The following is a 57,671-nucleotide window of genomic DNA, read 5'->3' as shown; positions in this document are numbered from 1 at the left end:
TATACCCCTGGTTCATCAGGTCCAGCAAACGGCCGGGAGTGGCAATCAGGATATCAGTACCATTGCGCAATGCAATGGTTTGGCGGTGCTGTGGCACCCCCCCAAAAATCACATCGTGCTTTAAACCAGTGTATTTGCCATACGCGCCAAAGCTTTCATCGATCTGCGTGGCCAGTTCCCGGGTAGGAGTCAAAATCAGCGTACGAATATGCTTAAAACCCTCGGTAGCGGGTTTACTATTGTATAATAACTGTAAAATGGGGATAGCAAACGCGGCCGTTTTACCGGTACCCGTCTGCGCACATCCCAACAGGTCTTTACCTTCCAATACGATAGGAATAGACTGCTGTTGTATGGGAGTAGGCGTGGTATAGCCTTCGTTTTTAATTGCTTTTAAAATAGGCTCAATAAGCCCTAATTGCTCAAATAACATGTTGATATATCTGATGTAATGAATATAAAATAACGCTTCTTCATCTTTAGCGTTATCACAATTGAGGAGAGCAGTAAAGAAAAGATTTCCGGACTGGAGAGAATAGATATTTCTGTGCTTTATGCTTTTAACTCAACAGACGGAAGCAAAGATACTGATTTTTCCGGAGCCATTGGTTATAAATTAAAAAAATAACATATGAATGGAGCTAAAAGCATAAAGCTGAAAGCAAAAAGCTATTAAAGCGAATGATGAGCGCGGATACTAATTCGCTCTTACGATTCGTTTCGATGGCTTTTTGCTTTCAGCTTTTTGCCTTGTGCTTTCCACTGCGGCTACTTTGCGCCTTCCGGTGCCGGATCAGGCTTCAGTTTGGGTTTTTCGTCCCCATGATGGCAGCTGTAGCAGCTTACCGCCATCACTTCGGTAGCCTTAAAGAACTTCTTGTTAATACGTTTGGTCATTCGCATCATGTCTCTCGCAGTGCCCTTATGCGGATTTGCATCACTGGCAAAATCCAGTTTCTTGGCATCGTCTTTCCGTGGTTCGTGACAGAAATTACATTTTACACCGAGTGCCGCATTAAAGCCGCGCATAACGGTAATCAGCTCTTCATGACTGATGTTTTTAGACAATACCTTCAAATTTTGCGCCTTTTCAGGTTCCTGGGGCAATGCCAGTGAGCATAGGGTGCCAGCCGCCAACAACGCCGCCACCACTACAAAACTTTTCCTGATTTTCATGACCATGGGTTTAAATAAGTATAATAAATGCTTCCTTCTGAAGGGAATCTACAAAAAAGAATAATAAGTAGTTGTTATCCCGGGAGCGTTTTTTTCAACAAAAACAAAACCCCGCTACTTTTGTAACGGGGTTTAGGAGATTAACCTTCACGAAATGATTGCATGCTTTTACTTCAGTAATTCAGCCAGTTTTTGTTCCAAACGCTCATTCATATACCCCATCCCCACAATTTTCCCGTCAGGACCTACCAGGTAATTCACCGGGATAGCCATCACGTGATAATCCAGCGCCACCGGGCTGAAAGAGGCTTTAAGATCAGATACCTGCGCCCAGGGTTGTTTATCTTCTTCCACAGCCTGTAACCATTTGTCTTTTTTATCATCTGCGGATACGCTGAGGATCGTAAAGTTTTTACCTTTAAATTTCTCGTAGGCCGCTTTCAGGTAAGGGTTTTGTGCACGACAGGGAGCACACCAGCTGGCCCAGAAATCGATCAGCACATACTTCCCTTTGTAGTCAGACAACGATACCATTTTACCATTTACATCCGGCAAGGTAAATGTTGGGGCAATAGCACCGATTTCCATACCTACACCCATCGACTTTTTCACAAAGTTAACAGCCGCCGCACGCTGTACATTGAGCGGTTGCTTACCCAGGTATTCCAGCCACTCATCTTTAGGCATTGTCCTGTTCAATACATTGGCAAAGAGATAGGCAGATACCGTAGAGCCAGGGTGTTTGCTGATCCACACCTTAGCCAGTTCCGCCTGTTGCTTTTCAAACACAGCGATCTGTGGCTGCAGTTCATTGGAGGTGAGCATGTCACCTATGTTCTCTGCTTCTTCCTGCCTGATTTTCAACTTCCGTTTTTCGGAAAATGCGGCCGCCGTATCCAGGATATTACTACAAATGTCTACCCAGTCTTTGATGAAGGGAGAACCGCTATAAGTGGCATTTTGAAAAAATGGTCCCTTACCGGTAATTTTCACTTCTCCTGGTTCGAGGAAAAGTATGGTGCCTTTTTTCTCATCTTTCACATCCCCTACCGCAATAATAAATACACCACCATTGCCGCTGGTCAACGTTTTAGTAAAAGTAAAGCTGTGATTTTTAATCACCGTTGAGTCATATCCTTCCTGGAAAGGAGTCCACAAACGCATCATCGTATCATTCGGCAAATCAGGTAAGGTGCCCGTTATTACCACCTTATTCTGTGCGGATGTTTGTAATGCCACACCCATTGCTAACATGGCTATTATTCTCTTCATAAACATGATTATTATATAAAAATTATTTTCTCATTTTCATCCACATCTCCAGCAACGCTTTGTAAGCAGGATCTGAAGGCAGTGGGGCAAAGGCGGTCAGAAACTTACCTTCGGTATCAATCATCATATAGCGTGGCACCCCGGTTAATTGATAGTGCTGTACAAACTCCTGCATGTTTTTATCACTTTCATCGGGAGATAACCTTAACGTGATGGCTTCACTTTGAGGATGTTTGTCCAAATATTTCTTCCACACGGCGTCCTCATCCCAGCCAACAGAAAGGAATACAATACTGGTATCGCCATGCAGGGAGTCGGCAAACCGTTCAAAATTGGGTAGTTCCGCAATACAGGTGGCACACCAGGTAGCCCAGAAATCCAACACCACCATCTTCCCTTTAAATTGAGACAGGCGCACCGGCTTACCCTGTAAATCATAAAACGTGAAATCAAAGGCAGGCTGGCCCAAATTGAGCGGCTGATAAGCGTGATAAAGAGAATCGTACAAAGCCCTGATAGCCGGATGATGTATTTCCTGCTGCGCCAGCTCATAGATATCCATAAAATGGTCGTTAGCGCCATGGTAACGTAAGGTACCAATCGCGTCATTCCACACCACCAGGTGCTTCAACCTGTCGCCGTTCAGATGGCTCAACAAATAAGCAGCACGTTCGTCACCAGATCCAGGTACAGCATTGTTCACATACCCCAACACCACTGACTCTTCTGCTATTCTTGACAGGTAAGGATGATCAGCTTCTGCTTCCAGTTGCAGCCACGCTTTAAACTGCACGGGTGTTTTAGCGGCATAACTATTCTCATCTTTATACCGACTGGCATAATAGCTCTTCACCTTCATCTTCAGCATTTTCAGATATAGCTGCGCAATAGACAAATCCTCCCTGGCAGTTAAACGGGCATTGGTAATGAATTGTACGGCCTGCTCATTCTTTTTATCCAATAGTGTTTTGAATGCTTCGAAGTCAGTATGCAACACCATACTGTCGCGGAAGCGATAAATACTATCCAGTTTGTACAACAGCTGCAAACGGGCGGGTTGCGTACCGGTGATAACAGCGTTTTCGCAGTTCACCAATCCTTCATTAAAAGGACGTGGACTCAGTTTCGCTACTACCTGGTCGCCGGGATGCAGCAATACCGGCACATTGTTAATATTGATGACTTGTATAACCGGTATTTTCAATTTACCTGTCCACACTTTCGTTGCATTCATCCCGTCTACCTGGTTGGCCACCGCAACTGGATTCACTTCGTCCAGGTAACGGATGCTGACCATATTCATGCCCTGTACTGCAACACTTACATTAGCGGTAGAATCAGCACGTGTAGCCGACACCGTGAGCGGTGTGCAAAAACAGGTGAGTAATAAAATCAATCGGTATCTCATAAAATATAATTTTAAAAAACAATTCAGGGCCGGTTACCAATAGCTTGCAGGTCTACGTTGTATTTACGCTGATAGTACCGCCGGACAATATCGTACTTCACCCGTATTAATCCGCTCACATCTGTTTGAGGAGAGAGCAGCGTGCGTTCCATTTCTTCGGCTGACGTACTGGTAATGGCGCCAATAAAATCCATAAAATCCTGCCCCAAACAATAGGTGTTATTGAGCATATAAGCATTATGAATACGCGTTACCATGCCTGCAGCATAGTAGGCTTCTTCATCCATGTGGATATAGTCTGGCTGATATAACGCAAAACTATCCGGCATTTCCAGCTGTTGCGCATTGTACGCACGCTTCCATAAGCACCGGTGTAATCCTCCACGCAGTGCTTTTAGTTGCGCCGGCGTTTGTTGCGGCAACTGCTGGTTGGCCCAGGCAAAAGCCATCATATAATCGGTAGCCGCAAATCCATTGCAGGGCATATATTGATTCTGGCTGTTATCCGCTGCCCGCGATACGAAAGAGTCGATCCGCGCCGGCAATAGGATACGATAAGGCAATACCTGTAATAAAAAGCTGTCCGGATATAGCTGCAAACATTCTTTCATCAGGAAACTCAGCGCCGGCGCCACATTCGCCGCATCCGGCTGCCAGGAGGTGTCATTCAACGATGTACCGATAGCATACCTAAAATCAGCCGGCGTGTACTTGTATAGAATATAGCAATGATACTTTTTGTAAAAAGCAGTAATCTCCTCATCAAAGGGATGACTGCCCTGTGGTAACTGGTACCCATACTTTTCACCGGAGGGTGCGGGCGCCGCTTCCCGCTTACAGGCAAAAACGCCGGCAAGCAGTACTAACAGCAACAAAATAGCTGCCCTAAAAGAACGGAAATATATAGACATACGAAAGTGATTAATAGTGATGGATTATTCCGGCATCCTGGTACCGGTACTTTGCGGATTCTGCACCAGAGATGGATTACGCTGTAACACCACATCCGGTATGGCCAGCACATACTGCGGATCCCTGGCCTTCAGCCGGTACACTGCTACTGTGCTCATAGAAGGCTTAAATGCATGCGTAAGCGTGGGCATGCCATAACGCCTTAAATCAAACCAGCGATGCCCCTCTTCATTAAAGAATTCCCTGCGACGCTCGTCCCGGCACCATTGCAGCATCACCTCTGCACTGGCCATTTGCAGTGGTTGGTAAGACCATGGCCCAAACCTATGCTGACGCAGTGTATTCAGGTCTGTTAACGCCTGCTGCGCGGCGTCTGATTTGCCACTCTTTTTATACAACTGTATATTGGCTTCTGCTCTGTTGAGATACATTTCTGCACTCCGCCAGGCAGTACCCCGCAGGTTTTCCAGGTTAGGGTCATACTTCCGCTGTCCATAGTCCATCCCTACAAAAGGTTTCAAAAAATCGGGCACCTCCATGTAATAGATATAAGACCGGAGATCCCCCGCCTCGTAGGTTTTAGCCAATGAGGCAGACAGGCCATACGCCATATTCATCCCCAGTGGCTTCCGTTCCTCTGTACTGCCAAACAGCCATATGTTCTCCGTAGTAATTGTATTCAATATATACTGCCCGTCTTCCGGTTGAATATTGGCAAAGTCCATCAGCTGCGGACGATACTGCATCACGGCACCGGCGTGTGCAATTGCTTTGTCCCATTGCTCCATGAACAATGCCACTCTCGATGCGAGGAAATGGGCAGCGATGTAGTTAAACCGATAAGGCGTTTTGTTAATTTTATCCGCATCCAGCAAAATGCAGGCACTATCTATATCCTGGCTGATTCGCTGATATACTTCTGCTACGGTATTCCTGGCCGGGTAAGTTTCGTACAGGTTGGCATCGAGACGCAGTGGTACACCCAAACTTTTATCAGGTGTAGTGGTGCTGTCGTTATACGGCCGTCCATACAAATTCACCAGCATAAAATAGTAATATGCTCTAAGGCCCAGCGCCTGCCCTTTCAGGTATCTTTTGGCCACATCGTTACCAATACTGCCATCAACAGCCTGCAGCGCCACGTTACAGCCTAATATCAGCTTATAGTAAGCACTCCAGGAATTGAAGCCGGCAACATCCGGGCTATTATTCCTGCGGGCAGCTTCCAGGAAGTCCGGCTGCCAGGTAAACGCTGCCATATTGCCAAATACCGCATCCTGGTTATTCACCAGTTTCGGTGTGTTATAACATTGTATGTCGTCGTCCATAAATTGCAGCTGTGGCTGCATTAGGGTGCTGGCTAACGGATAACCGTCGCCAAATAATAGTTCACTGTAGTCTTCGGTCGACTTCGGCGTCATATCTGTCTGCGACTTCTCTTCCAGGAACTTTTTGCAGGAAGCCAATCCTGTTAACACCACCAGGATACAGATGATCCCTGTTTTTTGTATCCCTTTCATTAGAACATAACATTAAGGGTGAAAGAATAGGATTTCGTAACCGGTAATGCAGTAGTACCCGTACCTAATGTTTCAGGATCCTGCCCCATTAACTTTTTACTGGCAATGGTAAACGGATTGGTAACAGCACCACCTACGTGGATACCTTTTACACAGGCCTTACGACATATCGCGAACGGTACCTGGTAAAAAACATTGATAGTACGGCAACGCAGGAAGCTGGCATTTACTACCCGCAAATCAGACAGGTCATACATATCGTAAGGATTTACTCCTACCTGTGAAACGGGGATCTTTACCAGCCTGTCCGCTCCAAAAGCAGGTACATTGGTAAATGCTTCATCACCGGGTTGACGCCATCTTTGTGACAGGATTACCGGCATGTTCTTTTCCGGTAGCGGCGCACCGCCTGAAATGAACGCGCTGTTATAAATCGCATTTAAGCGCTTGTAATTACCATAACTCAGGTACATATTCAGGTTCACCGTAAAAGCGCCGTAACGTACACGGGGATTGAATCCCATGGTAACCAACGGATCTTTTCTGCCGGAATACACCAGGAAACTCGCCGGATCTTCATTAGCTCCTTTAAAAACGCCTGTATTGTTGAACGTTGGATATCCTGTATGGTGATCCAGTCCGGCATAGGCATACGACCATAAACTATTGATAGGACGGCCCGGAATAAGGGCCGTTCCTGCCAGATAGTTAGTATAGAGATTGCTGTATTGACTGCTAACGATATTGTTGTAATTCTTTGAATAAGTAAGATCAAAAGAGATGTCTGTTTTTTTGGTACGCAACGGTACTACCTGCAAAAACAAATCAAATCCACTGTTGGTCATATTTCCCGCATTTACCAACATGCTGTTTACACCGTATTCAAAAGGCAGCTCCTTGGTAGCGAGTAAGTCCACACTTTTCTTCATATAGGCCTCCCCGTTAAAATTCACGCGGCCATTAAACAACGATAATTCCATACCCGCATTCGACTGGTAGGTTTTCTCCCAACGCAGGTCAGGATAGGCGAGGCTTTTGGTATGCAGGATATACTCTCCGCTACCTTCATCAATAGGAGAAGGAGGATAGGTGGCAATCAGTTGCGGACCTACCTGGTCTACCACATTCCCTTGTGTACCAAAAGAGGCATGGAAACGCAGCCCGCTGATAATCCTGCTATTACTTAACCACGACTCACTGCCAGCATCCCAGCTGCCGGAAAACACCATGTTGGGTAAAAACCGTTGATTGGAATATTGGCCAAACCTGTTGGAGCCGTCTGCCCGGCCGGTTACACTTAACACATACTTACCCATCAGGCAATAGGTACCGGAAGCATAAAAGCCCATGTTGTTATTCAGAGTATTCACGATAACCGGCGTATGATAATAGGTACCACCTTTTACTGCACCACCACCTGTATTATACTCACCGGAAAAGAAGGACTGGCCTCTGTCAGGGAAATATCCCAGCTCCACAGAAGAAAATCCCTTGCGTTGTAACGATTTAATTTCGTTACCTACCATCAGGTATAAACGATCGCGTGCACCAAAAAGGCTGCGATTGTACTCCAACTGGTTACGCATATTCAGCACCACCAGGTTTTCATGATTAATATTGGCCAAACCACCGTAGGGAAACACAGATAATTTCCGAAGGCTGTCACTTACTGCTGCGCCAAAATCATAGCCCCTGGCCTCAGAGATCAGGTAGCTGCGATCATACGCCGCCTGCATGCCTTCCGTACTACCCAGCTGCCCGCTAAGTAAAGTAGTCCACTTCCAACCATTTGCCACCTGGTAATGCAAGGCTGCGGTTAACATCGTGTTGGTAGTAGTGGCGGTATTAGTAGTTTGATTAATCTCATTCTCAAAGTTGTAGGTAAGCGGCATATGCAGTGTACCTGAAATACCTTTATCAATCCGCAGCGACGGATCAATAGTTCGCGCGGTACTTACTGCATAGTCAAAAGGATTTACACTGTAGTAGCCGGAAGACCGGATATAACTGGCGTTAGCGCCGATGTCAATGCTGAGTCTTTTACTCACCGCCGCGTGCAGGTTTAATAACACACTGTATTGTTTGTTACCATCTTCTTTAGCGGCGCCGCCGTTATTGGCGTAGTTGAAGGAGGTGTAGTAATTTGTTTTATCATTGCCACCGGTCAGGCTGAGTGAATGATTATTGCTCACTGCCGGGCGAAATAAACGGCCAAACCAGTCCGTATTCATCGTTTCCATAGCCGCTGTACGGGCATTGAGTTCATCTGCGGTAATTTGTTTTTTCAGATACTGCTGCACCAGGCTTTCATACCCTACATTGCGGACATTATAATTATTAAGACCATCGGCCATCAGTTCCCTGGAGAGATCCACCCGCTGCCGGGAATTCATCAGCTGATACTGTGTATAGGAAGGCCGGGCCTGGAAAGTAAGGGTACCATTATACGACAACTGCGCAGGGCCACTTTTTCCTTTCTTCGTGGTAATCACAATAACGCCGTTGGCGGCGCGAATACCGTAAATAGCCGTAGCCGCCGCATCTTTCAGGAAAGTCATGCTTTCAATATCATACGGATTAAGACCGGATACAGCATTGCCAATAACAGAAAAATTAGCGCCCTGTGCACCACCCATGGCCTCATTTAACTGTGCAGGCGTAAGGTCTATCGGGTCTTCCTTGATCACCCCATCTATCACCCATACCGGCGCAGCATTGCCAATAAAAGTAGAAGTACCACGAATTCTCATTTTAGGCACTGCATTCGGGCTACCAGAGTTATTCACAATCATGAGTCCCGGCACCTTGCCTTGTAACATCTTGTCTACCGTAGCTTGGCCTGGTTGTATAATATCGGCGGCATCGAGTTTAAATGCTGCGGCAGTAGACATCCGTTTGTCGATGACCTGGTAACCGTTCACCACTACTTCCCGAATTTCCTGCACCACAGAATCCATGGCAATTTTCGCAAACACACCCTGCTTTACTGCTACTATCATGGGTTTCATGCCCAGCCGGGTCACGCGGATTTTGTCGTCTTCCGTTACTACCAGGAAAAACATACCATCCTCGGAGGTATTGGTACCTACTTTAGAGGCAATGCCCTGTATAGTAACACCACCCAATGCTACTCCCTGCTTGTCAGTCACCTGTCCGCTCACAAAAAATCCTTTGCGCTCTGCCTGTCCTTCCGGTTGTACTTTCGGGTAAATCATAATACCCGCCAGCCCCGTGCTATACTCCAGGTTGGTTTTCTCCAATAACTGTCGCAACAATTCTCTTAATGGCGCATTCTTGACGTCTACGGTAACTGGTGGCTGCTGTTCCACCTCTTCTACGTTGTAGGTAAACCTGACTCCCGTCAATAAGCGAATGTCTTTCAGCACAGCCGGCAACGGCTTCCTGACGGCCTTATAGGTGAACTTCTTATCCAGCGCAGGGAAGTCCTGGGCAGATAAATGTTGCGGCAGGGTGATACACAACAGTAGCAGCAAAATAGACATAGCTACGCCATGCACAGCCCTTCCGGCTGATGTCAGCTTTAATAATCTGTTCATTGTTGTACAGCGATTTTAAAATAAAACGGATACGCTTATACGAAAATCAGTGCCCGTTTGTACGATGGTTGATAAATGATGATGCTTTATTATTTTCCTGGTTTACTTACAATAATTACTCTGTTCACTGTTTTGAATTTCACTTTGCCTGTTGTACCGGCAATATTATCCAGTATATCCTGTAAGGCGCCCGTTTTACGCATATCCAGCGTAAAATGCAGGCGCTCCAGGGCAGGGTCATCAAAGTGAATAGTATAGTCATATTCCCGTTCCAGGCTATGAACAATCTCTTTTAGGGTAGCTTCTTCAAAATAAATATCCCCGTCTTTCCAGGCAGTATATACCCTGGCGTCTACCCGTTGTTTTTTAAGCACTGGCACTGCTGCACTATAGGTGGCTTGTTCTCCCGGTAATAATATCACCGCCTGGTTATTCACGGTGGCGCTCACTTTTCCGGCAGATAAGGTAGTATGAATTTGCCGGTCGTAGGTATTCACATTGAAGGCAGTGCCCAATACTCTTACCTGCATATCACCGGCTTTTACAATAAAAGGCTGTGAAGCTTTCTCTGCAACTTCAAAATAGGCTTCCCCGGTAATCTTTACCTCGCGGGTGCTGCCATTAAACGCAGCCGGGTATTCCAGTCGCGAATCAGCGTTTACCCATACCCGTGTGCCATCTGCCAACACAATTTTGGCCTGATGTCCGCGGGGTACTTCCAGTATATTCGTTTCCGTAGCCTTGATAGCCGCTAATCCCGGCTGATATACAATCATGGTGTCGCTGGCATTGATGGTACCACCGGCCTCCCGCAATTGTTGTTGCCCACTGCCCAGTGCTACTTCCTTTCCGTTGGATAACAGTAACCGCACCTTTGAACTGGGCGGTAGGTTAGCAATGGCTACAGCAGGCGTTGCGCGACGTAACTGTAAAAAATATACGCCGGCAAATGTTAATAATGCCGCTACAGCCGCAGCGATTCCCCAACGCAGGTAACGTACGCTTTTCAATACGGGCTGTGGATGTAAGTTTCCTGCTTCCGGTACAGAACGCTGGAACCGTTCCCATCCTGCTGCCATCGGAAATTCCTGTTCTTCTTTCGCAGCTTCCTGCAAATAAGCATGTATGGCGCCGGATAGCTTCGCTACCTCCGCCTCGGCATCAGACAAAGGCGTTTCTTCCGCGCCTTTCTCCAGCTGCTGCAGCAGTTTTTCCCAGTTAATATCTTTTTCCGGCATATCCATATACGTTATAGACACTCATTTATAAGAAAGGGTGAATGATAATTGCTAGTTCATCAAAAAAAATAATAACAACCAACGGATTAACCAGATACATTCTTTACGAAGCACCTGGTAAGCCAGCCGGATATGCGTTTTAACCGTATTGACAGAGATATTCAGGCGGCTGGCAATCTCTGTATACTTCAATCCATCACGGTTGCTCAGCAAAAAAATAATGCGGCGCTGCTCCGGCAGCTGGTCAATAATTTCCCATAGCCGCCGGTGCAACTCCTCCCGCGGAGGCGCTTCCTCCTCCTGCGGCATTGCCACCTCTTCCACATCTGCCAACTCAAAAGAAACGGGGCCCGACTGCCGCAGATAGTTCAAAGAAGCATTCCGCACCGAACGAAAAGCATAGCTGCCAAAATTCCTGACAACAGGCAATGTGGCTCGCTTGTTCCAGCAGTGAAGAAAGAAATCCTGTGCAATATCTTTGGCGATATCTTTATCACCAACTACCCGGAAAGAAACGGTACATAAATGAGAATAATGCTGGCGGAATAATGTGGCAAAGGCCGCTGAATCAATGGAGGGCGACAACTCATCATTATCATATTCCCCCATAACCCCGAACATTTTTATTCATGAAAACTGGTTGATCTTATACTTTATATCCACAAAATATAAAAAGGAACAGAAAAGCCCGCATTCATGCAAAAACATTTTACCGGAGGCCGTCCATCTGCTGCATAATTTCTATCGTCTTTAACAAATAAGCATCTTCACCTGTGGATGCCATCCATTTTTCATAGCGCTCCTGTAAAATCTTATCTGCCAGTGTATCGGTACCCGTTAGTATTAACCGCTTTCCTGCCGGCAACTTCCATATTTCACCCAACGTATCGATATGCCGCTGTAACTGCTGCTGATGCTGCTTAAACTTATCAAATGATAAAGGAACCGGATCATCCTGGTGCTGCTTCATCCAGTTGGTGTTCTCTAATATACCTGCGAATACTTTATCGTTTTTCCACCAATCATTTCCGGCGGCAATCAATTGCTGCTCTTTACCGGACCTGGGGATAGCTGCATAAAAAGTACCCGGAATAGTATCCCATGCCAACGCGGTTACATTATCCCGCTCCTGCACTTTGCGATAAGCGGTTACACCTGGTAACAGGATATCGGGAATAACTCCCTTCAACTGTGTGGAAGCGCCATTAACGCGATAAAATTTATGCTGCGTTAAAGCAATGCTGCCAAAAAGCTGGGTAGGTATTCCTTTGTCCGGATCCCCCGCTTTGCCCATTGGCAGGGTAGCCTGCGCCGTCCCCTTTCCATAGGAAGAAGCACTGCCAATCACAATACCACGATGATAATCCTGGATAGCAGCGGCAAAAATTTCCGCTGCGGAAGCACTGTTCTCATTGATTAATACGGTGAGCGGCCCCTTATACAGCCAGGGTTGTGTGGAGTCCGTATTATATACTGCTACACCATCCCGCTTTCTTAACTGTACCTTAGGACCGGGCGGCAGAAAGAGTCCCAGCATTTTCACCACTTCATCCAGTGAGCCGCCGGGATTATTACGCAGATCCATCACCATACCACTTACCTGCGCTTTTTGTAAAAGCATTACTTCTTTGGCGATGTCATCCGCGCAGTGAACACCCTCTTTTCTCTCAAAATCTGCATAAAAGGCAGGTAAATAAATATAGCCGATCTTTTGCTGTTGCTGGTGAATCACGGCACTCCTGGCGCCGGTTTCATCTTCATTTACGATTCCTCTTTCTATGGTTACCATGGATTCATGGCCATTGCTTTTACGCAGCACCAGTTTTACCATGGTCCCTTTATCTCCGCGGATTAACCGGGATATATCATTTAATGGCATGCCGGCTACTTCTACCATGTCGCCACCATGATTACTCACCTGTACCAGGTGATCATTTTCCTGTACCAGTCCGCTGCGTAAAGCCGCGCCACCACTGATTAAACGCTTGATAAATACTTCATCATTTTTTACGCCTAGCTCCATGCCCAGTCCGTAATAACGGTGCGCCATCTGTTCCTGTAACATCCGTGCATCGGCTGGCGGGTTATAGGCGGTATGTGGGTCCATTTCAAATACCACGGCATTTACATACAGGGCAAACTTATCATTCTCCGCAGCAGCGATGAGCATATTGCTGAAGGAACGTTGAAACCAGCGTTGCACCTTGGCCCTGGCCAGTTGTTCCTGCTGAGCCAAAGGTAATTTCCCAATACTGTCAGTAGCGGCTGATTCCTGTATTTTCCGGAACACCTCATAGGTAAGACGCTTTGCCCATATGCTGGCCCGCTCTTTTTCATTGGCTGGAAATGCTGATTCATGGCGGTTCAGCAACACCTGTTCGGATGATTTAAAAGAAACGGGGCGTTGTAAAATACTATCGGTGAGGCGGATGGCATCTTTTACCCGTTGCTGGTACAAGGGAAAGGCCACGTTAAAAAATTGCACGTCGCCCTGGCGCAATTCATCATCCAGCGTGGTTTCATAAGCCTGTAACTGTGTAATATCTTTTTGTAAGAATAACGAACGGTAATCGTCTATGGCCGTGATAAACCTTTTCCATACAGCCTTTGAATAGGCATCGTTTAATTCCTTGGGGGAGTAGTGATCTCTTTCCAGTCTGGCTACCACCAGTTTGATAATGCTTTGTCGTGCTGCCTGTACACTATCCGGGTTTTGCTGTCCGGCCAATACCGGCAAACTACCTGTCAATAGCAGTAACAGTAACTTCAGTTTCGCTGTCATGATGATTCGTTGATACATCCTGATGACACAGAAAAAGAAGAAAGGGTGAATGCCGGGTGCAATTCGTTAGCTACCCCAGCCGGTGAGCAGGAAGGTATAATCCGGTTGCCTGGGATGCACTTGCCATAAGGCCGACAAGTCCAGGTCAGGGTATTTGGCTGCCGCAACCAGGGCGAGGGTTACATACGCACCGGTATCCATGGGTTTAATTTGTTGATATGGCCAGGTAGCTTTAGTGGCAGCAAATGGTAGCATCCATTCGAAAGCTTTGCGTACACTTTTTCCGCCCGGGCTTTGATAATGCCACAAGTCTACCTGTACCTGTTCTCCCATGGTAGCCAGTTCAAAAAAGGCCGCCAGGTTAAAGTAGGAATAATTCCAGGAAAGCGTGCGTTCCAGTTCCAGCGGCTGCCGGCCATCTACTTCCAGCTGATGATCAATGCGTGGCATGGTTTGCTCCAGCAATAGTTGTTTTGCCAGTTGTGGTTGTTCCGTAAATAAGGCGATAGCTACGGCCTGCACATCATACCAGGTGCCGTGGTTGTTTTTCGCCACCCGTTCTTCCTGCCCTATTTTACTGGTACGCATCCAGGTAAGAAAGCGGCGGAACCAATCTTGTATACCCGCAAAATCACTGGCAGGAAAAGAATGCGCATTTTTCAGCAACTGCATCCCATCAATCATCCCCACTACGGCATGGGTGTCTATTAAACCAATGCCCCTGCCTTCGGTGATACCGGGAATGGCTTGTCCATAGTTTAAGTTGGGGTTCATCCGGGTATCGGGGTCCAGGAACCAGGTGCGTAGCAACTTTGCGGCATGGGCGGCATATTTTTCATCACCGGTATAAAACCAGGCCAGGCCCAGTGTTTTCACATCTCCACACAATGCGTTGAAGTAGCTGTCGTCTTTCACGGTATAACGTTCCGGGTTAGTGACGCCGTCGCGGCGGATATATGGCAATCCGTTTGCTTTGGTGGAATCCGGCCACCAGTAGGGTCCTACACTCATGTAGTCGTGCTTATCCCCACTGGGAGGCACTTTACTTTTAAAGGTCACTGCATACGGACCATGTTGCAATGCGCGGTCAGCCTGCTGTAATAGGTCTGCCAATGCTTTCTCTGCTTGGGGATCATGTTGTGCCATAGCGGCTTTACTTTGCTGTAGCACAGTTGATTGCAATAAAAAAGTAGGAGGAGCGGCTTGCTGCGCAAATATGGATAGTGGCAGATAAGCGGCGAAACAAAGTAATGCGGCCTTCATAAATTTGGGCATATTCATTTATGGATATTTTATTTCATCATAACCCGAAGGGCTGGGATCCACACAAGCGTCGGTTGAAATTATCGTACTTTCGAATGTAGTTAAATTCCCCGCTTTTCCTGTAAAAATCGGAGAATGACGCCAAAACACAGATAGCAATAACCGGGTTTTTTAAGGATAAGGGCGCTGCTACCTTTGTTTTAAAATAAACAGCCATGAACAATTATGATAAAATTGCAACGGCAATAGACTACATCAAAACCAATTTTAAAACGCAGCCTGACCTCCAGGAAGTGGCAGCAGCCGTGCATATGAGCCCGTTTCATTTTCAACGGGTATTTTCTGAATGGGCAGGTGTAACACCGAAAAAATTCCTGCAATATCTCACACTGGATTACGCAAAAAATATTTTACGGGAAGAAAAGGTCACCGTTTTTGACGCAGCTTTTGAAGCGGGTCTCTCCGGCACCGGGCGTTTACACGATTTGTTTATTAACATCGAAAGCATGACGCCCGGCGAATACCGCAATGGCGGCAAAGCACTGCATATTAATTACAGCTTTGCAGAAAGTCCTTTTGGCAATATCCTGGTGGCGTCTACGCCCAAAGGTATTTGCCACATGACTTTTGCAGATAACCCTGATGCCGCCCTGCAGGCGCTGAAAGAGCAGTTCCCGCATGCACAGTTTACGCAGATGGTAGATCTCCTGCAACAGAATACCCTATACATCTTTACGCAGGATTGGAGCCGGCTGTCTGAAATAAAACTGCACTTAAAAGGAACGGACTTCCAGCTGAAAGTATGGGAAGCGCTGTTGAAAATACCAATGGGCAACCTCACCACCTACTCCCGCCTGGCAGCAGATATCCAACATCCCAACGCGTCCCGGGCCGTAGGCACGGCAATAGCCCAAAACCCGGTGGCCTTCCTGATTCCCTGTCACCGGGTTATCAAAGCTACCGGTGAATACGGCCAATATCATTGGGGAAGCACCCGCAAAAATGCAATGATAGGATGGGAAGCAGCACAGACCCAGGAGCAGAAAGCATAAAGCAGAAAGCAGAAAGCAAAAAGCTATTGAAGCGGATGATTAAAGCGTGTTAATGATATTCGCTAAGGTCATCCACTTCAATAGCTTTTTGCTTTCTGCTTTATGCTTTCCGCTCATAAAAAAGGGCTGCCCGCTTGTGAAGGACAGCCCCGTTTTTGCTTATGAAAATAAGGACCCGCACTGAAAAGCGCCTGCCCGGTTAGACGAGATTAATTTCTTTTACACGAGGTATAAGGCCACAAATAATAAGATGATAAGTGTTAAATACCAATTGGGCATGCGTAATAATTTACTCATGTGTAGTCAGATTTTGGTTTACTTCTTCTTAATTCAGATGTTACTTGTGCTCTTTTATAATGAATTGCTCCGATGACGTGCCTGGATACTGGTTGCTTTTGTACCCGAGTTAGATTTTTATTAGATGTTTGTCAGATTTCCTGTTAAATGTTTCACTCTTCTCTAAGCTTACTTAAAAATAAAAAAATATTTTACATTTTCACGTATAAATATCCACCTTTTCACAGTGTCCGACACATTAATAATAAGAATACTTATTATCAATAGATTACATATGCCAATATCTCCCTTTTTCTTTACCTTAACCTAAAAAACGATGGCACCCGAAAAAACACCCGTAGGACTCACCGCTTCACAAGGCTGGGAAATGGGCATCCGCCGTACTTTTCCTGTTAGCATCCATCAGGCCTGGGAATTATTGTTCACCCCACCCATTCTCGGCGTTTGGCTGGACGATAAAGCCAATATCGCTTTTCAGAAAGGCGATACCTACACTACGCCTGGTGGCGTCAGCATCACCGTTACGGCCGTCACCACCAGCAAAGTAATCCGCATGAAATGGCAACGGAAAAATGAACCTTCCGCGTCCACACTGCAAATAAGAGTGATCCCTGTAAAAGAAAAGACCACTGTCAGCTTCCACCAGGAACACCTGCAAAATGAAGCCGACAGGGATCGTATGAAAGCTTACTGGGAAAATGTACTGGATAAAATAAGCGAACAAATCTAACGAACAAGAAGCGGTATTTGATTGTTTCCTATAACAGGTATGCACCTACGCACCATAGCAGGAAAGTATTGTAGCTAAAGCAACAGCATGGCATTTACCCAAAAGGAGAAAATGAATATCATCTTCCCAGATTATACGCATTTTCCCCCAAACAACCTATTTTTTTTAAGGGTATATTAAGGCGCTACACCGATTCTTACCAGTAACTTTGTGCCTACCAAACACCAATGAACCTACGGGAACGCGAACTTATGAATGTTTACAGTATAGTTAAGGGGCCCCAGCAGCCAGATTTGCTCCATGAAGAAACCCTGGCAGATATTTTTTCACAAGCGGTGCAGGCACACGCCCATCATACAGCGTTGATATTCGAGCAACAAACACTTACCTATCAGCAACTGGATCACTGGAGCAATGCAATAGCCGCTATGTTACAATCCAGGGGAATTGGCCCTGGCAGCGTAGTAGGCATTTGGTGGCCCCGTGGCCTGGAACTGCATGCAGCCATATTGGGCATTATCAAGGCTGGTGCCGCCTACGTACCACTCGACCGGGAAATGCCCGCCGAACGCGTAGAAGTAGTACTCACCGAAGTAAAAGCCGCGGCCTGTTTCAGCCAGGCTCCCCTGCAACTGGAAGCACCGGTATTAACAGTGCCACCCGTACCCGACAGTACTGAAACCTTCCAGCTCAGCGCAGGTCCCCAACCAGATAACTTTGCCTATGTGCTGTACACTTCCGGTAGCACCGGTAAACCCAAAGGTATTCCTATCAGCCACCGGCAGATATGTCACCTCATCCGTGCAGAACAAACTGTTTTAAACATACGATCCACCGATAAAGTATACCAGGGCTTCTCCGTATCCTTCGATATGTGGTGCGAAGAAACCTGGCTCAGTTATTTCAACGGCGCTACCCTCTGGGTGGCAGATGCCACCACCGCCAAAGCCATTGATGAACTGGGCGATGTACTCCGCCGCGAAAAAATTACCGTCCTCCATGCAGTACCCAGTCTGCTGGCCATCATGGACGACAACATCCCTACCCTCCGTTTAATCAATGCCGGAGGAGAAGCCTGTACACCGCAGGTGTTGGCCCGCTGGGGCGCACCTCCCCGCCTGTTCTATAACAGCTACGGCCCTACAGAAACTACCGTAAGCGCCACTTTTGCGGCACTAAAACCCGGCGATTATATCACCATCGGCCAGCCATTACCTAACTACAACATGGCCGTGGTAGATGAAAAACTGGACATCTTACCCGTAGGAGAACGCGGAGAACTGGTGATTTCAGGTCCGGGCGTAGGCGCAGGTTACATCGACCGGCCGGAACTTACCCGCGAAAAATTTGTGGATAAACCAGTGGCCATGACCGAACTACCCGGCAGTCGCCTATACCGCACCGGCGATGCCGCTATCATCCTGGCCGACGGTAGCATCGACTTCCAGGGCCGCCTCGATGATCAAATCAAATTACGTGGCTACCGCATTGAACTGGGCGAAATAGAAAATCAGCTCAATAGCATCCCCGGCATAGCCGCTGCAGCGGTAGCCGTTAAAAAAGATAGTAACGACCAGGATCAACTGGTAGGATATATCGTAAAGGAAGATGACCAACCTTTTGATGAATCTGTGCTCAGGAGTCATCTCGCCAAAGTATTGCCACCTTATATGGTACCAGGTATCATCCAGGTATTGGACGATATGCCCCGGCTCCCCAGCGGCAAAATAAACCGCAAAGCGTTGCCCGTACCCGCTGCCTTTACACAGGTAACCACCCATGAAGCCATTGATCCGGATGCTCCGCTGGCCGACAAACTCCTCATCATTCTCTCTAAAGTATTCCCCGACCGGCAGATTGATCTGCAACAGGATTTCTTTACTGACCTCGGAGGACACTCCCTGCTGGCAGCAGCCATGGTATCACGTTTGCGGCGGGAAGCCAATGTACCACAGGCATCTCTCAAAGATATCTACATACACCGCCCGCTACAAAAGCTGGCAGATACCTGGGCAGCCCAACCACAAGCCAGTCACCAGGAAAAACGTGTTTTCAATAAAGTACCCTGGTGGCGACACCTCACCTGCTGGAGCGCGCAAACCATTGCCATACTGGTAATTTACGGTTTGTTTGCCATGCAGATATACCTGCCTTATCTCGGCTATTACTACGTAGAACAAGCCACCAGCCACCTGGGATACGCTATCCTCACGGCGTTGGTGATGTTCTGCCTGTTACCTCCCGTATTCTCTGCACTCATCATCATGACCAAATGGCTGGTGATCGGGAAAATGAAAGCCGGCGACTACCCGGTATGGGGTAGCTACTATTTCCGTTGGTGGCTGGTGAAAACCATCCAACGCCTCATGCCTTCCCAGTTCCTCAATGGCACTCCCCTGTATCCTACTTATCTCCGGATGCTGGGCGTGAAAATAGCGCCGGATGCACAATTGGGCGCCGTTACCATTGGCGCGGAAGACCTGGTAACCATTGGCAGCGATGTCAGCATCAGCTCCCAGGCCGTTATCAACAACGCTTTCATTGAAGATGGCCTACTGAAATTAAGAACGGTACACCTCGGCGATCATGCCTACATCGGCAGCAGCGCCATCATCGGTGGCAATACGGTAATGGAACCCTGGAGCGAACTACAGGACCTTAGCTTCCTTTCTCCCAACAGCACCATTAAAACCGGTGAAGTATGGCAGGGCAGCCCCGCAGAACTGAAAGTCACCAAAAGTATCAGCGAACTGCCGCAGCCACTGGAAGTATCCAAAGCCACCCGCACAAAATACAGCATCATCTTTTCCTTATTCCTGCTGGTATTTCCGTTCACCGTACTGTTACCGTTACTGCCCACCATCATTACCCTGAACCAAATGGATAATGCGGCACCAGACTATAACTTTAACTACATGGTGATTACACCCGCACTGGCACTGAGTTATATCATTTTGTTTACCACACAAACGGTAGTACTCACCCGCCTGCTGCAATGGGGTATCAAACCCGGCACCTATCCGATTTATAGCGCTTTCTACGCCCGTAAATGGTTTGCCGATCAGCTAATGTCGCTGTCGCTGATTGTAATACATCCCATTTTCGCTACCGTATATATTTCTTCCCTGTTCCGTGCATTGGGTGCCAAAATTGGTAAGAACACAGAAGTATCTACCGCCAGCAGCGTAACCCATCCCCTGTTGGAAATAGGCGACGGCGCTTTCATTGCCGATGCAGTAACACTGGGCGAATCCGATGTCCGCGGTCAACAATTGATTCTCGAAAAAACAATTATCCACAATACCAGCTTTGTAGGCAACAGTGCCCTCATACCACAAGGGTATGAACTGCCGGAAAATATGCTCATTGGTGTGTTATCCACACCGCCGTCGAAAGAACAACTGGCTGGCAGCAATGCGCGCGACTGGTTTGGTTCACCCGCTATTGCCCTTCCACGCCGCCAGGAAAGCCATTTCTTTCCACCCGAGCTCACCACTACACCTTCGCCACAACGCAGACTGGCCAGGGCTTTGGTAGAATTTATCCGCATACTCATCCCGGAAACAGTAGTAATCTGTTGCAGTATCCTTTTCATTGCTTATGCACATGACCTGGTGACCGACAAACCCTGGTGGATGATCCTCCTGCAATTCCCGTTCTATTACCTGTTCTTCCTTGGCTTACCCGCTTTCCTGTTCACCGTAATGCTGAAATGGATACTGATTGGTGTGTATAAACCACTGCAAAGTCCCATGTGGACCTCCAAAGTATGGCGCAGTGAAGCCATCACTTCCACCTACGAAGCACTCTCTATTCCGTTCCTGCTGGAATACCTGAAAGGCACGCCCTGGCTGCCCGTAGTACTCCGCCTGCTCGGCGTAAAAACCGGCCGCCGCGTAATATTGAACACCGCTGATATCACAGAATTTGATATGGTGGAAATAGGCAGCGACAGCGTACTAAATGAAGACAGCGGCCCGCAAACACACTTATTCGAAGACAGGGTGATGAAAATCGGCGCCATCAAAATTGGTAAGAGAAGCAGCATCGGCGCCAGATCTATCATCTTATACGATAGCGAAATTGGCGATGATGTAAATATTGCTCCACTCTCACTCGTGATGAAAGGAGAAAAATTACAATCGGATACCACCTGGACAGGCAGCCCGGTGAAACCCGCTTAAACATAGTGTATGGGCGGGGAAAGCATATTTTTCCCGCCCATATTTTAGTAGCTATTTTAGAGAGATGGATACCTCCTTATTTACTCCGCTGAAAAAGATCCAATCAATCGAAGTACCCTGTTAACACATTGTATTCATGGTAACAATTACGCCTATACGAATCCGTGATCATTACGCGTTGATCAGCAGCATGATGGAGCAATTACATCTCTCCGAAAAATCCTTCTTCCTGAAAACAGCCAACTGGGAAAGTATTGCGGCCAACTACATGCAACACGTTATTGAAATGCAGGAAGATTGCAACGGTACCTGTTTACTCGCATACGTAGATAACGAACCCGCAGGATTCATTTTCGCCTACCTCGAAGAAGCCGATGAAAGCCGCATTGAAGACTATACCAACGATACCCTCTATGTATCAGACGGCTACGTTGCCGCAGCATTCCGCCGCCAGGGCATCTACCGCCTCATGAATGAAGAACTGGAGAATATTTATATAAAAAGAGGCATCAGAAGAATAGTAAGGTATACCCTCGCCAATAACGTGCGGATGCAACAATTCCTGGCATCGAAAGACTATCAACCGGTGAGACTGGTATATGAAAAATGGCTCACCGATGACGGGAAAAAGCCACTGCCGCTGTTTCCAGGCAATCCACAAAAAGACTAAACCAATTTTATCCAAATCCCGTATATGCTGGTAAAACGCTCCCGTGTTACACCGGTATATTATCTCCGCCTGCTTACTTTTTGCACAAATTGCCTCCGGCCAAAGCATTCCATGGCAGGAATTCAATCAACATGCCTTTGACCAGGCCAGTGCACAACATAAACCCGTACTGCTGGATCTGGGCGCCAGCTGGTGTCACTGGTGCCATGTGATGGATGATTCTACCTACAATAATCCTGCGGTAATCAACTATCTCTCCCAACATTATATCTGCATAAAAGCCAACCAGGACAAACGGCCCGACCTGTACGCCAAATACAAAGACTATGGCTGGCCCGCCACTATTATATTTCATGAAGATGGAAGAGAACTCCTAAAGCAAGCCGGCTATTTCAGCCCGGCAGATTTTCTGCCGTTGCTTCAGAAAACGTATAATAGTTACCGTTATATTGAACCACTAAAAAAGGTAGTCACCAACACCGTGATACCAGGAAAATGGTCTGCCGCCACCGCCGCATTTGTAAAGAAAAACTTCTTCACCTACCTGGACATGACGAATGGTGGCTACGATATGCAACAACATTTCCTGGAATACGATGGCATTGAATATGCACTCCGTCATGCTAAAACAGATCCGCTGTTAAAAAAGTGGCTACCCCTCACCATTCACGGTTCCTACCGTATCAACGATCCTGCCTGGGGTGGCGTGTACCAGTACTCCACCAACGGCGACTGGGAACATCCACACTTCGAAAAAATACTCAGCATACAGGCGAGGTACATTAAAATATACGCGCAATACTACGCCGCTACCAGGGATAGCACTGCATTACAGCAAGCGAATAACATTGTTCACTACCTGGATACTTTCCTGCATAGCAACGAAGCGCTCTACTTCAATTCACAAGATGCCGATCTGAAAGCCGGAGAACATGCCGGCGGCTATTTTGCACTATCCGCAAAAGGTCGTTATGCACAAGGCATCCCGAAAATAGACAGCACCTGCTATGCAAAAGAAAATGCACAACTGGCAGATGCATTGCTATACTTATATAGCGCTACCAACAATCAAAAACAATTGAAAAATGCGGGTGATATTCTATTGGTTATTCAAGAAAAATTCAAACTACCCGATGGTGGTTATGTACATGACCGGGCATTTACCGGCAGCGTAGCATTAGCGGATCAACTCTATCTTTGCCAGGCATTATTACATTACCATCAACTCACCGGGGATACGGCCACACTACTTGCTGCAAAAGCAACTGCCGCTTATATGCTGACACATTTCACCGGGAAAAACAATGCACTTTACAGCTTCAGCAACAATAACAAATACCTCCCACCGGATGAGGTGCTCAGTGAAAACATAGATGCCTGCCGGGTGCTGACTGCCCTCGCTGCTTATAACATGCCTGCATATAAAACGGCGGCAGAAAATATATTTAGTTATATATCTTCTCCCGCCGTATTAAAAACAATTATCGCCGAACCAGGTATATTAACGGCGAAGGAAATGCTACAGCAATAACTATTTCGCCCACTGTTTGTAGCGCAGCAATGCTTCTACAAAATAGTAATCGGCGTAAGTCAATGGTACATCCACTTCCGATTGATGTGGCAAAGAACCCACACTGTGCATTAATATAAAGTTATTGTTCTCACCTTCCTTAGCCAGGTAGGCAGGACTGCATAAGCTGGTCAACATTTTCTCTGCTGCATTCCAGTAACGCTTGCCTTCCGTTTTGTTGGTATAACGACTGAGTTCCAGCAGGGCAGATGCCGCTACGGCCGCCGCAGATACATCACGCAGGGCATTGGGAATACCAGGCGCCTGATAGTCCCAGTAAGGCACCAGGTCTGCCGGCATCGTAGGATTATTCAGTATATATTCCGCAATATGACGGGCCTGATCCAGGTAGACTTTGTCTTTGGTATCACGGTACATCATGGTGTAGCCATACAAACCCCAGGCCTGACCACGGGACCAGGCAGAGCTATCAGCCGCTCCCTGGTGCGTTTTACGTGCTATTACCGCCCCATTAGCCGGATCATAATCGATCACGTGGTAAGAGCTGTAATCAGGACGGAAATGATTTTTAATCGTAGTATTTGCATGTGTACGGGCAATCCTGGCAAACTGTTGGTCGCCGGTTTCACGCGTAGCCCAGTTCAGTAATTCCAGGTTCATCATATTGTCAATGATCACCGGGAATTTCCAGGTGCCATGATCCCAGGATTTAATACAGCCAATAGTTGGATTAAAGCGGGTAGACAATGATTTTGCGCTGGTCAGCAAAATAGCTTTATACGCAGGATCTTTGGTAATACGCAGGGCATTACCGAAAGGGCAATACATCATAAACCCAAGATCATGGGTGCGGGTATTGAACTGTTCTTTTTGTACCAATGCCATGCGTTTCAGCGCTTCCGTTTTAAAGGCAGGATCCTTCGTGTATTCAAAGAGGTACCAGTTGGTGCCGGGATAAAAACCGGATGTCCACCAGCCGGAATTGGAAGTCATCAGGCTGCCATCTTTAGTGTTGGTGGTGCGTGGTAGTAAGCTGTCCGGCACATGCGTCATCATCAGTTTATACTGCCTGGCTGCAAATTGCAGCGTAGCATCTGCCTTTGCCAGCAGGGCTTTGTCGGCTTTACCGGATTGTGCATACGTTTGCATCAACATCACTGGCAATAACATTACCGTAAAGAACAGGTTCTTTCTCATAAATAACGTGATTATAAAATGATCATTTCTTTTTGGCGCTGGTCTTAGCCGTACCGGCAGAAGATTCGCGTGCTATCAGTTGAATAGGTATTATTTCCTGTGAATAACGTGGCACACTGGAAGGTGCGGTATTGATCAGTTCCATTAGAGCCGCTACTACTCTTTCTCCCATCATGGCAGGGTATTGGTCCACGCTGGTAACGGGCGGCGTAACAATTTCCGTACGGGGGTCATTGGAATAGCCTACTACTTTCAGGTCTTCCGGCACCCGCACATTTATTTTACGGCAATACTCCATAATGGTAATAGCCGTGGTGTCATTGGAAGCGAAAACGCCGTCCGGGTAAGGTGTTTGCGCAAAAATTTTCTCGCAGGTTTGCCAGGCATTATCGCGGGTTAATTCGTGATAGAAAACACGTGATTTCTTAAATGCCAGCTTATTTTCCTGCAATGCATTTTTATAACCGGCTACCCTTTCTACATATAGGTTGCTCGTCAGCGGGCCTGAGATATGCACAATATCTTTACATCCCCTTTCGATCAGGTGCGTGGTAGCAGTATAACCACCGAGGTAGTCATCTCCCTTAATCACTTTTACATTGTAATCTTTGGGCACCCGGTCAAAAAATATCAGGGGAATATTATTGTCTTTGAATACATCGAAATGAGAAAAGTCGGTGGTATATAAAGTTGTGGATACTACCAAACCATCTACCCTGGCGGAATACAAGGTATTCACCAGGGCTATCTCCTGCTCATAGGAGTCGTTCGACTGGCAAATAATAAGGTTATAGCCATGTTCCTGCAATTTATTCTGAATGATGGTGCTGATAGCTGCCGGAAAAAACATGGAGATGCGGGGTACTATTAACCCAATGGTTTTGCTCTTATTGTTCCGCAAACCAGCCGCCAGGGCATTGGGACGATATCCCAGCTTACGGGCCATCTTCTTCACTTTGTCTTTCGTACGTGCGCTGATGTTAGGATTATCATTCAGTGCGCGTGACACAGTAGATACGGAGAGTTTCAGTTCTTCCGCAATATCCACAATTGTTTTTTCTGTACGTTGTTTACTCATGTATAGCAACTATTAGCTGTAATATATTGTTCTGTTATCTTCCCATCCAGCCACCATCTACGGTAAGAATAGTACCATGTACATAATCAGCTGCTTTGGAAGCCAGGAACACCACCGGCCCTGCAAAATCTTCCGGCTGCCCCCAGCGCCCTGCCGGAATACGATCCAGTATTGCGCTGCTTCGCTGCTGATCTGCCCTCAATGCCGCTGTATTATCGGTTGCAATATACCCCGGTGCAATCGCGTTCACATTCACGCCTTTCGACGCCCACTCATTGGCAAATGCCTTCACCAGCGAACCTACTGCGCCCTTGCTGGCGGCATACCCCGGTACATTAATACCTCCCTGGAAGGTGAGGAGAGATGCCGTAAAGATAACCTTTCCGCTTCCACGTGCAATCATTCCTTTACCAATTTCACGGGTAAGGATAAACTGAGCATTCAGGTTGATGTTAATCACCTCGTCCCAATACTCGTCAGGGTGCTCCGCCACCGGCTTACGTAAAATAGTACCGGCATTGTTCACCAGTATATCCACCACCGGCACTTCCTGCTCCAACTGCTGTATAAATGCATACAAAGCAGTCCGGTTGGAGAAATCGCACTGGTAAGCTTTAAAGTTACGTCCCAACGCCTTCACTTCCTGCTCTACCTCACTTCCCGTCAACTCCAGCGAAGCCGATACGCCGATAACATCTGCGCCGGCCGCTGCCAGCGCCACCGCCATTGCTTTGCCGATGCCACGCTTACAACCTGTTACCAACGCTGTTTTACCCTTTAATTGAAATAAATCCATGATAAAAATATTAACAGATCGTCGAATGTGGCCATCCGACGATCATGAATTATTGAATGGTAACCTGTAAAGGTTGTTTAATCTTTTGTGCAAATGTTTCCAGGTAACTGAACCAATCGGCTGCCGAAGTAATCCGGCCACCTTTTGTCCAGGCGGCCCCGAAGTAATACACATACGGTTGCTGATTACCGGCTGTACCCGGACTCAGCAAATGTACCTGATCCGTTTTCATACCAGGCACCTCCCGGGCAAACACACAACCCACGCCAATTGTACCGTCTTCCCCATGAGTAGGCTCCCAATAGCCCATTACACCGGTTTTCTCATCAAGTAATACTGCACCCGGGTCCTTGCGTTTTACAATACCCGTTACAACAGGGATGTTATCTTTCCCCTTGAAACTATACTGCATTTGCATCTTGTTCAACTGCGAACCAGCATCCAGCGAAATCGTTTTGGTAACGGTCACGGGTATATTACCCGCCTCCCAGCTGTCGTAAGTCAATGCAAACGTGGTACGTAACGGACCATTATCCAGTCTTTTCCACTGCCGGTAATTCTTTGGATAATAAATGGTGTCTTTCCCATAAGGTGCGGTATCACCTGCCCCCAGCGTTAAACCAACACTGTAGTAATCCAGTCCCTGGCCGTTATCATGATGATAGTTATCCAGTTTATACCAGGTATCAATCACCATATCATCGGTACGCTTCGCCCATACATCAATACCATAAGCCATTTCCTTCGGTACCTGTTCCAATGCCTTGCCATACATGCGATATGCCATGCGATCATTTTCCCAGGCATAATCATCTTTACGCTCCGGTACATAACGGCCATAGGCCAACGCTTTTACCGGGGCCGGCGTGCCTTCCACCAAAGCAGCATGCATGCGCGCACCGGCAGGCAGTGTTACCTGTAATAGTAATGTCTTCGCTGTTTTAGCACCTTCATATACCAGCTGGTAAGGAATTTCCTGTCCGCTTACCACATTGATTACTTTAAAAGACGAAGCCACCTTTTTGCTGATTTTACGGGTCAGATCAGCATAGGGAATTTCCACTAAGTCTCCTTCTCTATGTACACCGGTATTATTGGAGATAACAACCGCCGCACCCGCATTTTTGTGCAGGTCATATTTAATCAGTTCTGACCCGGCTAACAGGTACGCACCTACGCCATATACTTCCGTGTCGTCTGCGGTAGCCTTTCCGGGAGCGGCGCCTATTTCCTGCACAAAGCCCAGTTTACCGCCGGGTTGTACACAACTGGTCAGCGCGTCCCATCCTTTCCGGACTACAGGTAAAAATGTTTTCTCTGGCAATAATCCATTATTGATACCCCACATTAACGCATACACGTAAAAACCGGTGCCACTTGTTTCCTTTGCAGGGTAGTTATCCGGATCCAGTAAACTGGCATGCCAGGTGCCATCGGCTGTTTGCAGTGCGGCAATGCGGTAAGCCATTTGCTTGTACAATTCCTGGAAACGTTGTTTACCCGCATAACTGGCAGGCATATTATCCAGCATTCTTACCAGGCCACCCATTACCCAACCGTTACCGCGACTCCAATACACATTGGTACCATTCTTTTCTTTCTTCCCGATGTAGCTGCCATCACGGTAGTACAGGCTATCCTGTTTGTTATACAGGAAGTCAGTAGTTTTCCACCATAATTTGTCAGCTGTTTCCAGGTAACGGGCATCACCGGTAGCAGTAGATAAATAGGCTAATGCGGGCGGTCCCATAAACAGTGCATCGCACCATGCCCACTCCCGATGGTGAATACCGTTCTTCCATTCCAGCGATTCCGTATGCGGTGCAGCTACAATGCTGTCGGCCAGTTTGCGGAATTTATCAATCATCACCGGCTCCTTATACACGCTATATAACTGGGAATACAATTGACCTACACAATATTCATCTGCAAAAAAACGATCCGGCCCGGTATTCCATTGATTATCTTTCCCTACCTGTATCAGCCGGTCCATAAAAAACGGATTGTCCGTTACCTGCGCGAGCGACATCATACCGGCATACATGGCGCCATTGGTCCAGTCGGTAGGCGCATGATTCCAGCCTTTATTGGTAATATACCGCCACTGCCAGGCCGCTACTTTTTCCATCTGCGCCCGCACTGCCTGCGCCGTATAGGCGTCAGCGAAAGTGGCGTGAGCGGCGGTTACCGGCCCCGTAGCAGAAACCGGTAAGCTGGCATGCAGGACAGACAAGCCCAGCAAGCTTCCTGCGATAATTTTCTTCATCATGATAGCAGCTATTATGAGTTCATTAACGTAGTTCCGTGATCTTACAATGATCCATATCTCCGTAGTCCAGGTTTTCTCCGGCCATGCCCCAGATAAAAGTATAATTGCTGGTACCGGCGCCACTGTGAACAGACCATGGTGGTGATATAATCGCCTGTTCATTCTGTATCCACACGTGGCGGGTTTCCTGCGGTTGCCCCATAAAGTGACAAACCGATTGCCCTTCCGGTATTTCAAAATAGAAATAAACTTCCATTCTTCTGTCGTGCGTGTGCGCCGGCATCGTATTCCATACGCTGCCCGGTTTCAACTCTGTCATCCCCATTTGCAGCTGGCAGGTTTCCAGTACACTGTTCACCAGCAGCTTGTTGATAGTACGGTGGTTAGAGGTTTCCAGGGCGCCCAGGGTCACTACTTCCGCTTCGTCTTTAGACACTTTACGGGTAGGATAAGTATGATGTGCAGGGGTAGAATTCAGGTAAAATTTAGCGGGTGTCTGCGCATTTTTACTGTGAAATATTACCTGCTGTTTTCCTTTACCAATGTATAACGCTTCTTTGTAGTCGAGCTCAAATTTTTCTCCATCTACCTCCACAATACCCGCACCTCCTACATTGATCATTCCCAATTCTCTTCTTTCCAGGAAGTAATTAGCTTTCAGCAAGTCTATAGTTACCAGTGTTAACGGGCCATTCACGGGCATAGCGCCACCAGTGAGGTAACGGTCGTAATGCGTATGTGTCCAGGTAATCTGGTCTGCTGTAAAAATATTTTCTATGAGAAAAGCCTGTCTCAACTGCGCAGTATCCATTTGCTTCACTTCTGTAGGACTGCTGGCGTACCTTGAATCAAACGTGGTATTCATATGTTGAATTTTAGCTGTTAGCTTTTAGCAGTTAGCTTTTAGCCAATGCAGCGAATACTTACCATATTCATCGTCACTAACAACTGTTAATAATAAATTAAATAACTAAAATAAAACTATAGTCCTCAGCCGCATTGGCTAAAAGCTAATTGCTAGTAATTAACATGGTAATCTTTTTTGATGGCCTTGCCTGACCATACTTTCTGCGCGGTCCATTCTGCTGCCGGATCTGTCCAGAAAGGATCCGTGGCAGGTAATCCCAACGCCAGGAATCCATTGGTGCAAATGTATAAGCTGCCGGTAGAGGTATATACATCCGCCGCTTCCGGTTGATGCCCGCAAATACCCAACTGCAGCCATCCTTGCTGATCGAAGGTGCCGTTCATTTCAAAAATATTTTTCATGATAGCGGTCATGGCGCAACGTACCTGTGCAGGTTTGATCACTTCCGGCAACTGGTGCAGCAGCGCCAGTTGTACCAATGGCTGAAACGCTGCCGTGCGATAAGTCATAGACCGCCCCAGCGCCGGGTAAGTACCATCTGGTGCGATCATCCGCTCCTGCAGTTCTGCAAACCGTTGCATACGTTTCATTGCCTGCTCATAATCTGCTTTGCTGCCCTGGTTCTTATCCATCAACACTTTCAGCATATCGGTAAACATCGGGTGGATCACGTAGCCGTTATAGTAGTCCAGCGAAAACTGGGGCCCATCACTGTAAAAGCCATCACCGGCATACCATTCCTGTATTTTTTTGGTGGCTACCATGGTGCGCATCGGCTCATAGTCTTCCCCGATAGATAACAGGAAAGCTTCTACCATAGCGGCAAATAATAACCAGTTGTTATAGGCTGGACGTATACGTCTTAATTCTTTTAATTCCTTGATCACATTGGCTTTGGTGGCATTATCCAGCGGCGCCCACAGTGCTTCCGGGGCCCGCATAAACGTTTGACACAAATAAGCCGCATCTACCAGTGGCTGTGCCTCCGAGCGGAAGTTCAGGTAATCCGGCGACGATGGGTTCACCCCATTCACAATGCCCTGCAATACCTGCTCCCTCATTTGCCTGCGCACCTTGCCTTCCGGCGTGTTATCATCCGGCAATGCCAGCCAGGGCGCCAGTCCGGATATACAACGCCCGAAAGCCTCCAGGTAGGTGACTTTCTCCACGGCCAGGCCATATCCCGGCCCTTTTTCCAGTGGCATATTCTTCTTCAGGGTACCCTTACTCATATTTTCTACTACGGGCCGGGCTATACGCTGTAATAAGTTTACATGATACTGCCGGTCAGGTATAGCTGCCGCAGCAGCGTTTACACCTCCACTCGCAGCGGATGCCAGTGTTTTGCCTGGGGCCATGGCTCCGGCGAGACCCGCCAATGGCGCTATTTTGATAAAGTTTCTGCGTTCCAAGGTAGAATTACTTTGATGTAGTTAAAATAGTTGTTCCGGTAATACAGCTATGGCTAAAGCTCTAAAGTAATGCAAACGTTTGCAAAAATCAAGCATTATTTTAAAAAAATGCTGTTCGCCACCTGTTTTATATTTCCCCGGGGAGATGTGTACGCCTACAGGCCTTCGCGCCACAAATATTTCCCCTGCACAGGTGCTTTGTAAAACGTGGCTCAGCGACGCATCACAAACTGCACCGTATGTTGCCCTTTCAATGCCTGTTTACGTGCCTTTAAACTAATACGGGTCACATGATCGCCCCATACCGGCGATAATCGCCCGTCAGTAACGGCCTGCTCTTCCACCACCACTTCAAACAAAGCAGGATCATAGGTCATCGTTAAGTTAGCAGTACTGCCCTTTAACACCACTTTACCAGCAACATGGGTATCTGCCGGCAAATCAGTCATAAAGTGCAGTAAAAAGGGCTCCTTCCATTCTTTGAGTTGCCACGCTTCTGCTAAATCCAACGAAGTTTTGGCCGCGTTAAAAGTGAAAGTACGTTTCCAGGATTGCACCATCGCCGTAGCCGGATACGCCGCCGCAATATCCATGCTCAGCCTGTTTTGGCTGAACTGCACCTCATTTGCCTGGAACCTGCGACCATCCTGTTGTTGCACGCCATTGATGGTAGGACAGTTATGCCACTGCGATTGCATAAACCATAGCTTATACCGGTCAGCACTGAAGGTTTGTTTCGTATAAGTACCTACACCCACGTCTATCAACGCTGGTTTTCCATCCATATACAACACAAAATTGCCCACATCATTGTGGTTATGACTCTCCGCATTGTGTCCGCCCAACGCTGCAAAAAACAGCCCTTTAGCCGTACCTGCCTGCGAACGCATAGAAAGTACCTGCAAATTGGGTAACCAGTTCACCGCCGTATAAGGTGCCGCCGGCCCGGCCGCCAGTAGCGCATCCCGGCACTCCAGGTTGTAAATAAAGAACGCCAGCGAGGGCGACTTAATCCGCATGCTATCCGGGTTATCCAGGCGCGACAAATAAGCCGCAAAATTCACCAACAAAGGGTCCTGGAAGGCAGTACCATATAAGTAAACGGTATGCGGCGGTGGAATAGCAATAGCCGAAGCATCCGCGAAATTCACAAACCGGCTGCTATCTACATGCATTTTATAAATATAAGCACCTATCTGGTGTATCAGCTCATTATTGCGCCAGTTCAACTGATGCCCCGATGCACTGTTCAATAACGTTATAAACTCAATCAGCTTACCACCGGCATGTCCCCAATAAGTAGGCCCTTCGTCGCACCCACCATCATCCGGATAACCATTCACGAAATTATCTGCACTGCGGATTGTTTTTTCGATAAGCTTATTGCGTGTATCCGTCTCATTTATACTCAACAAAGCCGTTTGCAATACATTGGTATTAATCCAGATGTTCCAGTTATTCACTGCCCGGCCGGCCCATCCCATCCACCAGAAATCATTACGCTGTAAATAAGGCTCCACCACGCGATGCTGTAATTCATAAGTAATACGCTTGTTCACCATCGGTGATATTTTATCCAGCCCGTCATGCAGCAGGAACTGTGCCCAGCTGAGGGTGGCCGCGGTTTCACCCACTACCAGGTCCACAATCGGCTCCGTAGGATCCGCCAGGCCTGTCCCTGCTTTTTGCACACCTACATGCGCCGGTAATACCCACGTGCTTTCTTCCAGTATCGCCCACAAACCGTTTGCAATTTGCGGCAGGTATTTTCCATTCCCTCCCGCCAGCTCACCCACAATCAACGTCGTGAGTATTCGGCGACGCTCCGACTGCGCCGTTTCAAAATTAATACGGTTGCCATTATCCCGGTATTCCAGGTACAAAGTAGCCGGCAACGCAGGCCAGTTAAAAGACATCGCTTTGTCCGCCTCTTTTAGCAAAGCCGCTTTCGTAGCCGCCGGCAAAGCCGCCATTTTACCGGTGATGGCCTGTAAACGTTCCTGCCGCCACTGCGCCAGCCCCTTAAAAACCGCTTCTCCGCCCTGGTGCTGGTATTCATTGTACAGGTAGTTGCGGTCTTTCTTCCCTTCCTGCGCATGGGCCGCAGTAGCGAAGCCGATACCGGAACAAAGCAAAACGATACCAACTATCTTTTTAATGTACATACGACAATTATTTAGAGTAAGATAAAAAAGATATGCCCCCGCCGGAAGCGGGGGCATCGTTTCGGTTATTCATTCATGGATATTACTTTACTTAACATAGTTTGGATTTTGTACCAGGTTGCTGTTCAGGTCAATTTCCACCTGTGGAATAGGCCATAGATTAAAGGCTTCCACGAAGTTAATCTTATCTATCTGCGTGCCGGCAATATTGGTAACTACCAATCCATTCATCAGCTGCGTAGCAATGCCCCAGCGACGGATATCTGAATAGTAAGTACCTTCCATGGCAAACTCTATCATACGCTCGTGACGGATAATATTACGCATTTCTTCTTTTGATTTACCTGCTGGTACAGGCGGCATATCTACCCCTTTACGTGCCCTTACTTTATTGATAGCAGCATAAACAGTAGCATCCGGACCCGCTGCTTCATTCTGCGCTTCCGCCAGCATCAGCAATACATCTGCATAACGGAAAATAATGAAGTTAAGCGGAGAATCACCGGGACCAAAACCATCTACTTCCAACACATATTTCCGGGTCAGGTAACCGGTAAAAGTAGCCGCATTATCTAAACGCAGGTTAGCATAAGGAATACCTTTCCAGGTAGCGCCTGGTCTTACTACGGTATAATCCAATCTTGGATCCCTGTTATTATACGGATTGGCAGGATCATAGCCTGATGCCGGATCAGTAATAGCCAAACCGTTTTTCATCTCGTAATTATTCACCAGGTTAACAGAAGCATACACATTACTCCAACCACTGGAGAAGGAACTACGGGTAGATAATCTTTTATCTAACAGGCTACCCTGACCTAATCCCGGTCCTACATATTGTACATCAAAAATCACTTCCACATTATTCTCTGCCGCCGTAGAAATAAACATGTTTCTATAATCGGTGTACAAATCGTAACCCAAGCCGGCAATCGCCTGGCAGGTAGCCGCCGCTTCTGCGTACTGTTTCGCCATCAATTGCGCTTTCGCTTTCAATGTTAAAGCCGCGCCTTGTGTAGCATGGCCCACCAGTGCAGCAGGATAACTCTTCGGCAATGAATCTGCCGCAGCACCCGCTTCTTTAATGATAAAAGCCAACAGGTTAGCCCTTGTTTCCTTTCCTGGCAACGGATCTCCTAACTTCAGTGTTTTAGTCACCAAAGGTACATCCCCATAAAAATCAGTCAGCTGATAATAGAACAACGCACGCAGGAAAGTAGCTTCTGCTACCAGGCGATGATTCGTAGCCACAGTCATGTTCACACCGGGTAACTTTTCCAACGCCAGGTTAGCACGATACACGCCATTGTACAACGCCTTGAACTTATTCGCTACCGAAGTAGTGAAAGGATTCATATTGCCTTTGGCAATCGGTCCATAACCTGTACCCCCATCATCCCATATATAAGCAGAAGGCGTTAATCCATCGTTATACACATACAAACCATAAATATCATTGTTCTGTAAATCGTTGTATATAGCACTCACACCGGCATTCGCATCTTTCTCCGTTAACCAGAATCCGGCATCAGTCACTTTATCCGTAGGAGTTACATTCAGGAAATCTTTCTTACAGGCGCCCAGTGCTAATAAACTGCATGCACATATGGCGGTTAATATCTTATTCATTTCTTACAGTTTAATAGTTAAAAGATTACGTTTACGCCACCAGTGATCACCCGCACATTAGGGTACTGAATACCAGGCTGGGCGTAATCACTTACCTCCGGATCCAATCCTTTGAATTTAGTCCAGGTAAAGGCGTTCTGCGCATTCACGTACACACGGATACTTTGCAGTGTGCTCTTAAACATAGACTTCGGAAGGGTATAAGACAACTGTATATTTTTCAACCTTACAAACGATGCATTCTGTACCCAGAAAGTATTCGCCTGTGTATTATCGGTGTTGGCAGCAGATGTTAGCCGGGGAATATTGGTATTGCGATTATCCGGTGTCCATGCATTCAGGAAGTCTGCATTGATTTCACGACCCGAACGGATACCAGTGGTATACCAGTTATCCTGGTAATAACGGTTCACGCCACCTACACCCTGGAATAACAGGGCCAGGTCAAAACCTTTATAACCCGCATTCAGATTGAGACCATAATACCATTTAGGAATGGTATTACCCATGTTCACACGGTCACTACCATTTACTGTTTTGTCTCCATTCATATCCACAAACTTCAGGTCGCCCGGTTTATTCAAACCAGCGCTACGCTGAGATGCCCACGCTTTCACTTCATCATCATTCTGGAAGATGCCAGCGGTCTGAAAACCATATAAGGAGCCAATAGACCAGCCTTCTTTAATAATGGCCGCGCCGGCAATAGGACTGAATGCATCCCCACGGAACTTCACCACTTTGTTATTGATGTTACTAACGTTACCGGATATACCATAACTGACTGCACCTGCTTTATTATTGTAGGTCATCGTCAACTCCCAGCCCTTGTTTTCCACAATGCTCACGTTTTGGAATGGTGTAGTTAAACCACCATACAAAGAAGATAACGGCAATTGTACCAATACATCTGAAGTACGGCGATTAAACACATCGAAGCTCATACTGAAATGATCCTGGAAAAGGTTGGCGTCCAGGCCCAGGTTGGTAGTCGTGGTTTTTTCCCAGGTAATATCAGGATTCGCCATAATGGTGGGTACTAATCCCGCCGCAATGGTTCCGCCATAAGAATAGTTTTGTCCAGCGGTATAAAGGTTCAGGTAAGAGAAAGGTCGGATACGATCGTTCCCCAGTTTACCCCAGGAAGCGCGCAGTTTCAGGTTGTTTACCCAACCAGGTATCGCATCTTTCAGGAAAGGCTCTTCCAACATACGCCATGCAGCAGAGAAAGAAGGATAGGTACCATACTGTAACCCTGAACGGAACTTGGAGGATCCATCCCTGCGCAGGTTGGCTTCCAGCAGGTATTTATTTTTGTAATCGTAGTTAACACGACCGAAGTAAGAAATAATAGTATACAGGTCGGAAGTACCTCCTACTTTAGGTTGTTCCAGGCCAGCGCCCAGTTCCCAGGTACTGTTGGTAGGAAAATTCTGGATGCTGCCGGTAAAGAGTGTGCCTTTGATCGATTCACGGCTGGCGCCCGCCAGTACATTGAAATGATGATCCATCCCAATGTTTTTGGTATAGTTCAGGGTAGCAAAAGAAGTCAGGTGCAGGTTGGTACTATCCAGTTGTGCTAATGTAGCCGGTTGCTGATCCAGTTGTTGTGCAATCACGTTTTTCTGGAAGTTCCACCTGTTCTGGATCGCGCCGGCCAGGGCATAACTTTTTTGCCCCATATTGAAGAAATCGGCGGCACCGTTCAACTGGAATTTCAGTCCTTCCAGGATGGTCCATTCGCCATATACTTTCGCGAAAGTTCTTTGCTGGCGGTTAGGGCGGTTCCAGGTTTCCACGTATTGCAGCGGGTTATCCAGCTGTCCGTTTTCATCATCTGTATTACGGCCACCATAGCGGGTACCGCTGGCATCAGTAATTTTAGGTGTCATACCCGGCGTAGTGCTGGCTGCATTGCCCAAAATAGTACCTACATCCTGTGGCTCCTTACGGTCTTTCCAGGTGAGAGCGATATTGGCGCCTACTTTTATCTTTTTACTGATTTCATGATCTGCATTGAGGCGCACCATGTACCTGTCCTGGCTGGTATTTTTCATGATGCCTTCATTGTGCAGGTAGTCGAGCGACATATAATAGGTAGTCTTGTCAGATCCACCGGAAACAGATACGGTATGTCCGGTGAGTTGACCCTGGCCAAAGAGCACGTCCATCCAGTTGGTATTGGGATACAGCGTTTTATCGGTGGCATTCTTCCAGGAATCGATGGTGGCTTGTTTAAAAGGCTGTGCAGCGGATGGATTATCTGCTACCGCGATGCGGTTCATCAGTTGCATATAAGTGGCGTAGTCAGTCACCATATCAAATAGTTTGGTGGCTTTCTGTACGCCGTAGTAGCCGTTATAGGAAACAGTGGTTCTGCCTTTTCTTCCTTTTTTAGTAGTGATGAGAATAACGCCGTTAGAGGCGCGGGAACCGTAGATAGCAGCCGCGGATGCGTCTTTCAGTACGGAAATGCTTTCCACATCGGCCATATTCACATCGCTCATATTACTTTCAATACCATCTACGAGGATAAAAGGGTTGGCGTCGTTGAGTGTGCCCACGCCTCTTACGCGGATGGTGGCGTTTTCACGGCCAGGCTGACCGGAAGCCTGTGAGATGCTGACACCGGGTGCCATACCGCTCAGGGCAGTGCTGAGATCTGTTACAGGGCGGCTTTGCATAGTTTTATCGAAGTTCACGCTGGCTACCGCGCCGGAGAGGTTAACTTTCTTTTGTACGCCATACCCTACTACCACGGTTTCATTCAGGCTGGTGGCGGAGGCATCGAGTTTTATGTGCAGGTCCGTTTGCCTGTTAACGGGAATTTCTCTTTTATCATACCCGATGAAACTGAGCACCAGGGTGTCTTTTTCGGATGCGTTCAAATGGAATACCCCGTCAGCACCGGTAACGGTACCTATGGATGAATGTTTTATGCCTACTGTTACGCCGGGAATGGTGGCGCCTTGTGCATCTTTAACGGTTCCTTTGATAGATTTTTTTTCCTGGGCAATAGTTGTCTGAACTACACATATTCCCCATATGCATAGTGAAGCCCCTAGCAGTTTTTTCATAAACGTGTTTTTATGTAAACGTTTGCATTAAATTAATGAAGTAATGGCATCTTGTTTGGATGATGGCACATTGTTCACTGTTGTGTGTCTTAGATTTAGAATTACTTAAATTTTGGCTCTTAAAACTCCTAACTAATTGATTATTAATCCAAATTATTGCTCTGATACTCATTAAACAGCTGGTCATTCACTACCGCTGAATTCAAATTTATCGAATAAATTGAAAATTACAAACGTTTGCATAAATATTTTTTCTGGAGATGGAAAGCAGGCACGTGGTACCCCCGGTTCACGCTAATAGCGATTTAACATTTTATAATCCATTCCTAACATGCTACCATCTGAGTTTTCAGGGGTTTTCTTAAATAGTCAAAATCTCATCAAGGATTAATATTTTAGTATCATCGACCAGAAAGCATATTTACTACTTTAGCAGTCATGAACGCTTACTTACAAATTCATCCTGACGACAACGTGCTGGTAGCCCTCCAGGATTTACCAGCTGGAACCGATATATCATTTAACGGAGATAACATTCAACTTCAGCAAAATATTTCTGCAAAACATAAATTCCTGGTATCGGATATCGGGGAGGGCGCACCTATCACCATGTACGGCGTACTGGTAGGTAAAGCCAGCAAAAAAATTCTGAAAGGAGAAAGTATTACTACCGAAAACGTAGTGCATGATGCCAACGCATTTCATGAAAAAGACGGCTCCCTGGAATGGCAGGCGCCCGATGTGAGCAAATGGAAAGACCGCTCCTTTATGGGCTACCACCGTGCAGACGGACAAGTAGGTACCCGTAACTACTGGCTCGTTATTCCGCTGGTGTTCTGTGAAAACAGGAACGTTGCTGTGATCAAAACCGCCTTCGAAAAAGGACTCGGATTTGCACCCGCTGAAGTGTATAATGAACAGGTAAACGACCTCGTATCACTTTATAAAAGCGGCAATCTCGAAGCCATTAAAAACTACGAAGCAGACGCAATAACGGATACGGCTAAACGCAATGTAATATTCCCGAATATAGATGGTATCAAATTCCTCACCCACGAAGGTGGCTGCGGTGGTACCCGTCAGGACTCCGACGCGCTATGCGCCCTGCTGGCCGGTTACATCCACCACTCCAACGTGGCAGGTGCTACCATCCTCAGCCTGGGCTGCCAACACGCACAGGTATCCATCCTGCAGGAATCATTAAAGAAACTCAACCCGGCCTTCAACAAACCGGTATTGGTATACGAACAACAAAAGAGTGCCTCCGAATTCGCAATGTTGTCTGCCGCCATTAAAGATACTTTCCTGGCCCTGGTAGAAGCTAATAAACAACAACGCCAACCCAGCCCACTCTCCAAACTGGTAATCGGACTGGAATGCGGCGGCTCCGATGGATTTTCCGGCATCTCTGCTAACCCGGCGGTAGGACATACTTCCGACCTCGTGGTAGCATTAGGCGGTACTTCTATCCTCTCCGAATTCCCGGAACTCTGCGGCGTAGAACAGGAACTCATTAACCGTTGCCAAACAGAAGAAACCTCCGATAAATTTATCCGCATCATGCGTGCGTATGAAAATCAGGCGCAATCCGTTGGCTCCGGCTTTTACATGAACCCTTCTCCCGGAAATATTAAAGACGGTCTCATTACCGATGCCATCAAATCCGCAGGTGCAGCGAAAAAAGGCGGTACTTCACCGGTAACAGACGTGCTGGATTACACAGAATATGTGACAAAACCAGGACTGAACCTCTTATGTACTCCCGGCAACGACGTAGAATCTACCTCTGCCGAAGTAGGCTCCGGCGCCAACGTAGTGCTGTTTACCACCGGCCTGGGCACCCCTACCGGCAACCCCATTGCCCCGGTTGTTAAACTGGCTACCAACACTAAACTGGCTACCCGCATGAAAGATATTATCGATATCAATACCGGTACTATCATCAGCGGTGAATGCAGCATCGCAGATATGGGAGAAGAAATTCTCGAATATGTGATCAAAACCGCCAGCGGTGAAGTGCATACCAAAGCAGAACAACTCAACCAGGATGATTTCATCCCATGGAAAAGAGGTGTTTCCCTGTAACACTATTATCGACTAATTTTTGATACTCATAAGAATAAAAAACAAACGTCCGGACTTCTGCCCGGACGTTTTCTATTTATATCTTTCTGATAATCATTAATCTAATTGCACCTGCTCCATTTTAGGCGCAAACAAGTGCATCACTCCCCATGCTACCAGGTAAGCCACCGCACAAATAGAGAAAAGAATATTATAGCCAATACCAATATTTCCAATCAGCTTATAGTGATTCAACATGGTACCAATCACAATCGGAAACAAAGTACCCCCAATTGAACCTGCCATACCCCCAATGCCCACTACAGAGCTCACCGCACGCTTGGGGAACATGTCAGAAGCTGTGGTAAAAATAGTGGCAGACCAGGCCTGATGCGCCGCCGTCGCCAAACTAATCAGCGCTATTGCCAGCCATACATTGTTGGAATATTGGATCAACACAATAGGAACTACACACAATGCAAAAATCAACATAGATACCTTGCGCGCTTTGAACACCGGCCACCCGGTTTTGATCAGGTGAGAAGATAACCACCCTCCCCCAATACTACCAAAGCTGGTAATGGAATAAATAATAATAATTGGTAAACCCAGGTTAGATTTCATGTTCACGTGGAAAATAGATTCCAGGTAACCCGGCAACCAGAAAAGGAAAAACCACCACACCGGATCTGTCAGTAATTTACCAAACACAAAAGCCCAGGTTTGCCGGATGCCTAATAATTTTACCCACTTTACCCGCTTAGGCTGCGCTACCTCAACTTCCTGATCAGAATGAATATGATCAAATTCCGCCTTGGATAATTGCTTATGACGGGAAGGTACTTCATACATCACCCACCAGAAGATCAACCAGATGAACCCAATGGCGCCCGTCCACACAAAAGCATTTCTCCAGCCATGATTGTTAGCCAGCCAGTATACCATCAACGGCCCTACCACCGCAGCAATATTAGATCCGGAATTAAAAATTCCCGTTGCCAGCGCCCGTTCCTTCTTGGGGAACCACTCCGCCGTGGCTTTAATCGCCGCCGGGAAGTTACCTGCCTCACTGATCCCCAAAACAGACCTTACTATGCCAAATCCCAGCGTTGTACGCACCAAACCATGCGCCATCGCTGATATGCTCCATACTACTACAGAAACAGTATAACCCAGCTTGGATCCTATCTTATCTACCAATGCACCGAAAAACAACAAGCCCACTGCATAAGACGCGGAAAATGCCATCACCAGGTTGCTGTAATCTTTCTCTGACCAACCAAATTCAGTGGATAAATCAGTTTTCAATAACCCCAGTATCTGCCGGTCTATGTAGTTAATCGTTGTGGCTACAAATAAAAGCGCGCACACCCGCCAGCGATACTTACCTAAAGTTGTGGAATTCATTCTAATTGGAATTTATAAAGAGCATAAGTTACTTCATCGCTTTGAGAAATGCAAACGTTTGCACTATTTTCTCTTTCAGCGATTTCCAGTCTTTACTGTCAATCAGGGTTTTAGACAATAAATTGGAACCCATTCCCACGCATACCACACCCGCATCAAACCAACTGTCCATGCTTACCTGCGTTGGTTCTACCCCACCCGTTGGCATAAATTTGATTTGTGGGAACAATGGTTTAATCGCTCTTACATAACCCGGACCCAGTACGTTACCAGGAAACAGCTTCACCAGTTGGGCTCCATTCTTTTCCGCTACAGATACTTCTGTAGGCGTCATACAACCGGGAATCCAGCAGATGTTCTCCGATTTGCAAAACGCAGCCGTTTCGGGATCTGTTACCGGACATACAATGAAATCCGCTCCCATACCAACATATACCGCCGCATCTGCCGCATTCTTAATGGTTCCGATCCCGAGATACAAGTCAGGCATAGTCGCCAGTTTCTTATCCCGCAGAATGGCAAAATTCTTGCGCGCATTTTCTCCCCTGCTCGTAAATTCAAATACCCGTAAACCACCGTCGTAGCACGCTTGCAGCACCTGCAAACACACTTCTGCGTCATCGTGATAAAAAACAGGAATGATGCCGGTTTGCTCAAACGCAGCTATAATTACATCTGTACCAGGTGCCATATATTAGATCAGTTTTTTAATGTCTTCCGCGGAAGTAGTGTTAAAATCTCCCTTTACAAAAAATTTGGAATACGCAGCAGCCGCAGCATAAGAAATGATCTGCTGATCATCCAATCCCTGCAACTGTGCATGTATAAGCCCGGCCATGAAACAATCCCCGCTGCCTACCCGGTCTACCACGTCGCTGGTATCGTATTCGCGCGAAATGCTCACCTGCCCGGCATGATAATAAAATGCGTAATAAAGATTATGCGTAGGCGCCTGACTGAAACGGAACGTAAAAGCTACCCGCTTACAACGGGGAAACCTGTTCGTTATCTCTGCGGCCACCTGTTCCGCCTGTTGCAGGTAAACCACCTTGGTATTGGCTTCCAGCGCTACCGTATCCAGTGCCGTGTCCAGCATGTTATTGGCGGCCCAGATATTCCCCATAATCACATCACAGTATTGTACCAGCTCCGGCATCACATCTACCGGCTTCTTTCCATACTGCCACAGCTTACTGCGGTAGTTCAGATCCGTGGAGATCGTCATTCCTTTACGGGTAGCGGCCTGCAATACTTCTTTACAAACGGCTGCAGCATCTGGATTCAGCGCCGGCGTAATCGCGCTCCAGTGAAACCATTCGGCGTCACCCAGCAACTCGTCCCAGTTAACGGTTCCCGGTACAATCTGGCTAAATGATGACCAGGCCCGGTCGTACACTACTTCTGCATGCTTCAGGTCACTCCCCTGTGCCAGGTAATAAATGCCAATACGTGCACCACCCCATAACACCCGGTCGGTATGAATACCGCGGTGACTCAACTGCTGCAGCACATCCCTCGACAATCCATTGTCAGGTACCTTGCTGATATAAGCTACGTCTGTACCCCACTGGGCCAGCGCTGCTGCTACATTGGCTTCCGCCCCACCTACATAAATGGCGGCGGTGTGCTGCGCCAACTCTGGCGACAAGCGCAATAATATTTCTCCGAACGTGATAACTTTTACCGGCTTCATTAAAATCCAAAATATGCTTTTGCGTTATAGTAACAAATGTCCTGTACCATTTTTCCTAACCAGGCAATATCATTTGGCAACTCGCCATTTTCTACATCCCTGCCGATCAGGTTACACAAAATACGGCGAAAATATTCATGTCGGGAATAAGATAGAAAACTTCTGGAATCTGTTAACATCCCCACAAAACGACTCAATAAACCCATGTTACTCAGCGCATTGATCTGTTTCTCCATACCGTCTTTCTGATCCAGGAACCACCAGCCGGAACCAAACTGCATTTTGCCCGGCACCGTTCCATCCTGGAAGTTACCCACCATCGTAGCAAATACTTCGTTGTAGGAAGGATTCAGGTTGTATACGATCGTCTTCGCCAGTTGATCCTGTTTATCCAGGGTATCAAAGAAAGCACTCATCGCTTCCGCCACATTCCAGTCGCCGATAGAATCTACCCCTGCATCTGCCCCAAGGCGCTGCAATAACCGGGAGTTATTGTTCCGGATAGCACCTACGTGGAACTGCTGCGCCCAGCCACGCTCGTGGTTCCAGCGGCAAACAGCCAGCAACACAGCAGTTTTAAACTGCGCATCTTCATGTGGCGTGGCCGCTATACCATGACGGGCATTATTGAAAATCGTTTCCAGTTCCTTATCGCTGGCCGGGGTGAAATAGAAGGTACTTAATCCATGATCGCTCAGGCGGCAGCCTGTTTCGTGGAAATAAGTATGCCTGCTTTGCAAAGCCGCCAGCAGGTCGTCGAATCGTTGTATATCCTTGTTCACTACTTCCGACAGCTGCTGCACAAAAAGCTGGAATGCTCCAGGCTTGTCTACCGCCATGGCCCTGTCCGGGCGGAAAGTAGGCAGTACCCGCGTGCCGAAAGGCTGACTGGCAATGGCCCGGTGATGCACCAATGAATCGGTAGGGTCATCGGTGGTACACAACGTGTCTACTTTATAATGTTGTAATAAGGTTTGGGTAGATAACCCAGGCAGCCGGGCATTACAATCCTGGTATATTTTCTCTGCTGTTTTTTCATTCAGCAGGGTGGTTACGCCAAATGGATTTTTCAACTCCATATGTGACCAATGATACAAAGGGTTTCGCATGGTATAGGGGGCAGTAGCAGCCCAGTGGCGAAATTTCGTATAGTCATCTGCCGTTCCGGTGATAAACTCTTCCGCTACGCCATTGGCGCGCATAGCGCGCCATTTATAATGATCTCCCTTCAGCCAGATGGCATATAGGTTATCAAAAGTTTTATTACTCGCTATTTCATCCGGTGGCAGGTGATTATGATAATCAATGACCGGCATAGCGGCGGCATAATCAAAATATAATCGTTTAGCCGTTTCCGTTTGCAGTAAAAAATCTTCAGATAAAAACTCCTTCATGGTGAATGATTATTTTTTGAAAAGCTGTGATTGTATGTATGCTTTCACCCCATTGCTTTTCAGGGCCACTACCAAATCAGCCACTGTAGCAGCAAATCCGGGGATCGCTGTCAGGTCTGTTTCCCATAAACGGAGATCACTGCAAATACCGGCCACCATCTCCTGTATATTGGCATCGTTTTGCCACCATGCCGCAAAGATGGCCGCGTTATCATCCGTAATAACGTACTCCTCTCCATCCCTGCTTCCGAAATATTTTCCCTGCTCTTCCCTTACCGGCTGCAGGAATACCAGCATAGCGGCAAAACCGAGACAAAGATGCGGCGGAAGGGCATTGAATTTTTCGTGATAGCGCAACAGGGTACGTACATTGCGGGTATTCATCTTTAAACTCTGCTGGAAGGTAATGCTGATGAGCTGATGCGCAATAAACGGATTGGCAAAACGATCCAGTACATCAGATGCAAATGCCGTAGCAGTAGGACAGGTATCCGCAATAGTAGGCAGGATTTCCTGTAACGCCACCGCGCGGAAAAAGTCGCGCATATATTCATCCTGCATAGATTCATACACCGTATTCAACCCCGACAGGAAAGCCAGTGGCACTGCCGCCGTATGACTACCATTGAGTAAGCGCAGCTTCTGTTCGCGGAACGGAGTAATGTCAGGAACAATGAACATGTTTTTATCTCCCTTAAAAAAAGATAAAACGCTACGAACATATTCCCCGCCCTCTATGGCCCATAACAGGTAGGGCTCTACTTCTATCCACAATTGATCCGTATAACCAGCGGTAGTAGCTATTTCCGCCAGGTTACGTGGTTTGCCGGGTACAATACGGTCTACCAGTGAATTACAAAAATAGTTATCAACCTTAATCCAGTCAATAAAAGCAGCAGGCATATCGTTATAGGCTGCCAGCTGCAAAACAATATCTTTCAATAACCGGCCATTGTCCACCACCAGTTCAGTGGGCACAATTACGAAGCCTGTATTCGCCTTTCCTTCAAAATAAGTATAGCGTTCCCAAAGTATGGCCAACAGCTTCCCGGGATAGGAAACCGGGGCATTTTCGCCTATTTTTTCCGCTAAATACTGAATTCCCACTTCTGTGGTGTTGGAAATAATTGTTTGCAAGGCGGGCTGATGCACCACGTCTAAAATCTCCTGCCAATTTGCATTCGATTGCAAAACACGGCTAATAGTAGTGTTAATCAGCACTTTATCTACCAACTCTCCCTGGGAAACACCCTTAATATGGGTAGTAAACAAGTTATCCTGGCTGGAAAATTCTGTGGTATCGCCATCAGTGGATTTTACCACTACGATCCTTCCTTCATAAATTCCCTGCCGGTTGGCATTGTCTACGAGGTAGTCGACCAACCCGCGCAAAAGCACGCCGGTACCAAATTGCAGAATCTTTTCCGGAAAGGAGAACGCTTTTTCATGAACGCCGGAATGGGGCTGTTTTAATATGTATTCTTTGTTTAATATAGGTAGCATCGCGATTTTTTTATGCTAAAAGGTGGCTAAATCTAATAAATATATAATTCACAATTAAGAATTTATAGTTTTCGGGAAATAATCGCCAAAAGACGCGAAAATCATATCAATGATATAGGCAGAATCAATCCGCTTATTGTCAGGATCAATAAAGGACAGATGGCGGTTGGCTGGATTTTAAGTAATTTTGCATCCTTAAACTTTTTCAAATGAGCAAGCATGGTAAAGTGCTGGTAGCCATGAGCGGTGGTATAGACAGTACTGTTACAGCGCTGATGTTGCATGAGCAGGGCTATGAAGTGGTGGGTATCACCATGAAAACCTGGGATTATGCATCTGCGGGTTCCAGTAAAAAGGAAACCGGCTGCTGTAACCTCGATTCTTTTAACGATGCCCGCGCCGCCGCGGTGCATCATGGATTTCCGCACTTTGTGCTGGATATCCGCGATGAATTTGGTGATTTCGTTATAAATAATTTTGTGGATGAATACATTGCAGGACGTACCCCCAATCCTTGTGTACTCTGCAATACCCATATAAAATGGCGCGCACTGATGAAACGTGCCGATGCCATGGACTGTGAATTCATTGCCACTGGTCACTACGGACAAATCCGTCAGCATACCAACGGCCGTTATGTGATCAGCAAAGGTATCGACGAAACCAAAGATCAGAGCTATGTACTCTGGGGCATTCAACAGGATGTGTTGTCACGCACCCTGCTGCCTTTGGGTACTTACCGTAAAACTGAAATCCGCCAGATGGCCTTCGACTTCGGTTACCCCGAACTGGCTAAAAAGGCTGAAAGCTATGAAATCTGCTTCGTGCCCGACAACGACTACCGCGGTTTTCTGAAGAGAAAAGTAGATGGTTTGGAAGAAAGGGTTAACGGAGGCAATTTTGTGCTCGCAGACGGCACGATTGTGGGCAAACATAAGGGTTACCCCTTCTATACAGTTGGACAGCGTAAAGGGCTCGATATTGCCCTTGGACGCCCGGTATTCGTAACAGAAATCATCCCGGAAACCAATACGGTAGTGCTTGGCAACGAAGATGAACTCCAGAAAAGCGAGATGATGGTCAGCGGTATCAACATGGGCAAGTATGACACCATCCCTGAAGGGATGGAAGCCATCACCAAAATCCGCTACAAAGACAAGGGCGCACTGAGTAACCTGTACAATGAAAACGGCCAGGTAAAAGTGAGCTTCTATGAAAGCGTAAAAGGAATTGCTCCCGGACAGTCGGCTGTTTTCTATGAAGGCGATGACGTGGTAGCTGGTGGGATTATTCAACGCGCGATGCCAATAACGCTATAAGAGAAGATTAATTCATAAGATAGATAAATAAAAGGGGTGGGAAGATGGAAGTCTTCTCACCCTTTTTTTGATTCTAAAATTGCCTTCTTTCCTTCTTTCAGATACTTCCTGACATTAAAAATATGCTCAATTATAATTTTACAAGCCCAATCGATTTCGGGCGGCTGCACAGGGTTAGAGTCAGAGTTCGCATGAACATGTATATTCCCTTCGTGAGCGCTTATCTTAAAAAAGTCAATGATATAATTCCACAATTGCTTACTCTTTTCATCAATACCACTCTCAGTGATAAGCTTAACCGCAAACTCATTGTATTCCGCAGCTAATAATAATGCCATGACATTATCGAACGAAACTATCTCATTAAAACTCTTATTCTCAAACATGGCCAACCTCTGTCCAAACATATCTACAAACCCTTCTATAGACTCATACTTATCTTCTAGTATAAATCTTGTAAATACATTTATAGCACGTAAAAGGAAAACCGTGTAAAATAAAAAAGGAATAGTCAATCGCTCCTCTGCGTTATCCATCGCTATAAAATGTTCTACTTTATCAATATTTGCGAGAACATATTTGTAAAATCTTTCTCGTTCCTCCGCAGCTATCAGTTTTTGAGGTTCCACTATTTGAATGAATGATTTATGATCATCTTTCTTCAAAGCCCGATCTAACAATCTGTAAAACTCCTCTTCCGTCATAACAACATTGGATGCTATATACTCCGGTGTACTGTCCCTCAATAAGAATTTGGTTTCAGGAGTGATACTTTCAAAAAAAGTATAAGTATACCCATATACTTCCAAAGTGTTTTGATCTAACAGGCCTTGCTTAACTTTCCTGATATAATCTTTCACTCGGTTTTCTATTTCTCGTTTATCACACCACGTTTCAAATAACTTAACCAGCCATATTACTTTGCCTCTTCCTCGTTTTCTTCCATATCTCATCAAATACCAGATATTGAAAAACCTCTCTTGCAGCAGATAAACATGATTCTTTGTTTGGGTGCTTCGTTTTTCAATCACCTGGTTTTTTTCTAATTGTCGTAATTGAGCAGAAACCAACTTGCTATCAAGTCTTACCTGCTTCACTAAGTCTTTCACGCTGATAGCTTCCCAATGCAATGCGACAGCGTCTATGATTTTCTGTTGCTGAGCTGGTAAGTCATCCATTTGATGTTTATAGAACGGAGTTACAGCGTCTAATACATTTTCCAAATCACTTAAGGCAGTTCCATGCTCACTATCTGCAAAAACTTGAAATAGCAACGCCATTGTTCTGGGAACACCACCAGATAAGGTTCTTAGCGTAGTGATACGGGAAGGGGATTCTTTGATGATACGTTCTATCTTTGTTTCTTCATGATGGATTACTGCCAGTTGCCGCAATAATGTTATGCTCTCTTCATCCGTCAATCCTTTTAATTGTATCACCTTAAAAAATTCAAACAACGGCTGCTGATAATCCAATACACTTTCCAATGTTACCGGCGATCCGGCTACCAGTCGGAAATGAGGTATCGTTTGCAAAACCTCTCTGAGTCGGTGTACTTCCAACTGGCTGAATTTTGCCAATAACTGGCCAATATTGTCTATCAGCAAAATCACTTTCTTTTTGTGCTGATCCAGGTGCTTTACCAGCACTTTCAACGCGGCTTCCTCATAATTATCCTGTAGTACAAATGGTGCTATTTCTTCCGTTATTCCCTTAAATCCATGGTAATCCTCCAGGTATTCCGCTATTCTTTCCCACAGATTTCCCAACTCCCCAATGTTATATTGTTCTTCACCAAACATAACGGGGATCAACCATTGAGAGAGTTTTTCATCATCCTCTACAGCGTACTTCAATCTTAGTAACAAGGTAGTTTTTCCCGCTCCACGCTGCCCAAGCAACAGATAGTGTTGCTCTGGTGTTTTCATTTTGCCGGATACAATATCCGCCCACATCTCCTCAAAGATTTTTGTGCGGATCACAAATTCGGCAATAAACTCGTCTTTATTCTTTCTGTCGGGATTGTATAGTAAAACGCTGCTCATAGCTAACAAATAAATAACGCCCACCATCGTTTCAGGATCGGTGAGTTAAAAAGGTAAACGCCCTGTGTACTATTGTAGTGGATATATCCATCGTACATCAGGTTTTCAATAATTTTTCTGTATTCTTTTTCCTGGTGATATTTTACAGCTAATTCCAGACTATCTTTCTTAGTCATGGTTCCGTTCACTGCAAGCACCTTCAACAAACTATCCCCGTATTTGAATGCATCATCTTTAAAATGCGTTCTCAAACGGGAATAGTAATGATCAAAGTGATTCTTATGTCTCAAACTTAACAATTCTTCAATTGCTTTTTCCACAATTTCTTGGTTCACTTCAGTACCAACATGCGTAGCCTGAATTATTTCCTGTACAATCAACTGAATATGAAAAGGGATATACCATTGCAGGATTTCCATCAACGCCGTTTCCGCACTGGCATGTACAATGCGGAATTTTGTAGTCAGTAGCTTATTAAAAAGTTCCATTGCCTCAGGCCCTGAAAGCGGCTCTACCTCTATAGATGCAAGGTCATTAATAGTAGCAGTGGCATTCAGCGAAGATACCGTTTGATTTAGGCCAATAGAACCTGTATAAATAAACCGGATATTTTTGGAAATCACCGGATCTATTCTCAGTTCCCGCTTCCGCTGCAAAAAATGTATGGCAGCTTCAGGATCTTTCTTGCGGATATTTTCTATCGTTTGTGGAAATTCATCAATTAACAGGACCAGTTCGACGTCCTCTACGCTGGCATACCCGGTAAGGAAATGCCGGAACTCTTCGTAATAATCACGCACTTCCGGTTCATGATTAAATTCTATTGCTGCCTGAAAAAGTTTAATGCTTTTAATCTGTTGAAAAAAACGATTGCTCTTGTCTTTTAAACCAGCCTGTAATTTAACAGACCGCGAAATATCAGTGTTGCTGACAATACCCTCCAACAGTTTGCGATAGAAGTTAGACGCATCTTCCACACTCTCAGTATCCACATATACATAATACCTGGCAGCAATGTTGTTATCCAGTAAATACCATAAAATCGAGGTTTTCCCAACCCTGCGGGGAGCAGTGATCTGTATATTATTGCCGTTTTCAAGTGCCAGGGTTACTTTGGCGACCTCCCGGCTACGCTGATAAAAATTGTCACCTCTGGCCGGAAGCCCTATGATGTTTTTCATGACAATAGAATTTTTGTCAAAAATATTGACAAAAATTCTATTGTCAAAATACTTGACAAAATTTTTATTGTTAAATAGCTAATCTATTGATTACGACATCCTTACCGCAAACATCGTATCCGCCCCCTTATCATACCCTGCTATTACTCCACCTTCCTGCTGCCTCAAATCACTGATACTTTCAATGTATCTCACCACCTCCTCATTTTCCTGCTTAAACACAGAACAGGTAATATAAATCAACGATCCTCCCTTCTTTAAAAAGGGAACCACGTTATGGGCTATACGTTGTTGTAACTGTTGAAATTTGGCTATTTCTTCCCTTTTAAAGAACGAAATGCTTTCCGGGGTACGGCCCCAGGTACCGGATCCACTACAGGGCGCATCGAGGAGAATACCATCAAACTGCTGGTTACCCATCGAAGCCGGGAACTGCGGAGAGGTAAGATCTGCCACCCGCGCCTCGTAATTTTTCACACCTGCCGCGGCAAAACGTTGCTGCAGATTTTCTAGAATAGATCTTCTGACATCTGATACCAGCAATTGCACACCTGGCTGCTGGTCTTTCAGGAGAATGGATTTACCACCGCTGGCAGCACAACAATCCCACCAACGCTGTTGCTTCACTGGCTTAAACAATTCGCCGGTTTGCTGACTGGAAGCATCCTGTACTTCATACCAGCTTTTTTCTGGCACTATCGTTTCTATTTTAGTACCATTCGGCAGTGCCACGGTGCTTTTATTAGCAAATACTTCATATACGACCCCGGCTTTATCCAATAGCTGTAATACCTTATCCAGCTTGTTATTGCGGACACGAATAAATAAACGTGGTTGTTTTAATATCGTATAGGCATATATGTTAGCATCAATCCCGGTTGATAATTCTTCCAGGAAAGGGAAAATATCGGTAGGTGTTAGTCCGGCGGACAACAATGCTTTTTTTTCTTCCAACGACTGTATAGTAGCGGCATTCCAGTCGGGTTTTACTGCCGCCAGGAAATCATTTGGTGCTGTTTCGCAAAGCAATGCGCCCGCAATCACCCGCTCGCTAACCGGCAGCGAGGTACCCCAATGTCCTAAACGGAAATAATGATATACCAGTTGCGAAATCCAACGCCGGTCGCGCCCACCCATGTAAGGATGCTCTTTAAAAAAGGATTTCAGAAAATGATGTAATGGCAGGCTGCCCTGGTAAGCGCCTATGATCTTTGTTGCTGATGCTAAATAATTTTCCCAACGGGTCATACGCGAAGATACGGGCTAATCCTGATGCTACCGCTATTATTGATCCACAACAAGAAGGGCCGGTACTGTAGTACCGGCCCTTCTCCTTTATAAATGATAAGATTACAGTTTCAGTAATGCTTTCAGCGGATCTTTACCGAACAACAGTTGCTCAGGATTTTCCAGCATTTCTTTCACACGTACCAGGAAGCTAACTGATTCACGACCGTCGATAATACGGTGATCGTAGCTCAGCGCCAGGTACATCATCGGACGAATCACCACCTGGCCATTGATCGCCATTGGACGATCCTGTATTTTGTGCATACCCAGGATAGCAGATTGCGGAATGTTGATGATAGGTGTGCTCATCAGGGAACCAAATACACCACCGTTGGTGATAGTAAAGGTGCCTCCGGTCATTTCCGGCATAGTCAATTTGTTATCACGGGCTTTGGTAGCCAGTTCTACTACTGCTTTTTCAATACCTGCCATATCCAGGCTTTCTGCATTGCGGATCACCGGTACTACCAGTCCTTTTGGTGCAGATACAGCGATAGAAATATCGCAGTAATCGTGGTATACCAGTTCTTCACCATCAATGTAAGCGTTTACAGATGGGAATTCCTGTAATGCAAAGCAGCATGCTTTGGTGAAGAAGCTCATAAAGCCCAGGTTCACCTCATGCTGTTTCTTGAATACTTCTTTGTATTTGGCACGCAGCGCCATAATTTCGGTCATGTCTACCTCGTTGAAGGTAGTGAGCATAGCCGTGGTATTTTTAGCTTCCACCAGGCGACGGGAAACCGTTTTACGCAGGTTGCTCATCTTTTCGCGGCGTTCCTGACGGCTAAACAGTTCCTGGCCGATAGCTACTCCTGGATTTTGCAGGGCAGCCAGTACATCATCTTTCATGATTTTACCATGTGCGCCGGAACCTTTGATGCTGGATGGATCCACGTGCTTGTCAGCGATAACAGCTGCTGCTACCGGGGATGCCTTCAGATCATTTGGTATGTTGGTAACAGGCGCCTGCTGTGGCTGTGGCGCTGCTTTTTGAGCTTGTGCCGCCGGAGCTGCTGCCGGTGCTGCTTTACCAGCTGGTCTGCCCACACTGGTATCTATTTTACAGGCAACATCACCTATTTTTAATGTATCGCCTTCTTTCGCTACGGTAATCAGTGCGCCCGCTTCTTCTGCGTTCAGTTCGAAAGTAGCTTTCTCTGATTCCAGTTCACATACTACTTCGTCACGCTCTACATAATCACCATTATTCTTGATCCACTTTACCAGTGTTACTTCACTGATAGACTCTCCTACTGTAGGCACTTTCATTTCAATCGTCCCTTTGTTCACCGCTGGTGCTGCTTCTGCTACAGGAGCGGCTTCCGCCGTTGGAGCTGCAGGGGCTGCTGCCGGTGCTGCGCTGGTGGCAGGTGCAGCTGCATCTGTATCGATGGTACAAGCTACATCACCAATTTTCAAAGTAGCGCCTTCCTGAGCTGCCGCAGCAATTTTCAGAACACCCGCTTTCTCTGCATTCAGTTCGAAGGTGGCCTTCTCTGATTCCATTTCACATAATACCTCGTCCTGCTGCACATAATCTCCATCTTTCTTCAACCACTTTGCAATTGTTACCTCGCTAATAGATTCTCCTACCGTAGGGACTTTGATTTCGATAACCATATTTAATCAGTTGATGGTGATACCCGGTTAGTTGTTAGCTATGAGTACTTAACTGTTAGCTTAACATATATCCTGGTTATACTGTTTTATACTTTTATTTTTTTAGATGTTAAAAGCCGTATCAATAATCTGTTGCTGCTCACGTGCGTGTACTTTCGCATAACCGGTAGCAGTAGATGCACTTGGATTGCGACTGATAACACCATAATTGATCTGCTTCAGGTTCATTTGCAGATATGCTGCAGCACCCATATTCAACGGTTCTTCCTGTACCCAGAAGAAGGTAGCGCCTTTGTATTTCTGCGCAATCACTTCCAGTTGTTTAACCGGCAATGGATACAATTGTTCCAGGCGAACAATGGCTACATCTTTGCGGTCATCTTTACCTTGCTTATCGCTCAGGTCAAAATACATTTTACCAGAACACAGCAATACTTTCTTCACTACTGCGGCATCATCGATAAACGGATCGTCCAGCACTTCCTTAAATCCACCTTGTGTAAATTCTTCCGTAGTAGAATAAGCGCCTACATGACGCAGGTTTGCTTTTGGAGAGAAGTTAATCAGTGGCTTACGGAACTGCCAGGTCAGCTGGCGACGTAACGCATGGAAGAAGTTGGCGGCAGTAGTAATGTTGGTAATCACCATATTCTCTTCTGCACACTGTTGTAAGAAACGTTCAGGACGGGCATTGGAGTGATCTGGTCCACCACCTTCATAACCATGAGGTAATAACATTACCAGGCCATTCTGCGTCGTCCATTTCTGTTCTGCACTGCTGATATACTGATCAATCACTGTTTGTGCACCGTTTACGAAATCGCCATATTGCGCTTCCCACAGTACCAGGCTGTTGGGGTTGGCCATGGCATAACCATATTCAAAGCCCAATACACCATATTCACTCAGTAAAGAGTTATAAATTCTGAATTTTCCTTGTTTCTCCTGGAGATGACTGAGACGGTTATAAGTTTCGTTGGTATTTTCGTCAAACAACACTGCATGACGATGAGAGAAAGTACCGCGTTTTACGTCTTCTCCGCTCATTCTAACATCCTTGCCTTCAATCAGGAGGCTGGCGTAAGCGAGGAGTTCACCGGTTGCCCAGTCCACCTTACCTTCGTCCTGGTATAATTTAATTTTGTCCTGCAGCAATTTGCTCACTTTACGCAGGGGAACAAAATTCTCCGGCCATTTCATGAGGGCATCGAACAAGCGTTTGAAGTCGTCTTCCTTAATAGCCGTAACCGGGGAAGCGTCGAAGTCCTGCAGTGTAGATTTACGCAGGGCCTGCCACCACTCTTCCGGCTTCTGATTAGCATAAGGCAGCGGATGTTGTTTCACTTCATCCAAACGTGCCTGTAAATCATCCCAGAAACTTTTTTCCATTTCCTTGGCTAAAGCAGCAGCATCTTGTTCGCCGTTGTTCAACAGGAACTGGGTATATACTTCACGCGGATTAGCGTGTTTATCAATCAATGCATACAAACTTGGCTGGGTGAATTTAGGCTCATCCCCTTCATTGTGGCCATGTTTGCGGTAACAAACCATATCAATGAATACATCTTCATTGAATTCCTGGCGGTAACGGGCAGCCAGCTGGGATACTTTCACCACTGCTTCTGCATCATCACCATTTACGTGGAATACCGGTGCCTGTACAATGGATGCTACGCTGGTACAGTAGTCTGAAGAGCGTGCATCATCAAAGTCAGTGGTAAATCCGATCTGGTTATTGATCACAAAGTGAATGGTACCACCTACGTAGTAACCTTTCAGTTTGCTCATTTGCTCTACTTCATACACGATGCCCTGACCGGCTACGGCAGCATCACCATGGATGAGGATAGGCAATATTTTATCGTAATCGCTGTCGTAAATCACATCCGCCTTACTACGTGCAAAACCCACTACAATAGGATCTACCACTTCCAGGTGGGAAGGGTTAGGCATCAATTGCAGGTTGACAGGTTTGCCGGAAGGGGTGGTTACCTGGGAACGGAAGCCGAGGTGATATTTCACGTCGCCGCTACCCATGGTCATATCCGGTACAGCCAGGCCCTCAAATTCATTGAAGATCTGCTCATAAGTTTTACCCAGGATATTTGCCAGTACGTTCAAACGGCCGCGGTGGGCCATACCAATCACAGATTCCTGTACGCCATATTCTGCCGCTACATCAATGATAGCATCCAGTGCCGGAATAGTGGATTCACCACCTTCCAGGCCAAAACGCTTTTGTCCGATATATTTGGTGTGAAGGAATTTTTCGAAAATAACGCCCTGGTTCAGCTTCTGCAAAATGCGACGGCGCTGTTCCAATGATAAAGGCTGTGTCATGACCTTTTCAAACTCTTTCTCCATCCACTTCGCCTTATCCCGGTCGTTGATGTAAGTGTATTGCAATCCTACTGAACCTGCATAAATTTTGTTCAGAAAGGCAACAATTTGTTCGAGGGTAGCTTTACCGACGCCGATAGTGGTGCCTGCAAAGAATTCTGTTTTGAGATCAGCGTCCCCTAATCCAAAGCTGGCCAGATCCAGGTTGGCCTTTCTGTCTTTTCTTTCACGGATGGGGTTGGTTTTAGCAATTAAGTGGCCTTTTTTACGATACGCCTGTATCAGACGGTATACGCCCAGTTCTTTCGCCAACTGGTCGTCGCTCACTGGCAACGAAGTGCTGCCTCCTGCTACTGGCGCTGATGCTGCCGCCTTACCGTTTACATTGGATACTGCAAAATCAAATCCTTCGAAAAATTTAACCCAATCCGGGTCTACAGAGTTGGGATCTTTGCGGAAATCCTGGTATAACGATTCAATGTAAGCAGGATGTGAGTTGGTGACGAATGAGAAGTCCTTCATTTACAACGAGTTTTGCTGATCTTCAGTTCAAATACTTTTCTGTTGGTCCCAATATATTAATATATGGGATTGCAAATATCGCTCGTTTTTCGATACGCCGGGTGGAAAAAATCAGAAAAAATCAAGTGATTATCTGTGATAAAAGGAGCTTATATTTGCCCTTTGACGGAAAAAGTACATTTAGTTTGTTTTCTATTTGGGAAATAGTTACCTTTGCCGTCCGAAACTTGAAATTTGAAAAATGGCAAACCATAAAGCAACGAAAAAAGACGTACGTCAAAGCAGAAAGCGCAACGAGCGTAACCGTTACTACGGTAAAACTACTCGTAACGCCATCCGTGACCTGAAAGCGCTGACTGACAAAGCAACAGCGGAGAAAGATTTAACTGAGGTAGCTTCTATGCTGGACAAACTTGCTAAACGTAACGTTATTCACAAGAACAAAGCAGCAAATCTGAAAAGCAAGCTGGCTAAGCGCGTTTTAGCGATGGCTTAATTGTTTCAGTAACAATATTTACAGCTCTTCCTCCCAAAGGAAGGGCTTTTTGTTTTTCCACTCACTTTCGTATAATGAAAAAGATAATTATACTCCTCGCCACCCTCCTTCCAATACGATCTTACGCACAGGACCTGACCACCCGCTATGAAAAAACCGCCGGCCAGGAAACTGCTACCTACCCAGAAGTCATCCAATATTACCAACTGCTCGCCAAACGCTTCCCGCAAATTCACCTGCAAACCATCGGCAGCACAGACGCCGGCTTTCCCCTGCACCTGGTCACCTACTCCCCCCAAAAAGATTTCGACTTTAAAAGTCTCCATAAAAAGAATAAACGCATTATCCTCATCAATAACGGCATCCATCCCGGCGAGCCCGATGGTATAGACGCCAGCATGATGCTCCTGCGGGACATTGCCCAGGGCAAAGTCAAGCTCCCTGATAATATTGTCCTCGCCGTTATCCCGGTATATAATATTGGCGGCATGCTCAACCGTTCCCCCTGGTACCGGGTGGATCAAAATGGCCCCGACGCCTTCGGCTCCCGTGGCAACGCCCAAAACCTGGACCTGAACCGCGACTTTATCAAAGCCGATTCAAAAAACGCGTTAGCGTTCCAGCAAATCTACCACCTCGCCGATCCCGATGTATTTGTGGATAACCATGTCAGCAACGGGGCTGATTACCAGCACATCATGACACTACTCA

Annotated in this window: 39 protein-coding genes (2 of these 39 cut by a window edge); 9 read left to right on the top strand and 30 right to left on the bottom strand. The window is 46.5% G+C overall.

Going from position 1 to position 57,671, the window contains the following annotated elements; all coding sequences use genetic code 11:
- The 11 genes from AC5ZC7_RS02240 to AC5ZC7_RS02190 all read right to left on the bottom strand — a co-directional run.
- Positions 1-433 carry the beginning of a DEAD/DEAH box helicase gene (locus AC5ZC7_RS02240; protein ID WP_496159789.1) on the bottom strand. The gene continues 815 nt to the left of window position 1, outside the view, so 433 of the gene's 1,248 nt are visible here — the first part of the coding sequence; it begins with the start codon at positions 431-433; its stop codon lies beyond the left edge, outside the window.
- A 335-nt stretch (positions 434-768) separates the two neighbouring features.
- A complete protein-coding gene (locus tag AC5ZC7_RS02235; RefSeq protein WP_496159790.1) occupies positions 769-1,176 on the bottom strand; it encodes a c-type cytochrome in 408 nt (135 codons plus the stop codon).
- Between the two features lie 168 nt (positions 1,177-1,344).
- Entirely contained in the window at positions 1,345-2,448 is a 1,104-nt protein-coding gene (locus AC5ZC7_RS02230; RefSeq protein WP_496159791.1) for a redoxin domain-containing protein, read from the bottom strand.
- 22 nt (positions 2,449-2,470) lie between these two features.
- Complete coding sequence (locus AC5ZC7_RS02225) at positions 2,471-3,856, bottom strand: redoxin family protein (protein WP_496159792.1); 1,386 nt, start codon at positions 3,854-3,856, stop codon at positions 2,471-2,473.
- Positions 3,857-3,879: 23 nt separating this feature from the next.
- Positions 3,880-4,767, bottom strand: coding sequence for a hypothetical protein (locus AC5ZC7_RS02220; RefSeq protein ID WP_496159793.1), 888 nt, complete (start codon positions 4,765-4,767; stop codon positions 3,880-3,882).
- 24 nt (positions 4,768-4,791) lie between these two features.
- Positions 4,792-6,288, bottom strand: a complete 1,497-nt coding sequence (locus tag AC5ZC7_RS02215; protein ID WP_496159794.1) for a RagB/SusD family nutrient uptake outer membrane protein — start codon at positions 6,286-6,288, stop codon at positions 4,792-4,794.
- A complete protein-coding gene (locus AC5ZC7_RS02210; protein WP_496159795.1) occupies positions 6,288-9,845 on the bottom strand; it encodes a SusC/RagA family TonB-linked outer membrane protein in 3,558 nt (1,185 codons plus the stop codon). Before AC5ZC7_RS02210 ends, AC5ZC7_RS02215 begins: the two co-directional genes overlap by 1 nt.
- Positions 9,846-9,934: 89 nt before the next feature.
- The gene (locus AC5ZC7_RS02205) at positions 9,935-11,083 is read right to left on the bottom strand and encodes a FecR domain-containing protein (protein WP_496159796.1); all 1,149 of its coding nucleotides are present in this window, start codon (positions 11,081-11,083) and stop codon (positions 9,935-9,937) included.
- Positions 11,084-11,134: 51 nt separating this feature from the next.
- Complete coding sequence (locus tag AC5ZC7_RS02200) at positions 11,135-11,692, bottom strand: RNA polymerase sigma-70 factor (protein ID WP_496159797.1); 558 nt, start codon at positions 11,690-11,692, stop codon at positions 11,135-11,137.
- A 100-nt stretch (positions 11,693-11,792) separates the two neighbouring features.
- Positions 11,793-13,865: a carboxy terminal-processing peptidase gene (locus AC5ZC7_RS02195; protein ID WP_496159798.1), complete on the bottom strand. Its 2,073-nt coding sequence runs from the start codon at positions 13,863-13,865 to the stop codon at positions 11,793-11,795.
- 66 nt (positions 13,866-13,931) lie between these two features.
- The gene (locus AC5ZC7_RS02190) at positions 13,932-15,146 is read right to left on the bottom strand and encodes an alginate lyase family protein (RefSeq protein ID WP_496159799.1); all 1,215 of its coding nucleotides are present in this window, start codon (positions 15,144-15,146) and stop codon (positions 13,932-13,934) included.
- 197 nt (positions 15,147-15,343) lie between these two features.
- Here AC5ZC7_RS02190 and AC5ZC7_RS02185 point away from each other — a divergent pair, with 197 nt between their 5' ends.
- From AC5ZC7_RS02185 to AC5ZC7_RS02165, 5 genes are all read left to right on the top strand, one after another.
- Positions 15,344-16,180, top strand: coding sequence for a methylated-DNA--[protein]-cysteine S-methyltransferase (locus tag AC5ZC7_RS02185; RefSeq protein ID WP_496159800.1), 837 nt, complete (start codon positions 15,344-15,346; stop codon positions 16,178-16,180).
- A gap of 613 nt (positions 16,181-16,793) precedes the next feature.
- Positions 16,794-17,207: an SRPBCC domain-containing protein gene (locus AC5ZC7_RS02180; RefSeq protein ID WP_496159801.1), complete on the top strand. Its 414-nt coding sequence runs from the start codon at positions 16,794-16,796 to the stop codon at positions 17,205-17,207.
- Positions 17,208-17,434: 227 nt separating this feature from the next.
- The gene (locus AC5ZC7_RS02175) at positions 17,435-21,391 is read left to right on the top strand and encodes a Pls/PosA family non-ribosomal peptide synthetase (protein ID WP_496159802.1); all 3,957 of its coding nucleotides are present in this window, start codon (positions 17,435-17,437) and stop codon (positions 21,389-21,391) included.
- A gap of 136 nt (positions 21,392-21,527) precedes the next feature.
- Entirely contained in the window at positions 21,528-22,061 is a 534-nt protein-coding gene (locus tag AC5ZC7_RS02170) for a GNAT family N-acetyltransferase (protein WP_496159803.1), read from the top strand.
- A gap of 43 nt (positions 22,062-22,104) precedes the next feature.
- Positions 22,105-23,592: a DUF255 domain-containing protein gene (locus AC5ZC7_RS02165; RefSeq protein WP_496159804.1), complete on the top strand. Its 1,488-nt coding sequence runs from the start codon at positions 22,105-22,107 to the stop codon at positions 23,590-23,592.
- Here the strand turns inward: AC5ZC7_RS02165 and AC5ZC7_RS02160 are convergent, their stop codons facing one another.
- From AC5ZC7_RS02160 to AC5ZC7_RS02120, 9 genes are all read right to left on the bottom strand, one after another.
- Positions 23,593-24,789, bottom strand: coding sequence for a glucuronyl hydrolase (locus tag AC5ZC7_RS02160; protein ID WP_496159805.1), 1,197 nt, complete (start codon positions 24,787-24,789; stop codon positions 23,593-23,595).
- A 22-nt stretch (positions 24,790-24,811) separates the two neighbouring features.
- Positions 24,812-25,867, bottom strand: coding sequence for a substrate-binding domain-containing protein (locus AC5ZC7_RS02155; RefSeq protein ID WP_496159806.1), 1,056 nt, complete (start codon positions 25,865-25,867; stop codon positions 24,812-24,814).
- A gap of 34 nt (positions 25,868-25,901) precedes the next feature.
- Entirely contained in the window at positions 25,902-26,663 is a 762-nt protein-coding gene (locus AC5ZC7_RS02150) for an SDR family oxidoreductase (RefSeq protein ID WP_496159807.1), read from the bottom strand.
- 49 nt (positions 26,664-26,712) lie between these two features.
- Positions 26,713-28,932, bottom strand: coding sequence for a BT3233 family polysaccharide utilization protein (locus AC5ZC7_RS02145; protein ID WP_496159808.1), 2,220 nt, complete (start codon positions 28,930-28,932; stop codon positions 26,713-26,715).
- 22 nt (positions 28,933-28,954) lie between these two features.
- A complete protein-coding gene (gene kduI / locus AC5ZC7_RS02140; protein ID WP_496159809.1) occupies positions 28,955-29,797 on the bottom strand; it encodes a 5-dehydro-4-deoxy-D-glucuronate isomerase in 843 nt (280 codons plus the stop codon).
- 152 nt (positions 29,798-29,949) lie between these two features.
- Positions 29,950-31,212, bottom strand: a complete 1,263-nt coding sequence (locus tag AC5ZC7_RS02135; RefSeq protein WP_496159810.1) for a DUF2264 domain-containing protein — start codon at positions 31,210-31,212, stop codon at positions 29,950-29,952.
- Positions 31,213-31,424: 212 nt separating this feature from the next.
- A complete protein-coding gene (locus AC5ZC7_RS02130) occupies positions 31,425-33,377 on the bottom strand; it encodes a heparinase II/III domain-containing protein (protein WP_496159811.1) in 1,953 nt (650 codons plus the stop codon).
- A gap of 87 nt (positions 33,378-33,464) precedes the next feature.
- Positions 33,465-35,006 (bottom strand): RagB/SusD family nutrient uptake outer membrane protein, encoded by a 1,542-nt coding sequence (locus tag AC5ZC7_RS02125; RefSeq protein WP_496159812.1) that lies wholly within the window; start codon positions 35,004-35,006, stop codon positions 33,465-33,467.
- Positions 35,007-35,023: 17 nt separating this feature from the next.
- Entirely contained in the window at positions 35,024-38,083 is a 3,060-nt protein-coding gene (locus AC5ZC7_RS02120; protein WP_496159813.1) for a SusC/RagA family TonB-linked outer membrane protein, read from the bottom strand.
- A gap of 438 nt (positions 38,084-38,521) precedes the next feature.
- On the opposite strand from AC5ZC7_RS02120, the gene AC5ZC7_RS02115 reads away from it, so the two are divergent.
- Positions 38,522-40,168 carry a UxaA family hydrolase gene (locus AC5ZC7_RS02115; RefSeq protein WP_496159814.1) on the top strand — a complete coding sequence of 549 codons (1,647 nt, stop codon included), beginning with the start codon at positions 38,522-38,524 and terminating at the stop codon, positions 40,166-40,168.
- A gap of 96 nt (positions 40,169-40,264) precedes the next feature.
- On the opposite strand, the gene AC5ZC7_RS02110 is transcribed toward AC5ZC7_RS02115, so the two are convergent.
- From AC5ZC7_RS02110 to AC5ZC7_RS02090, 5 genes are read right to left on the bottom strand one after another with little or no spacing between them, the layout of a single operon-like run.
- Positions 40,265-41,554 carry an MFS transporter gene (locus tag AC5ZC7_RS02110; protein ID WP_496159815.1) on the bottom strand — a complete coding sequence of 430 codons (1,290 nt, stop codon included), beginning with the start codon at positions 41,552-41,554 and terminating at the stop codon, positions 40,265-40,267.
- A 28-nt stretch (positions 41,555-41,582) separates the two neighbouring features.
- Positions 41,583-42,245, bottom strand: coding sequence for a bifunctional 4-hydroxy-2-oxoglutarate aldolase/2-dehydro-3-deoxy-phosphogluconate aldolase (gene eda / locus AC5ZC7_RS02105; RefSeq protein ID WP_496159816.1), 663 nt, complete (start codon positions 42,243-42,245; stop codon positions 41,583-41,585).
- 3 nt (positions 42,246-42,248) lie between these two features.
- On the bottom strand, positions 42,249-43,247 hold the full coding sequence (locus AC5ZC7_RS02100; RefSeq protein ID WP_496159817.1) for a PfkB family carbohydrate kinase: 999 nt from the start codon (positions 43,245-43,247) through the stop codon (positions 42,249-42,251).
- A complete protein-coding gene (gene uxaC / locus AC5ZC7_RS02095; protein WP_496159818.1) occupies positions 43,247-44,641 on the bottom strand; it encodes a glucuronate isomerase in 1,395 nt (464 codons plus the stop codon). The genes AC5ZC7_RS02100 and uxaC overlap by 1 nt, the downstream gene beginning before the upstream one ends.
- Positions 44,642-44,650: 9 nt before the next feature.
- Positions 44,651-46,144, bottom strand: a complete 1,494-nt coding sequence (locus AC5ZC7_RS02090) for a tagaturonate reductase (RefSeq protein WP_496159819.1) — start codon at positions 46,142-46,144, stop codon at positions 44,651-44,653.
- A 209-nt stretch (positions 46,145-46,353) separates the two neighbouring features.
- On the opposite strand from AC5ZC7_RS02090, the gene mnmA reads away from it, so the two are divergent.
- The gene (gene mnmA, locus AC5ZC7_RS02085; protein WP_496159820.1) at positions 46,354-47,463 is read left to right on the top strand and encodes a tRNA 2-thiouridine(34) synthase MnmA; all 1,110 of its coding nucleotides are present in this window, start codon (positions 46,354-46,356) and stop codon (positions 47,461-47,463) included.
- A 56-nt stretch (positions 47,464-47,519) separates the two neighbouring features.
- Here mnmA and AC5ZC7_RS02080 read toward each other — a convergent pair whose 3' ends face one another.
- The 5 genes from AC5ZC7_RS02080 to AC5ZC7_RS02060 form a co-directional block, all read right to left on the bottom strand.
- Positions 47,520-49,508, bottom strand: coding sequence for a hypothetical protein (locus tag AC5ZC7_RS02080; RefSeq protein WP_496159821.1), 1,989 nt, complete (start codon positions 49,506-49,508; stop codon positions 47,520-47,522).
- A 2-nt stretch (positions 49,509-49,510) separates the two neighbouring features.
- Positions 49,511-50,689 carry an ATP-binding protein gene (locus AC5ZC7_RS02075; RefSeq protein WP_496159822.1) on the bottom strand — a complete coding sequence of 393 codons (1,179 nt, stop codon included), beginning with the start codon at positions 50,687-50,689 and terminating at the stop codon, positions 49,511-49,513.
- A 90-nt stretch (positions 50,690-50,779) separates the two neighbouring features.
- Positions 50,780-51,937, bottom strand: a complete 1,158-nt coding sequence (locus AC5ZC7_RS02070) for an RsmB/NOP family class I SAM-dependent RNA methyltransferase (RefSeq protein ID WP_496159823.1) — start codon at positions 51,935-51,937, stop codon at positions 50,780-50,782.
- 102 nt (positions 51,938-52,039) lie between these two features.
- A complete protein-coding gene (gene odhB / locus AC5ZC7_RS02065; protein ID WP_496159824.1) occupies positions 52,040-53,602 on the bottom strand; it encodes a 2-oxoglutarate dehydrogenase complex dihydrolipoyllysine-residue succinyltransferase in 1,563 nt (520 codons plus the stop codon).
- 102 nt (positions 53,603-53,704) lie between these two features.
- Positions 53,705-56,464 carry a 2-oxoglutarate dehydrogenase E1 component gene (locus AC5ZC7_RS02060; RefSeq protein ID WP_496159825.1) on the bottom strand — a complete coding sequence of 920 codons (2,760 nt, stop codon included), beginning with the start codon at positions 56,462-56,464 and terminating at the stop codon, positions 53,705-53,707.
- A gap of 241 nt (positions 56,465-56,705) precedes the next feature.
- On the opposite strand from AC5ZC7_RS02060, the gene rpsT reads away from it, so the two are divergent.
- Both rpsT and AC5ZC7_RS02050 read left to right on the top strand, forming a co-directional pair.
- Positions 56,706-56,960 carry a 30S ribosomal protein S20 gene (gene rpsT, locus AC5ZC7_RS02055; RefSeq protein ID WP_496159826.1) on the top strand — a complete coding sequence of 85 codons (255 nt, stop codon included), beginning with the start codon at positions 56,706-56,708 and terminating at the stop codon, positions 56,958-56,960.
- Positions 56,961-57,034: 74 nt separating this feature from the next.
- On the top strand, positions 57,035-57,671 hold the start of the coding sequence (locus tag AC5ZC7_RS02050) for a M14 family zinc carboxypeptidase (RefSeq protein WP_496159827.1). Its footprint extends 1,088 nt past the window's final position; only the first 637 of its 1,725 coding nucleotides appear in the window; its start codon is at positions 57,035-57,037; its stop codon lies beyond the right edge, outside the window.

The organism is Chitinophaga sp. 9-1-y (assembly GCF_059511905.2).
This window is presented reverse-complemented; position numbering and strand designations above follow the sequence as displayed.

Coding starts and splice junctions, on each gene's coding strand:
- AC5ZC7_RS02235 (WP_496159790.1), bottom strand. CDS start 1,176: ATGAAAATCAGGAAAAGTTTTGTAGTGGTGGCGGCGTTGTTGGCGGCT.
- AC5ZC7_RS02230 (WP_496159791.1), bottom strand. CDS start 2,448: ATGAAGAGAATAATAGCCATGTTAGCAATGGGTGTGGCATTACAAACA.
- AC5ZC7_RS02225 (WP_496159792.1), bottom strand. CDS start 3,856: ATGAGATACCGATTGATTTTATTACTCACCTGTTTTTGCACACCGCTC.
- AC5ZC7_RS02220 (WP_496159793.1), bottom strand. CDS start 4,767: ATGTCTATATATTTCCGTTCTTTTAGGGCAGCTATTTTGTTGCTGTTA.
- AC5ZC7_RS02215 (WP_496159794.1), bottom strand. CDS start 6,288: ATGAAAGGGATACAAAAAACAGGGATCATCTGTATCCTGGTGGTGTTA.
- AC5ZC7_RS02210 (WP_496159795.1), bottom strand. CDS start 9,845: ATGAACAGATTATTAAAGCTGACATCAGCCGGAAGGGCTGTGCATGGC.
- AC5ZC7_RS02205 (WP_496159796.1), bottom strand. CDS start 11,083: ATGCCGGAAAAAGATATTAACTGGGAAAAACTGCTGCAGCAGCTGGAG.
- AC5ZC7_RS02200 (WP_496159797.1), bottom strand. CDS start 11,692: ATGGGGGAATATGATAATGATGAGTTGTCGCCCTCCATTGATTCAGCG.
- AC5ZC7_RS02195 (WP_496159798.1), bottom strand. CDS start 13,865: ATGACAGCGAAACTGAAGTTACTGTTACTGCTATTGACAGGTAGTTTG.
- AC5ZC7_RS02190 (WP_496159799.1), bottom strand. CDS start 15,146: ATGAATATGCCCAAATTTATGAAGGCCGCATTACTTTGTTTCGCCGCT.
- AC5ZC7_RS02185 (WP_496159800.1), top strand. CDS start 15,344: ATGAACAATTATGATAAAATTGCAACGGCAATAGACTACATCAAAACC.
- AC5ZC7_RS02180 (WP_496159801.1), top strand. CDS start 16,794: ATGGCACCCGAAAAAACACCCGTAGGACTCACCGCTTCACAAGGCTGG.
- AC5ZC7_RS02175 (WP_496159802.1), top strand. CDS start 17,435: ATGAACCTACGGGAACGCGAACTTATGAATGTTTACAGTATAGTTAAG.
- AC5ZC7_RS02170 (WP_496159803.1), top strand. CDS start 21,528: ATGGTAACAATTACGCCTATACGAATCCGTGATCATTACGCGTTGATC.
- AC5ZC7_RS02160 (WP_496159805.1), bottom strand. CDS start 24,789: ATGAGAAAGAACCTGTTCTTTACGGTAATGTTATTGCCAGTGATGTTG.
- AC5ZC7_RS02155 (WP_496159806.1), bottom strand. CDS start 25,867: ATGAGTAAACAACGTACAGAAAAAACAATTGTGGATATTGCGGAAGAA.
- AC5ZC7_RS02150 (WP_496159807.1), bottom strand. CDS start 26,663: ATGGATTTATTTCAATTAAAGGGTAAAACAGCGTTGGTAACAGGTTGT.
- AC5ZC7_RS02145 (WP_496159808.1), bottom strand. CDS start 28,932: ATGATGAAGAAAATTATCGCAGGAAGCTTGCTGGGCTTGTCTGTCCTG.
- kduI (WP_496159809.1), bottom strand. CDS start 29,797: ATGAATACCACGTTTGATTCAAGGTACGCCAGCAGTCCTACAGAAGTG.
- AC5ZC7_RS02130 (WP_496159811.1), bottom strand. CDS start 33,377: ATGTACATTAAAAAGATAGTTGGTATCGTTTTGCTTTGTTCCGGTATC.
- AC5ZC7_RS02125 (WP_496159812.1), bottom strand. CDS start 35,006: ATGAATAAGATATTAACCGCCATATGTGCATGCAGTTTATTAGCACTG.
- AC5ZC7_RS02120 (WP_496159813.1), bottom strand. CDS start 38,083: ATGAAAAAACTGCTAGGGGCTTCACTATGCATATGGGGAATATGTGTA.
- AC5ZC7_RS02115 (WP_496159814.1), top strand. CDS start 38,522: ATGAACGCTTACTTACAAATTCATCCTGACGACAACGTGCTGGTAGCC.
- AC5ZC7_RS02110 (WP_496159815.1), bottom strand. CDS start 41,554: ATGAATTCCACAACTTTAGGTAAGTATCGCTGGCGGGTGTGCGCGCTT.
- eda (WP_496159816.1), bottom strand. CDS start 42,245: ATGGCACCTGGTACAGATGTAATTATAGCTGCGTTTGAGCAAACCGGC.
- AC5ZC7_RS02100 (WP_496159817.1), bottom strand. CDS start 43,247: ATGAAGCCGGTAAAAGTTATCACGTTCGGAGAAATATTATTGCGCTTG.
- uxaC (WP_496159818.1), bottom strand. CDS start 44,641: ATGAAGGAGTTTTTATCTGAAGATTTTTTACTGCAAACGGAAACGGCT.
- AC5ZC7_RS02090 (WP_496159819.1), bottom strand. CDS start 46,144: ATGCTACCTATATTAAACAAAGAATACATATTAAAACAGCCCCATTCC.
- mnmA (WP_496159820.1), top strand. CDS start 46,354: ATGAGCAAGCATGGTAAAGTGCTGGTAGCCATGAGCGGTGGTATAGAC.
- AC5ZC7_RS02080 (WP_496159821.1), bottom strand. CDS start 49,508: ATGAGCAGCGTTTTACTATACAATCCCGACAGAAAGAATAAAGACGAG.
- AC5ZC7_RS02075 (WP_496159822.1), bottom strand. CDS start 50,689: ATGAAAAACATCATAGGGCTTCCGGCCAGAGGTGACAATTTTTATCAG.
- AC5ZC7_RS02070 (WP_496159823.1), bottom strand. CDS start 51,937: ATGACCCGTTGGGAAAATTATTTAGCATCAGCAACAAAGATCATAGGC.
- odhB (WP_496159824.1), bottom strand. CDS start 53,602: ATGGTTATCGAAATCAAAGTCCCTACGGTAGGAGAATCTATTAGCGAG.
- AC5ZC7_RS02060 (WP_496159825.1), bottom strand. CDS start 56,464: ATGAAGGACTTCTCATTCGTCACCAACTCACATCCTGCTTACATTGAA.
- rpsT (WP_496159826.1), top strand. CDS start 56,706: ATGGCAAACCATAAAGCAACGAAAAAAGACGTACGTCAAAGCAGAAAG.